Below are 57,671 nucleotides of genomic sequence, written 5' to 3' on the forward strand. Positions count from 1 at the left end.
AACGGCACGATCTCGGACACCGACCCCACGAACGTCGTCTTCCCGACACCGAACCCACCGGCGACCACGATCTTCGCCGACGTCGTCGCCTGCCGGGCGACCTGTGCGCCCTGGCTCGTTCCTGATTCCACTCGGCTCCAGCCCTCACGAACCGCCGCGTCGCTCACCTGCGCGACGCCGCCAACTGCAACTGCTCCCGCAGCTCGGGGGTGAGCTGCTGGCCGACCCGTTCCACCAGCCTGGCCATGGCGTACCCGACCAGTCCGATCTCGCAGCCGGGGGCCGCGAGGACGGCGAGGCACGAGCCGTCGCTGATGGACATCAGGAAAAGATACCCGCGCTCCATTTCGACGACCGTCTGGTTCACCGTTCCGGCCTCGAAGCAGCGCGCCGCGCCCGCGGTGAGGCTGATCAGACCAGATGAGACGGCCGCCAGCTGCTCCGCGCGGTCGCGCGGCAGACCGTCCGTACGGGCCAGCACCAGGCCGTCGGCGGAGACCACGACGGCGTGCGCGACGCCGGCGACCCGGTCCACGAAGTCGTCGATGAGCCAGCTGAAGTCGGCGATCTGTTGGTCGGACGGGGAACTCACGACTGCTCCTTGCCTTGCTCAGGATCCTGCCTGTTGAAGGACGTCGGCTGGGTGTAGCCGGCGTCGATGGCCTCGTCCGTGGCGGGCGCGGAGTGCCGGCCGAGGCTGACGCCGTGCTGGTAGGTGGACATCCGGCTACGCAGCGCGTCCGGCGACCGCCGCGGCAGCGCCGGCGCGACCGCCACCCGCGGCGCGGCCGAACCCGGCACCAGCTGGGACTTCGGCGTCCGCTTGGGCAGTCCGGCCTCGGTGACGGTGTCCGGCGGCTGGACCAGCAGCGTGCTGGCGGCGGCCCAGCCGGCGTCGCCGGCGGAGTGCCAGCCGCCGCCGACGGCCGCCGGCTCCTCCGCCGGGGTCTCCACCGGCTCGTCCTCGGCACGGGGCGTGGGCACGGCCTGCTCGTCGCCGCCGTCCGAGGACGCCACCTGGAACCACTGCGACAGCACTTCCTGATAGATCGGCAGCCGCTCGGTGGGCGGGTCGTCGTAGTCGAAGCGCCGCTGTGGCGTGGGCCACGGTTCGACGCTGCTCGTCGGCGTCACCTCGGGCTCGGCCGGCGGCGTCTTGCGGCGCGGCGCGAACAGGTCGACGGACTCGGTGACCTCGGGTTCGACGGGACGGTGGGTGACCAGCGGCGGCAGCTGCCCGGGGCTCCACTTCGGCAGGCCGACGATGTCCTGCGGCAGGTCGGGCTCGGGCAGGGGAGTGCGTTGGGTGGCGGCGGTGGCCACGGTCGGCGGCGCGGCGGGCGGCGGGGGCACCGCCTCGGCCACGTCGACCAGGCTCGCGGGGATGATCACATGTGCTGTGACGCCGCCGTCGATGTCGGCGTTGTCCCGCAGCCGGACCTTGATGTCGTGCCGCTTGGCCAGCTGCGCCACCACGTACAGGCCCATCTGCCGGGAGGCTGTGACGTCCACCTCGCCGGGCTCGGCCAGCCGGTCGTTGGCGGCGTCCAGGTCGGCTTCCTGCATGCCCACGCCGCGGTCGTGGATCTCGACGGCCAGCTCGCCGCGGCGCATCTTCGCCGACCGCACGGTGACCTTGGTGCTGGGCGGGGAGAACGCGGTGGCGTTGTCCAGCAGCTCGGCGATCAGGTGCGTGATGTCGTTGACGGCGCGGCCGTGGATGGTGAGGTCCGGCGCCGGCGCGACCTGCACCCGGGCGTACTTCTCGACCTCGGACACCGCGCCGCCGAGCACCTCGGACACCAGCACGGGCTTGGTCACCCGGCGGGTCAGCGTGGTGCCGGCCAGCACCAGCAGGTTCTCGCTGTTGCGGCGCATCTGGGTGGCCAGGTGGTCCAGCTCGAACAGGCTGGCCAGCTGGTCGGGGTCCTGCTCCTCCTGCTCCAGCCGGTCGATCACGCCGATCTGCCGCTCCACCAGCGCCTGGCTGCGCCGCGACAGGTTGACGAACATCGCGTTCACGTTGCCGCGCAAGGAGGCCTGCTCGCCGGCCAGCCGCACCGCCTCGCGCTGCACGGCGTCGAAGGCGCGGGCGACCTGGCCGACCTCCTCGGTGGTGTGCACCGGCACCGGCTCGACGGCGACGGCCTCGGCCTCGCGGTCGCGCATGATCCGCTCGATGGCCGCCGGCAGCTTGGTGCGCGCCACCTCCAGCGCGCTGCGCCGCAGCACCCGCAGCGGGATCAGCATCGACCGGGCGACGAAAACCGTGACCGCCAAGGCGATCAGCAGCGCCAGCACGACCAGCGCGCTGTCCCGGAACGCGTCCCGGCGGGCCGCGCCGATCAGGGTGCGCAGCACGCCGTCGGACTGCTGCTGGATCTGGCCCAGCACCTTGGTGAACAGGCCGGCGGTGGTGGCCGTCAGGGCCTGCACCTCGTTCGGGGCCACGGAGACCGGGCCGGTTCCGTCGCCGGACTGCACCAGCGCCAGCTGCACGATCCGGTTGCGGCCGTCGACGTCCGGGCCGCTGATGGTGTCCTGGACCAGCTGCCGGTTGTCGGCGCTCGCGGCGTTGTCGAAGTCCTCCTGGTCGGCGGCGAAGCGGGCCTGCGTCGCCCGCAGCTGGTCACCGAGCCCGGGCGGGAACTCCTTGTGCAGCGCGGCCGACAGCACGATCGTGCTCTGCAACCGCAGCTGCTCCTTGGCGTCGGTCAGCGCCTGGAGCGAGGTGTCCAAAGGGGACAGCTGAGGGTGGCTCACCGTGGTGGCCGTGACCCGGACGATCTGGAGCAGGCCGTCGATGATCTCCGTGTACGACGTGAGCGCCGCCACATCCGGCAGGCGGGTGGTGAGCGCGCTGTTGCGCAGCGCGGCGAGTTCGTCCAGCTCCACCAACGCCTTGTCGACGGCGTCGCGCACCGGGCCGGTCACGCCGTCCTTGGCGGCGTCGGCGCGCAGCGTGTCGACGGCCGCGTCCACCGGCCCGAACTTCGGCGACTGGTCGACCCGGCCGGCGGCGACGTAGGCGACAACCGAGTCACGCTCGGCCTGGAGCAGGTCGACCACCGTGCCGGCCTGGCCGGCGACGGCCAGCTGCTGGCGCACGTCGCCGAACTGGCGGGCGTCCTCGAGCTGGCTCTGGAGCCGCAGGCCGGCCAGCGTGACCGTGCTCAGCGCCGGCACCAGCAGGATGACCACGAGCTTGCGGCCCAGCTTCCAGTTGCGCAGCCGCCAGCCGCCGGCGCGCCGCTGGTCAGGTCCGGTCTCGACGGCTCGATCACCCTGGGGCCGCTCCTCGGCCTGGCCACGCACGGTCAGCACTTCCCCACGGTTGGTTCGGACGGTCGCCGAAGGTGGATCCTGGGGTGCGACAGGCTCATTCCGTACCGCCGATCGGAGTACTGGGCACGACAGTCACGCGCATGGTGGTGCCTTCGGGTCAACGTGCTCAAGCGTTTGGCGGTCTGGACGGCAGTGGCGACCGATGGGGATGATCCTGCACCGTAAACGAGCGGTGACCGTAGGTGGTAACACCGCGGCCTGGGGGTGGCGAAATTGGCATCTATCTCAAAAGGTCACTCCCTCGGCTGTCATCCGCGTCCATGATTGAATCACGCAGGGTGAACGGTCGGCTACGGTGGTCGCCGTTCCGAACCAGATCTGCCCGTGAATGGGTCATTCCCTTCACAACCGCACCCCGAGCATCGCTGAAGAACTGTTGAATAAAGGAGAGTCCGCCGATGGCTACCCGTGCCCGTCGAGTGGCGGCCGCCGCGCTGGTCGTGTCCGTGATGACCGTTTTCGCCGGCGGGTGCAGCCTGCTCAACGGGGGTGGTGCCGACAACGCGGCGCCGCCGCCCGGCCACACCGGCATCAACGTCGGCATCCTCGCCACCGTCGACGACGCGCCGGTGAAACTGGCCCAGGCCAAGGGTTACTTCGCCGAGCAGGGCCTGAACGCCAACATCAGGGTGTATCCGTCGGTCAACCAGACCATGCCGGCGCTCCAGTCCGGCGAGATCGACGTCGCGCTGATGAACTACGTCTCGTACTTCCAGGCGCAGGCGGCCAAGACGCTCGACGCCAAGGTGGTCTCGGACGCCTACCAGGGGACCCCCGACTCCCTGGCGCTGCTGGCCAAGCCGGACTCCGGCATCCGCACGCCCAAGGACCTGGCCGGCAAGAAGGTCTCGGTGCACGCCAAGGGCAACATCGTGGAGCTGCTGATCAAGGCGGTGCTCCAGGACAACGGCGTGGACCCGAACTCGGTGAGCTACCTGGAGGTGAAGTTCCCTCAGATCCCCGCCGCGGTGGCCAACGGCCAGCTCGACGCCGGCGTCGACCTCGAGCCGTACATCACCCAGGCCGAGCAGCAGTACGGCCTCCAGCCGACGTTCAAGATCGTGGCCGGTGCCACGGACAACATCCCGCTGTCCGGCTACATCGCCACCAGCAAGTTCATCACCGCGCACGCCGACGCCGTGGCGGCGTTCCAGAAGGCGATGGTCAAGGCACAGAAGGCAGCGACCGACCGCACCGCGATCAGCTCCGTGCTGCCCGACCTGACCGGCGTGGACAAGCAGACCTCCTCGCTGCTCAAGCTCGGCCAGTACCCGACGTCCGTGGACGCCACCCGGCTCCAGCGGGTCGTCACCCTGATGAAGACCTACGGCTACCTCCAGCAGTCGATGGACGTGAGCGGTCTCGTCGTGCCCACACCCACCTCCTGACCGATGCCGTTCGTCCGCAAGCTCGCCGGCCTGGTCGGCTTCCTGCTGCTGTGGGAGGCAGCCGGCCGGCTCGGGCTGGTCGACGCCCGGGTGCTGCCGCCGCCGTCGGAAGTGTTGGTGCGCTTCGGATTGCTGTTCACCGACCGCGGTTTCGTCGCCGGCGCGGTGTCGACGGTGCTGTCGTGGGCGATCGCGCTGCTGTGCGCGACGGTGCTCGGCGTCGGGGTCGGGCTGCTGCTCGGCTCCGTGCCGGCGCTGCGGCTGATCACCATGCCGGTGATCGAGTTCCTGCGGCCGCTCCCGTCGGTGGCGCTGATCCCGTTGGCCATCGCGCTGTTGGGCACCCAGGCGCAGACCAAGATCGTGCTGGGGGTGTTCGCGGCCACCTGGCCGATCCTGCTCAACACCAGCTACGCCCTCGGCGAGGTCGACCCGCGGCTGCTGGAGACCGTGCGGTGCTTCCGGGTGAGCCGGTGGCGCCGGCTGGTCGGCGTGACGCTGCCCAGCATCGGGCCGTTCGTGCTCACCGGCGTGCGGATCTCCGCGTCCATCGCGCTGATCGCCATTGTCGGCACCGAGTTCCTGGCCGGCGGCAGCATCGGGTTGGGGCAGTACGCGTTTGTCCAGGGCACCAGCGGCGGCCGAATGGACGTGGTGCTGGCGGCGACCGTGTTCGCCGGATTGTTCGGCTGTCTGGTGAACGCCGGATTCCTGGCCGTGCAACGGCGTTGGGTGTCGTGGGGTTCCGTGGCGTCGAGTTCCGGGGAGGTGGCGGCGTGAGGTGGTGGGTCCGCGTCGCCGTTCTTCTCGGGGCGCTCGTGGTGTGGCAACTGGTTTCCGTGCTGGCGGCCAATCCCTACTTCCCGCCGCCGTTGCGAATCCTCGAGGCGGCGGCTCGGCTGTGGCCGTCCGCGCATTTCACCGCCGATGTGCTGCCCAGCCTCGCGCGGGTGTTCGGCGGCTGGGCGGCGGCGTCCGTCGTGGGCGTCGCGTTCGGCGTGGCACTGGGCCGTTCCCGGGCGCTGGCCGACTACTTCGAGTTCGTGTTCACGTTTCTGCGCACCCTGCCGCCGCCGTTGTTGGTGCCCGTGTTCATGCTGGTCTTCGGCATCAGCACCGAGATGGAAGTCGTCACCATCGCGTTCGGCACCGTGTGGCCGGTGCTGCTCAACGCCGTCGACGGCGCGCGGTCGGTGGATCCCGTGCTGGCCGACACCGCCCGCGTGTTCCGGCTCAGCCGGGCGCGGTGGATCTTCGGGGTGGTGCTGCCGGCGGCCGGGCCGAAGATCTTCGCCGGGCTGCGGGTCAGCCTGTCCATCGCGCTGATCCTGATGGTGATCTCGGAGGTCGTCGGGGCCACCAGCGGCATCGGCTACCAGCTCGGGACCGCCCAGGGCGCGTCCGACCTGCCGGGCATGTGGGCGTGGATCGCGCTGATCAGCCTGCTCGGCTACCTACTCAACAGGGGGTTGCTCGCCGTGGAGCACAGGGCGCTGGCGTGGAGCCGGCCGTGAGCATGCTGGAGGTGGCCGGGCTCGGCCACGCCTATGGCGGCGTCGACGCCGTGTCGGACGTGTCGTTCGTCGTCGAGCCGGGGGAGCTGGTCTGCATCGTCGGGCCGTCCGGCTGCGGGAAGTCCACGCTGCTGCGGTGCATCGCCGGGTTGCTGCCGCCGACCCGTGGCACGGTTTCCCTGCACGGCGACCGGGTTGTCGGCGTGCCGTCCGATCTCGCCGTGGTGTTCCAGGACTACAGCCGGTCGCTGCTGCCGTGGCGGACCGTGGCCGGCAACGTCGAGTTCCCGCTGCGGGACCGGGGTTTGTCCACTGTGGAGCGTCGCTCGCGGGTCGAGGAGGCGCTGTCCTGGGTGGGCTTGTCGGAGGCGGCGGGGAAGCATCCCTTCGAGCTGTCCGGCGGCATGCAGCAGCGGGTGTCCATCGCGCGGGCGTTGGCCTACCGGCCCGCGCTGATGCTGATGGACGAGCCGTTCGCCTCCGTCGACGCCCAGACCCGTGCCGACCTGGAGGACCTGGTGCTGACGGTCCGCGCCTCGGCCGGGATGACGGTGCTGCTGGTCACCCACGACATCGACGAGAGCGTCTACCTGGCCGACCGGGTCCTCGTCCTGTCGCAGTCCCCGGCGACGGTGGTCGAGACCCTGAAGGTCGACCTCTCCTCGCCCCGTGACCAGATCACCACCCGCGGCACCGACACCTTCGTCCGCCTCCGCACCGAGATAGCCCGCCAAATCCGCCGCTGAACCCCCGCGAGTCGCGCTCTCAGGCACACCGAATGCACGTTTCAGGCAGACGGTGAAGCGTACGTGAGTGGCTCAGTTGGCCGGAGGAGCCAGGTGAGCCGCTCGGGTGGGGGGTGTCATGCGGTGCTCGCGGCCACCGGCTGTGCCGTCGCACGTGTGTATCGGGGCAAGTGAGCCACTCAAGCCAACTGCTCCGCTCACGTGCCCCCGTCTGCCTGAAACCCACATTCGGTGTGTCCCAGAGCGCGACTCGCGGGGGTTCACAGGATGTGGACTCGGTGCAGGGGTGGCAGCGTCGCAACGGGGAGGGGATCGCGGCGGTGGAGGAGCGCGTGGTTGTCGACGAGGAGGAAGTCGCCGGACTGCCAGCGGTGGGTGACGCAGAACCGGGGGTCGTAGAGGCGGTCCCGGAGCTCGGCCACGAGGCCGGCGGCATCCGGCACGCCGGTGAACTCGAGCAGCAGGGGGATGGGGTACGCCGCCGGGTCGTGGGGTTCCTGGTACCGCAGCACGGGCTCGCCGGTGATGGGATGCACGTCCACGAGTCGGCTGCTGTAGACGCAGTCGGCGTAACCCCCGTGGTACGTGATGGTGACGCCATCCCACCGGCGCAGCTCGTCAACCGACAGCGAAGCCAGCAGCCGGGTGGTGTCGCAGAAGGTCATCTCCCACCCGGAGACGGGGGCCGCCGGGCAGTGGAAGAACAGGTAGCTGGGGGTCTGCTCCGCCCACGGCCCGTCCCAGTGGAAGGGCACGGCGTGCACGGCGGTGACGTCGAAGACCTCGCCGAAGTCCCACCGCAGCAAGGGGCCCCACGCGCGGGCGCAGTCGGCGAGATCCTCGACGCCCACAACGGGAAACCCGCGCAGCACGACGAGCCGGTGCTGCCCGACCCACCGCGCCAGCAGCGCGGGCGGCAATGAGCAGACGTCCTCACCGGCCTCGGGCGTGACCACGAGCCCGAAGGGCGACAACGACGTGCGCACCGCGCGATCCTAGGCACAGATCGGCTGGGGATTCGGCTAGTCCACAGTGGACACGGGGTGGTGTGCGGCCTCCCGTGCGATCTCGCTTCGGGAGTGCGCCGCGAGCTTCACGAGAATGTGCGACACGTGGGTCTGCACGGTCCGCCGCGACAGGAACAGCGCGGCGGCGATGTCGGGGTTGGACCGGCCCTGCGCCACCAGGTGCGCCACCCGCAACTCGGTCGGCGTCAGGCTCTCCCACCCGGTCGTCGGCCGCGCCCGCCGACCCCGCTGGCCCCGCCGCACGCCGTACGGCCGCGTCCGGGCATCGGCCCGCCGGATGTCCCAGTCGGCCCGCAGCTCCGTGTACACCTCGATGGCCTCGGCCAGCGACGCCCGCGCCCGCACCAGATCGTTGGCCTCGCCGAACAGCACGGAGGCGTCCTCCAGCGCGGTGGCCAGCTCCAGCCGCCGCCCGGCCGACCGGTAGTGCTCGGCGGCGGTCAGCAGCCGCTGCGGATCCCGCTCCAGAATGCCCTGGCACCGCTGCGCCGCCGCTTCCTTCACGGGCATCGGCGCCTCGTCGGCCTCGGCCCGGCACTGCTGCGTCGCCGACAGCGCGGTCTCCCGGTCGCCGGCGGCCAGCGCCAGCCGGGTCAGCTCCGGCAGGCACATGTACCGGACGTTCATCTCCAGTCCCGTCTCGGGACTGAGCAGCACGGGCGTCAGCTCGGCCACGGCCTGGGCGGGCAGCCCGTCCCGCTCGCTGGCCAACGCCCGCGCCAGCAGCACGTAGCCGGAGTTGCGCCGGTCGTCGGCGATCGCCAGCGGCTCGGTCCGCACGGCCTTGAGGTGCACGGCGGCGGTGGTCCGGTCGTCGCGGTGCCCGGCGATCAGCGCCAGCAGCCCGTGCAGGGTGAGGAAGGAGTAGCGCCCCTCGCTCAGCTCGGGGATGGACTCCAGCTCGCTCAGCGCGTCGTCCCACGACCCGTGCAGGAAGTAGTACGCCGCCATCATCACGTGCACCTGCGTGAACCGGGCGGCGCCGGCCTGCTCGGCGAGCCCCCGCACGAGCATGATCCGCTCGTCGATGCCGTCGGTCTCGTCCAGGTTGAGGTCGGCGACGATCCGGTTGCACAACAGCAGCAGCCGCAGGTCCAGGTGTTCACGGTCGTCGCCGAGCACGGTCAGCGCCTGGTCGATCAGCTCCCGGTTGCCGCGCTCGTCGCCGACGAAGCTGCGGTCCAGGGACATCACGTGCAGCCCCATGCCGACGGCGAACCGGTCGGGCGCGGCCCGCCCGGCCTCGATCGCCTGGCCGGCCGTCGCGAGCGCGGACGTCGTGTCGAGGTCGACGGCCTGCACCAGGGCGGTCAGCGACAGCAGCCGCGCCCGCCAGCCCGGCGCCAGCTCCGCGCCGAGCCCCTGGGCGAGCACCTCCAGCGCCTCGGCCGAATGGCCCGTACGCAGCGAGGTGTATGCGAGCACCCAGCTCATCTCGGCGACCCGGTCCGGATCGGTGGTCCGACTCAGCACCTGCCGGGCCTGCTGCGCGGCGTCCGCGTTGCGGCCCATGCCGGCCAGCGAGGTCGCCAGCCAGCTGGCGAACACGTCCCGGCGCGGATCGTCCGAGCCGACCTCGTCGATGGCCCGGCGCAGCAGCTCGATCGCCGTCTGCGGGGCGCGGTGCGTCAGCGTCGGGGCGACGCTGGCCAGCCAGTCCAGGAACCACTCGTCCTCGCTGCCGGCCGCCGGCAGCAGCTGCTCGGCCACCTGCGACGTCGGCGCGCCCGCCTCGGCCAGCGCCCGCGCCGCCTCCCGGTGCAGGGCGGTCCGCACGGCGACCGGCGTGCCGTCGTACAGCGCCTGCCGGATCAGCGGATACCGGAACGCGAGGTGGCTGCCGGCCTCGGTGATCACGCCCGCGCCGACGGCCTCGGCCAGCAGCAGGGCCAGCTCGGACGCCGGCTTGCGGGCCACCACGGCCAGGTCGTGCACGGCGAACTCGGCGCCGAGCAGGGACGCCGCCCGCAGCGCCTCGGTGGTCTCGTCGGACAGGAAGCCCAGGCGGTCGGCGACCGCGGCGGCCAGCGACGCCGGCGCGCTCCAGCCGACGGCCCGGCCGGCCAGCTCGGCGATCCGGCCGCTGACCCGGACGGCCTTCTCCCGCACCAGGGCGTCCACCAGCTCCGTCAGGTAGCCCGCGTTGCCGGCGGCCCGCTCGGCCAGCCGGGTCAGCTCCGGGCCTACCTCCCGGCCGCCGGTCCGCACGGCGATCAGCTCGGCCACCTCGTCGGCGGCCAGCGCTCCCAGCGCGAGCTGCACGCCGCCGCGGCTGGCCGCGCCGCGGCGCAGCTGCTCCAGCTCGGTGCGCCGCGGCACCGGCCGGTAGGCGCCGACGAGAAGTAAAGGAAGCTGCTCGGTGGCCCGGGTGAGCCGGTGCCAGACGTGCACGCTGGCCGCGTCGGCCCACTGCATGTCGTCCAGGACCATCAGCACGGGCTTGGCCTCGCATGCCCGGTCGACCAGCGCGAGGAGCTGCTCGGACGCGCCGAGCACGGCGTCGCCGGTGCCGGTCACGCCGGGGGAGTGCTCCTGGCGCAGCAGCCGGATGATGTCGGCCCGCCATGGGTCCTCGGCCCGGCCGACGACCTCCAGGCAGTCCAGCACGGCGCGCAGCGGGAACGGCTGGCCGAGCTCGTCGGCGGCCGTCCAGTACACGTCGCAGCCCAGGTCGCGGGCGGCGCGCAGGCCCGCGGCCAGCAACGCCGACTTGCCGATGCCGGGGTCGCCCTCGACGAGCACGGACTGCCCGCGCCCGGCGACGACCTCGCGCAACAGCCGACCGAGCAGGGCCACGTCCGCGTGCCGCCCCACGAAGGTCTCCGTCGCCGCGGTTGGCCCCATGGTGCGAGCGTAGACGGATCTTGAGTCGGGTCGCTCGTCCACCACCCGGACGGAGCGCTCGCCGGTTCGTGTGCGGAGCGTGGTGGTGTGGACCAATTCACCGGGCCTTGGTCGCTCTGCGTCACCGCCGGCCGAATCGACGGTCACAATTCTCCGCCTGTTGGCGGATGTCCTTGACGGCCCATGCGCGGATGGTAATCGTTGTGGCGGCTGCCACACCTCAACAGAGCAGTTGAGGGGCGAACTCGGAAGGCGGTGAGCACGGATGGTGCTCTCGGTACAGCACCCCGATGCCACTCCCAGCGGCGAGCGCGGCCTGGAGGCCCTGCTCGACTCGTACCACCACGTCGCCGCGGATGTGCTGAACGCGCACGTCCGGGCCGGTGAGCACTGCCAGGACTGCGGTCAGGTCTGGCCCTGCGCCCCGGTGAACTCGGCGGCCTTCGCCCTCGACCTCTGACGCCGCTCGCGGCATTCGGGGGAGTCGGGCCGACGCTGGGAGGGTCGGTCCGAGGGTTGCGCCGGACGACGCAACCTGGGGGACGCATCGGCTGAACGCGGCCGCGTCGGGGGTCGGCGCGGCCGTCTTTTCGGGGGCGGCCGGACCGCGCGTGGAGAACCGCGTCACACCCGGCCGGACCATTCGTGCACACTTTGGGTGCCGGGTGGCCGAGCGCACGCAGCCAACCAGTGGGAACATCCGGACTTCGCTACCGCCGCCCCCGCCGGTGGCCGTACCGTCGCGGCCGTGGGTACGGGCATTTCGCTGCATCCGATCTGGTGGGTCGAGCAGAACGAGACCGAGCTGGCGATCCAGGTGACGCATCCGACCGGTGCGCGCTTCGCCGACCGCGCCGTCAGCGAGGCCGGGGCCGAGGTGAAGGTGGAGCTGGCGACCCTGGCCGAGGCTGGTGCCGAGACCCCCATAGACGCGGCGCTGTCGACGCTGCGGGTGCGCCTGCGCGAGCCGATGGCCGACCGCCGGCTGGTGATGCTGGTCGACGGCGAGCCGATCAGCGCGGCCCGGGTCAACCCGACGATCCAGAACCTGTCCACGGACCCCGCCGATCCGGCCCGCCACCGCGCCGGCGAGCCGGTTCGCGCGGGCATTCCCGAGGACGGGCGGGTGCCGCGCTACTACGCGGTGAAGACGCAGCTGCTGGAGCTGACCGGCAAGCTCGGCGAGGGGGCCGCGCTGCCGTCCGAGCGGGAGCTGGCCGAGCGCTTCGGCGTGGCCCGCATGACGCTGCGCCAGGCCGTCTCCGAGCTGGTGCTGGAGGGCAAGCTCCAGCGCCGGCACGGCAGCGGCACGTATGTGATGCCGCCCAAGCTGGTGCAGCCGCTGTCACTGGTCAGCCTCTCCGAGGGCATCCGCCGGCAGGGCGCGACGCCCAGCCGCAAGCTGGTCACCCTCGAGCACCTGCCGGCCGACCCGACGCTGGCCGCCGACCTGCGGATCGAGCCCGGCGACCTGGTGCTGCACATCGAGCGCACGGTCGAGGCCACCGGCCAGAACGTGGGGCTGGAGTCCACCTACCTGGCGGCGGCCCGGTTCCCGTCGCTGCTGGACGTGTTCGACCCGGCCACCTCGCTGCACAGCTGCCTGGCCAACCGGCTGGGCGTGGTGTTCGCCGAGGCCGAGGAGCGGGTGGAGACGGTGCTGGCCACGCCCCGCGAGGCCAAGCTGATCGGCACCAACCCGGCACTGCCGATGCTGCTGCTGCACCGGCGCTCGCTGGACCCGGACGGGGTGCCGATCGAGCGGGTGCGGTCGCTGTTCCGCGGCGACCGGTTCAGCTTCAGCACCCGGCTGCGGCCCGAGGACTGATTCACGTCACCGGCATTTCACCCTGGCGGGCGTCTCAATTCGTCATGACCGGATGACGATGTTTACCGATCGCGAGGCCTGGGTAACAGGGGCCGTGCCCTTTACGGTGGTCGGTTCCCGGCCCGTTCGTGCCGACGGCGGTTACCGGTCTCGCCGTGGTCGTTCGAAGTGCCGACCCGATCGGGTAATTCCCCGGCCGGCGACCCGCACCGGCTTGCCCCTGCGGGGGCGTTCGTTTGATCGGGGCGAGCCTCGGGGGGGACACTGCGCTTGCCGGTAGACCCCGGCATTGTAGAAACCGGCGGTGAATACCAGGTGAAAGCCGGGCCGGCGGCAAACGGCAACGCCACAGAACGTATCCGGTGAACCCGCGGCCGGACATGGTGGGGTCCGTGCCGGCGGCATGTCAAGCTCGCTCCGAAGCGAGTGATGTAGATCACGTAACACCCGGAAGAGGCGCTCCACGCTGACCGGTCCTCGATATACTCGTGCGCAGTGCCGCGAATTCCGGGGACCAAGAACCGCGGCTGAATATGTGGAGAGCCACGTGTTCGTTAGGGCCCTGGTATGAGCATGTTGGACGGAGCGGCCGCCCCGCGGGCGGTGTCGCGCCCGGTCAGCGACGGTGTCGCCGAGCACCTCGCCGCGGCCGCCGGCTGGCGCCGGCTGGCCGAGCTGGTGCGGCGCGACGCCGAGCTGCGCCTGCACCTGGCGCTGCGGCCGCCGCACGACCTGTCCGCCGATCTGGGCGACGGCCCGCAGCCGCCGCACCCGCGCGCGTCCGACCGGGTCCGCATCGTGTCGCTGGCCGCCCTGCTCGACCGGCGCGCCAGCGACGAACGCACCCTGCTCGAACAGGTCATCGGCAACCAGCACGAGCCGGTGGACGCGCTGGACCACGTGGTGGAGCACTTCGTCCGACCGCTGATCACCGTGTTCCGGGCCCTGCTCGAACGCCACCGGCTGGTCCTGGTCGACCTGGACGCCGACACCGTCAACTTCGAGCTCACGCCGGGCGTGCGCGCCACCGGGCGGATCGTGGTCACCTCCGTCGCCGGGCTGCGCGAGGCCGGCGAGGCGGACCTCCTCGACGTGGACCGGGCCGCCCGCGCCCTGCACGGGGCGCTGACCGCGCTGGCCACCGGCTTCCAGCAGGCGAGCTTCGACGGGCGGCAGTACAAGGGCCGGACGGTGCGCGCCGCGTTCGACGCCGTGCTGGCGGCCGAGCTGCGGTACCTCACCCCCGAGACCGCCGGCCTGCTGCGCGGCGACCATCCGCTGGACCGGCACGTGCACTCCGTGCCGGAGGAACAGGACCGGCTGCTGCGCGAGGTGCTGCGGCGCGTCGAGGAGAGCTCGGCCGCGCGCCGGCGCGACCCGTCGCTGCCGGTCCCCGCCGTCGTCATCGACCTGGACCTGTGTGGACTGGTGCCGAAGGCGCGGACGCTGCATGCCGCGCGCACGCTCGCGGGCCCGCGCGAGGGCGCGCCGCAGGGCATCCCCGAGCTGGCCCGCCCCGGCACGCTGCGCGCGCTGCCGTCCTACTCGAAGCCGGCGTGGGACCGGTTCCTGGAGGTGTCCGGCGTCGCCGGGCGCTACCCGGACGTGGAGTGGGACGACGTGCACGCCGAGTTCTGCCCCGCGTTCTACCGGCCGTGGGAGCGGCTGCGCTCGGACTCGCTGGCGCCCGGCCTGGTCCGGTTCGTGCGGGACGTCGAGGACGCCGGCGGCGAGGTCGTGTTCAACACCGGCCGGCGGGACCGGGTGCGCGAGCACACCACCGCCGTGCTGGCCCGAGGCGGGCTCAGCCACGTCCGGCTGCTCACGCTGCCCGACGACCGGGTGCGGCCCATCGCCGAGCTGAAGGTGGAGAACCTGCGCCGGCTGGGCGCGCTGGACGTGGTGGCGGTGTTCGACGACCTCACCGAGAACCGGCAGGTGCTGCGGGACGCCTTCCCCGGCGCGATGGTGATCGCCGTGGAGGCTCCGGGCTTCACCAGCGACCGGGTCCCAGGCTGCCCGCCGCCCGACGGCGCGCCGCTGATCGCCACGTTCGAACGCCTGCCGCGGCAGGCCACCGACGCCGTGCCGGCCTTGTCGCACACCCATTCCATCGCCGAGCTGCACGTCGGCGAGCTGTCGGTCGGCCTGCCGGCGCGCGGGCACGCGGTGAACCTGTCCGTCGCGCAGACACTGTCCATTGTGGACCGGCTCGTCGCGGACGCCGACGCCTCCGCGCTGCGCACCGCGGCCGCCGCACCCGGGCATCTGCGCGAGGCGCTGTCCACTGTGTCCGATCCGTTGCAGCGCACGGTGTTGCTGCTGCACCACATCTTCATGCGCAAGCAGTTCCATCGTGGATCGCGCGCCACGTACACGCCGGAGATGGCCGCCACCGACCTGATGCCGTTCCTGCGCAAGCGGGAGCCGATCCAGGTGGTGGTGCCGGGCTTCCCGGTGAAGCAGAGCCAGAGCGGACTGAAGGCCTCCGGCGTGCTGCCCGACCTCGCCGAACTCGGCGTGCTGGTGCGGCTGCGGGAACTCCAGCAGGCCGTCAAGAGCGTGTACGCGCCGGGGCTGCGGATCACCGTGCTCACCGACGGGCACCACTTCCGGCCGCGGCCCGCGGTGATCGTCGAGTCGTACGTGCGCAAGCTCAACCAGTACCTGCGGCTGGTCGGCGGCCAGGACTTCCTGGAGTTCGTCGACTTCGACGACGTGGCGCGGCGCAGGATCGGGCCCTCGCTGGACGGCGACCGCCTGCTGCTCATCGAGTACTACCAGAACGTCTTCCGCAAGGCGTTCGCGGAGTTGGACATCGCCGCCGACCCGATGGGGGCCCTGGCGCGGGCCGCCGAGGTCGACCCGATGGCCGACCACCGCGGCGGGTTGGCGTTCCGGGACATGTTCCGGTCCATCCTGCACTCGGTGGCGATGGACGTGCCGGCCGGCAAGGACCGCATGACGTGGGCCCGTGACGTGTACGCCGACCCGTACCAGCTGGCCGATCCCACCACGCCCGTCGAGATCGTCCGGGCCCGCAAGCAGGTGCTGCGGCAGGCGTGGAGCGACACCGTACGGTACCTGTCGGCCGTGCTCACAGACCGGGAACTCGGCTACGAGGGCCTGTTCGAACACCGCGTCCGGTTCACCGTCAGCATGCCGTCGCCCGGCCGGGTCGGCTTCGCCGCACTCGGCGGGTCCGCGCTGCTGCCGTGGCACGGCACCGCCGCCGTCGACGAGAAGGGCACGCTGTCCACCGACTTCGCGATCTGGCTGTACGACCAGGGTTTCGTCCCCGTCTACTCGCCCGTGCTCGGCTACCGGCAGCCGTGGCTGATGGTCCCCGTGACGTCCACCACCGTTCTGGACAGTGCCCGCGGCGCGCAGCTCGTGCCGGAGCTGGTGGAAGGCATTCACCTGAGGCGGAAATGACCGAACACGGCTTGGCCAGGCGGGGCCGCCGCCGCGACAGCATGATCGCGCTGGTGTTCGGCACGCTCGTGCTCTTCGCCGGGCTGTCCTTCCGTATCGGCCCGCTGTGGGCCGCGCTCTGCGTCCTCGCCGTGGTGACCGTGCCTCCCTTGGTGATCGCCCTGATCATGCGGAGGATGGCCGGCGACGGCTGGGCCGCCTCGCTGCCGCGGGTGTTCGCCCACCGCCTCGGCCTGCGCGGCGCCGCGCGGCACGGCGTCGAGGACGACCAGGTGCGGTACCAGCGGCAGGAATTCCTCGGCCGGCTCGTCATCGACGGCGACGTCCTCCGATGGGAACCGCGCGAGGCCGACCGCCGCCGTGGCATGACGTCCCTCGAGTGGCAGCGCCCCTGGCACGGCGAACTCGTCCGGCTTCGAGGCCCCGGCCGCGTCCGCTGCCTCACGCTCCCCGGTCCCGACGGCGAGCCGCTGGACATCTGGCTCCGCGACCCGCACAACACCGCTGCCCGTCTCGTCTGACCCCCCGCGAGTCCCGCTCAGCGTCGCACCGAAACACGGTTTCCGGCAGACCTGAGCACCATCACACCCTGCGGAGACGCAGTCCGGTGGTCCGTCTACTATCCACGCCAGCGAGCTCGAAGTGCGTTCTGCACGGTCGCGTGATCGTGACCGCTGACCGCGGTGGAGGGGGCAAAACATGGGGGCCATCGCGTGGCTGGTGCGTGTCCTGCGGACCAGGGTGTGGTTGGCGCCCCTCGTGGTCATGCTGGCGCTCGGCCTGCACTACATCACGCAGCCTCAGGTGTGGCGCGACGAGCTCGCCTCGTGGACGGCGGCGTCGCGCAGCTTCCCTGACCTGTGGCACCTGCTGTCCCATATCGACCTGGCCAACGGCGCCTACTACGTGGTGCTGCACCCGGTGATCGCGGTGTTCGGTGACGGGGCCCTCGCGATGCGTGCGCCGTCGGTGCTGGCGATGTGCGTGGCGACGGTGTGCGTGTCGCTGATCGGCCAGCGGCTGTTCAGCCGGCGCGCCGGCCTGGCGGCAGGCATGGTGTTCGCCCTGCTGCCCAGTGTGTCCCGATTCGCGCAGGAGGCCCGCGCGTACGCGTTCGTCGTGATGTTCGTGGCGCTGGCGACGCTGTTCCTGCTGTGGGCGCTGGATCGCCCGTCCTGGTGGCGCTGGCTCCTCTACGCCCTCTCGCTCTCCGCCGCCGGCATCTTCCACCTGGTCGCTCTCACGTGCGTCGCCGGCCACATCGCGGTGATCTTCCTGCACCGCGGCCGGGACGACGAGGAGCGCCGGCCGCTGCGGGAGTACTGGTGGTTCCCGGCGGCCGTCCTGGTGGCGCTGCTGCCGGTGATCCCGCTCGCCCTCGGCTCACTGCCCCAGACGAGCGCCCAGATCGGCTGGCCCAAGCCCGACCTGCACAACCCGCTGGGCTCGGCGACGACGATGTGGCTGATGCTGTTCTGTTCCGGCATCGGCGCCGGCGCGGTGGTCGTGTTCGCCGGGCTGGCGTGGAACAACGAGAAGCGGTCGGCGGCCATCGGCACGGCCCTGGCGCTGCTGCCGACCGCTGCGGTGGTCGTCGCGTCCGAACTGGGAACGTCGTACTACGTCGCGCGGTACCTGATGTTCACCGTCCCGGCGTGGGCGGTGCTGGCCGGCGCGGGCGTGGCCACGGTCAGCCGCCTGCGCGGGGTGGCGGTCGCGCTGCTGGCGCTGGCCCTGCTGATGTGGCCGGACCAGCAGGCGATCCGGGCGCCGCAGTCACACGACTGGTGGAACTACCCGGCGCCGAACAACTTCCCGTCGTTCGACTACCTCGGCGCGTCGAAGATCATCGCCGCCGGCTGGCAGCCCGGCGACGGCGTCGTCTACGGCGAACGCGGCCAGTTCCCGATGACCGACCTCGGCGTCGAGTACAACCTGCACGGCCGGATGCCGCTCGTTGACGTGCTCGCGACCAGGACCGCCGAGGCGAACGGCACGTGGAACCCGCCGGAGTGCCCGTCGCCCGACAGTTGCCTGGCGTCCGGGCCGCAGCGACTGTGGGTGCTCAACACCTACGCCAGCGACCCGTTCTCCTTCATGGAGCAGCCGAAGATCGACGCCCTGAAGAAGTACTACACGGTGACCAGGACCAGCACCGTCGCCGGCATCACCGTCGCGCTGATGGTCCACAAGTGACCATCCACAAGGGACTACCGGCCGGGCGGGCGCTCCCGTCCGGCCGGTGTGCGCCTCAGGCGGAGTAGTCGTAGAAGCCGCGGCCGGACTTCTTGCCGAGCAGACCCGCGTCCACCATGCGCAGCAGCAGCGGCGGCGGCGAGTACAGCGGCTCCTTGAACTCCTCGTACATCGACTCGGCGATGGCCTTGGTGGTGTCCAGGCCGATCAGGTCGGTCAGCTGGAGCGGCCCCATCGGGTGCGCGCAGCCCAGCACCATGCCCTGGTCGATGTCGGACGCCGAGGCGTAGCCGGACTCCATCATCCGGATCGCCGACAGCAGGTACGGGATGAGCAGCGAGTTCACCACGAATCCGGCCCGGTCCTGGGCGGTGATGACCTCCTTGCGCAGCACGCCTGCGGCGAAGCCGCGGGCCCGCAGGGCGGTCTCCTGGCTGGTCAGCAGGGACGGCACCAGCTCGACCAGCTTGAGCACCGGCACCGGGTTGAAGAAGTGGATGCCGATCACGTGGTCGGGCCGCTGGGTGGCCATGCCCAGCTTCATGATCGGGATGGACGACGTGTTCGACGCGAAGATCGCCTCGGGGTCGGTGACCACCTTGTCCAGGGTGGCGAACACCTCGGTCTTGACCTGCTCGTTCTCGGCCACCGCCTCGACCACCAGCTCGCGGTCGGCGAACTCGCCCAGGTCGGTGGTGAACCGCAGCCGGCCCAGCGCCGCGTCGCGGTCCTGTTCGGACAGCTTGCCGCTGCGCACGCCCCGCGCCAGCGACTTGGCGATCCGCTCCCTGCCCGCCTCCATCGCGGTCGGGTTCGCCTCGCTGACGACCACGTCCAGCCCGGCCCGCGCGCACACCTCCGCGATGCCCGACCCCATCAGTCCGGCGCCGACGACGCCCACCCGGCGGATCTCAGCCACAGGGATCCTTCCTCCTTCATCGTTTCACGTCGCCGGTCAGGATCGCTGCCCGGCGAGGTCAACTGTATCTGTTCCCGGCCGGACGGCTCCTGGAACCATCGGCGTCGTTTCTTCGCATTGATCAGAAATGCCCGACGCCGTGTGTGGAGGTGCTACTGGTGACCGAAACCATCATGTCGCCGAGCGATCTCGGCGTGCGATTGTTCTCCACCCCGCCGGCCGATTTCGACCCGCTGACCGCCGACCAGCGGGAGCTGTTGGCCTACGGATTCCCGGCCCGTCCCGACCAGGACGCGCAGCGCCCCCTGTACACCCAGTGGAAGCGCAGAGTCAGCAGGAACTACACCCGGATCGAGCCGGTTTTCGTGCGCAACACCGACAAGGTGCACGGGCCGATGCGCGGCCCGAGCGCCGAGGCGGAGTCGACCGGCCCGGCCGGTTCTCACAAGGCCAATGCCACCTCGACGAACTGGTCCGGCAGCGCGGTGTTCGCCGCCTCCGGCGACTCGTTCAAGTGGGTCGAGGGCGAGTGGACCGTGGCCGACCCGTCCGACCCCAGCGGCGGCAAGACCTCCTACTACTCGTCGTCCTGGGTCGGCATCGACGGCTGGGGCTCGCCCGACGTGCTCCAGGCCGGCACCGAGTCCTCGCTGGTCAACGGCAGCAAGCGGGTCTACGCCTGGTGGGAGTGGTACCCGGACTTCGAGATCGCCATCTCGAACTTCCCGGTCTCCGCCGGCGACACCATGTTCTGCCTGATCTGCGCCACCTCGACCACGACCGCGTCGATCTGGCTGACCAACGACAGCACCGACCAGTCCGTCTCGTTCGCCATCACGGCGCCGTCCGGCACCACGCTGCGCGGCAACTGCGCGGAATGGATCGTGGAAACGCCGTCGGTCGGCGGTTCGCCGACGACGCTGCCCGATTACGGCGTGGTGTATTTCGACGACGCGCAGGCGTTGGCCAACAACGCCGGCTGGGTGGGCGGCAACACCGGAACTCCGATCACGCTCGTCAATTCCGGTGGCACCGCCCTGTCCACGCCGACATTGGAGAAGCTGGACCTGCTGAAGCTCACGTACAACGACGTGTGAGTCAGAGTCCGCCGGCGATCCGGAATATCGCGCCGGTCGTGTAGGACGCCTGGTCGGACAGCAGCCAGGCGATCGGGTCGGCGATCTCCGCCGGGTCGGCCGGCCGACCCAGCGGGATCCGGTCGCCCGCCTTCCACGCCCGGTCCGGGTCGCCGGACACGATGTGGATCTCGGTGTCGACCATGCCCGGCGCCACCGCGTTCACCCGGATGCCCTCCTTGGCGACCTCCTTGGCCAGCCCCACGGTCAGCACGTCCACGGCGCCCTTGGACGCCGCGTAGTGCACGTACTCGCCGGGCCCGCCGTGCAGCGTCGCCGAGGAGGACACCAGCACGATGGAGCCGCCGTTGCCGCCGCGGGCCGTGGACATCGACTGCACGGCCCGCCGCGCGCACAGCAGCGCGCCGAGCACGTTCACGTCGATCAGGTGCCGCAGCTGGCTGACCGGCTGGTCGGCGAGCGGCATCATCGGGCTGGTCACGCCGGCGTTCGCGACGAGGCCGGTGATCGGACCCAGTTCCTCGCGGGCCGTGCGGAACAACGCCTCGACGTCGTCCTCGACGGACACGTCCGAGCGCACCGCGACGCAGCGGCCGCCGGCGTCGACGACTTCGCGGACGACCTTCTCGGCGGCGTCGGCGTCTGCGCGGAACGACAGGCACACGGCGTGCCCGTCGGCGGCCAGGCGGCGCACCGCCGCCGCGCCGATGCCGCGGCTGCCGCCGGTGACGATCGTGACTGGAGACACTCGTTCCCCCTACTCATGCTTGTCAACAGGGGCATTATCTCCACTGTGGGGGTGCGCTACGCCGTCCTCGGGCCGCTCGAGGTCACGATCGACAGACAGCCGACAGCGTTGCCGGCCGCCAAGCACCGGATCGTGCTGGCCACGCTGCTGCTCAGCGCCAACCGGCCGGTGTCGGTGGACGAGCTGGCCGAGCGGCTGTGGGGTGAGGAACCACCGGCCAGCGCGAAGGCGACATTGCAGGGCTACGTGCTGCGGCTGCGCCGCACGCTGACCGCCGCCGGGGTGGACCCGGTGCGCACCCGGCCGCCGGGCTACCTGATCGAGGTGGGGCCGGAGGAACTCGACCTGGACCGGTTCAAGGCGCTGGTCGCGGAGGCCGAATCGGCGCCGGCGGCGGCCGCCGCCGACCGCCTGCGCGAGGCGCTGGACCTCTGGCGGGGACCGGCGCTGTCGGACGTGCCGTCGCCGTCACTGCACTTCGCTGCCGGAAGGTGGCTCGCCGAGCTGCGGATCAACGCGCTGGAGCGGCGTATCGACGCGGACCTCCGGCTCGGCCGCCACGCCGACCTGCTGGGGGAGCTCGCCGGCCTGGTCGCGGATTCGCCGCTGCACGAGCCGTTCCGAGCACAGCTCATGCTCGCCCTGCACCGCGCCGGCCGCAGCGCCGACGCCCTGGAGACGTACCGGGACGCCCGCGCGACTTTCGTCGCCGAGCTGGGCATCGAGCCGGGGGAGCGGCTGCGCGAGGTGGAACGCGGCGTGCTGGTGGGGGATCCGGCGCTGGACTGGCGGCCGGAGGCACCCGATCGCGTTGTGTTGAGACCGCAGGCGCTGCCGCCCGACGTGCCGGACCTGGTCGGCCGAGCATCCCTCGCGGACGAGCTGACCGCCCGCCTGGCGGCGCCGTCGGGGCACAGCGGGACGCCGGTGGTGCAGGTGATCGCCGGTATGCCGGGTGTTGGCAAGTCCGCACTTGCCGTCCACATAGGCCACAGATTGCGCCCTCACTTCACCGACGGCCGTCTGCACGCCACACTTCGCGACGCCACCGGCCCGTTGCATCCGGCGGAGGTGCTGGGTCGGCTGCTGCGGCAGCTGGGGGTGCTCGGCACGCACCTCCCGGACAGCGTGGAGGGCCGTTCGACGCTGCTGCGGGACCGCCTGGCGGGCCGGCGGGTGCTGCTCGTGCTGGACGACGCCGTGGACGAGGCCCAGGTCAGGCCGCTGATTCCCGGCGACGAGTGCTCGGCCGTGCTGGTGACCAGCCGGAACCGGCTCACCGGGCTGGCCGGGGCCCGGACCGTCGACCTGACCGTGCTCGACGACGGCGAATCGCTGCGGCTGCTGGAGACCGTGCTCGGGGTCGAGCGGGTCGCCGCCGAACCCGCCGCCGCCCGCGACCTCGTCCGGCACTGCGGCGGCCTGCCGCTGGCGCTGCGGATCGCCGCCGCTCGGCTCGCGGCGCGGGCGAACCGGCCGCTGAGCTGGCTCGTGGCGCAGCTGGCCGACGAGCAGCGCCGCCTGGACGGCCTCGAAGCCGGCGACATGCAGGTCCGGGCCAGCCTCGCCACCGGCTACCGGGCGTTGGACGGGGAACGGCAGCGGGCCCTTCGCCTGCTGGGGTCCTTGAACAACGCGGACTACTCGCCGCGGCTGGCGGCCGCCGTGCTGGATCGGCCGCCGCATCGGGCGGAGCGGCTGGTCGAGGACCTGGTGGACGCCCAGCTGCTGGAGCTGGTCGCCGACCGGTACCGGATGCATGGTCTGGTCCGCGTCTACGCCCGTGAGCAGGCGATGTCCGACCGGGAGCGGGACGAGGCCGTCGAGCGGGCGCTGTCGGCGTGGCTGGCGGCCGCCGAGGAGGCGGAGGCGATGCTGCCCAACGCCGGCTGGCTGCCGCATCTGCCCGGCCGGGGAGCGGCGTCGTCGGTGGATCCCATGGCGTGGTTCGAGGTGGAACGGCAGGAACTGGCCGTGGCGATCGACCAGGCGGCCGCCGAGGGGCACGTGGGGCACGCGTGGCGGCTGGCCGCGGCGTGCGAGGGCTTCCTGGAGGTGCGGGGCCACTGGGACGACTGGCGGCGGTGCCAGGAGCGGGCGCTGGTCGCCGCCGTGACCGGCAACGACCGGTGGGGCGAGGCCCGGATGCGGTACGGGCTCGGCCGGTTGTGCTTCGCCCAGGACCGGCACGAGCTGGCCGAACGTCTGCTGCGGCAGGCGTTGGAGCTGTGGCAGGGCGACCGGTTGTCGCAGGCCCACGCGTTGATGGCGCTCGGCGACGTGCACCACCACAACGGCCGGCTCGACCTCGCGCGGGCCTGCTTCGACGAGGCCGCCGCCGACTACGCCACCGAACACGACGAGCGGGGCAGCGTCAACGCCGGCTTCTGCCTGGGGCTGCTGAGTCGCGACTTGGGGGACGTGGACGCAGCGAAGTCCGCATTGGCTGCGGCGCTCGCGGCCTTCCGCCGCCTCGACGACTCGTACGGGCAGGCCCAGGTGCTGCTGTTCCTCGGCGCCTCGCACTGCAAGTGGGGCGACCAGGACGCCGCCGAGCGGTGCCTGACCGAGGCGACCGCGCTGTACCGGGGCTTCGGTGACCGGCTGGGGGAGCTGCGGTGCCTGCGTCAGCTCGGGCACGTGCTCGTCATCCGTGGCGAAACCGCCCGCGCCGAGCGAGTGCTCACCGGCTGCCAGCGGGCGTTCGCCGAGATCGGGGACGTGTTCGGCGAGGCCTTCGCCGGCTGGAGCCTGGCCGAGCTGGCGCTGCGGGACGGCGACGAGCGGCTCGGCCGGCACCGGCTCACCGCGGCGCTCGATCTGTTCACCCGCGCGGGGCTCGAGCCGTGGCAGCGGCGTATGCGGCGCAGGTTGGCGGAACTGGGCAGGTCAGCCGCCGTGTGACCGGTGCGGCCGATCGGCGGTGCCGCGGTCGGGCGCCGTTCGTCGGTCGGGCAGACGCGCCGAACGGCAGGCGCGGTGACCCCGGGCACAAGTCGATCACGTGACAGGAATCGCAGCTGGGCGACGTATCTGACCCGGCGGGCGCGGGCCGGTCGGAAACCGGCCGGGAGCGCCGGAACGGGGGCCAGAATCGACGTCGTCGGGGTAACGCACAGCGACCGGGTGACCCGCTTCCCGGACGGAACCCCTCACGGAGGATTCAGCTAGATGAGCGTCATGGCCGAGGCAACCAGCCAGTCCGAGGCGAACCGGAACTCCCGTCCGCTGCCGACCGCGCCGTGCAGCGTCGTGTGGAGCGGCGGGCACGCGTACGTCCTGGAGGGATCGCACGGCCGGGCCCGCTGGGTCGGCGTCGACGACCGCGGCCGCCCCCGCTTCTTCACCGGCGACGAGCTCCAGCTCCGCGGCTGGTCCCGCTCCCGGTAACCCCCGCGAGTCGCGCCCACAGACACACCGAATGTAGGTCTGGGGCAGACGACCACAGATCTCACCCACCGGCCATGGACCCGCGGTCGCGGTCCTCGCGATCGGGACCTCGATATCGGACCTGCCGGCTCGGGATCGATCCGCCGGCTTGGGATCGACCTACCGCCTTGGGACCAGCTCGCCGACTCGGCATCGATCGGCCGGTTTCGGGTCGACCCCACCAGTTCAGGATCGACCCGACCGGCCTGAGACAGGCCGGAGCCGGTTCCGCACAGAGATCGAATTGAGCAGCCCCCGAATCAACCCTAGCCATGGGGTCTGACACTTCGGCGGGAGCGAGTGGTCGCCGCCGCTCGCCCGCCCGGAACTGTCAGACCCTCGTGGTTGGATTGATTCGGGGGCTGCTCTGCTCGGCCGGGGGCTGCTCTGCTCGGCCGGGGGCTGCTCTGCTCGGCCGGGGGCTGCTCTGCTCGGCCGGGGGCTGCTCTGCTCGGCCGGGGGCTGCTCTGCTCGGCCGGGGGCTGCTCTGCTCGGCCGGGGGCTGCTCTGCTCGGCCGGGGGCTGCTCTGCTGTGGCGGCGTCGCCTCGCTCGCCCGGCTGCCTCACTCAGGCGGGCTCCTTCGCTCTGCTGCTGCTCCGCCCGGCCGGGACCGCTCCCGCTCAGACCGCGCGACACGCCACCCGCCCACCGGGCGCGTTCTCCACCTCGCAACATAGGCTTGTGCCTTGTGGTCCAAGGCAACGCGCACGTCCGGTCCGACCGGGTGTTCACCGTCCCCAACCTGCTGAGCATCCTGCGGCTGGCGGGCGTGCCGCTGTTCCTGTGGCTGCTGCTGGGCCCCCGCGAGGACGTCTGGGCCATCGTGGTCCTCGCGCTCGCCGCGATCTCCGACTGGCTGGACGGCAAGCTGGCCCGCTGGCTCGACCAGGCCAGCCGCCTGGGCGCGCTGCTGGACCCGGCGGCGGACCGCCTCTACATCCTGGCCACGGCGTTCGCGTTCGTGGTGCGGGGCATCCTGCCGTGGTGGTTCGTGGCCCTGGTGCTGCTGCGCGACGTGGCGGTCTCGCTCTGCCTGCCGCTGCTGCGCCGCGCCGGCTACGACACGCCGGACGTGATCTACCTCGGCAAGGCCGCGACCTTCTGCCTGCTGTACGCGCTGCCGATCCTGCTGCTGGCGCAGGTCGGCCCGACCACCGCGATGATCGCGGGCCCGATCGGCTACGGCTTCGCCGGCTGGGGCCTGCTGATGCACGTCTGGTCGGGCGCCCTCTACGTGTTCCAGAGCATCAACGCGGCCCGCCACCCGATCCGCCGCTGATGCTCGTCGAGGCGATCGCCACCGAGCGGCTGCGACTGCTGCCGCTACGGGTCGAGCACGCCGAGGAAATGGCCGCCGTTCTGGCGGATCCCGCGCTGCACACGTACATCGGCGGCGCCCCGAGCACGGTGGAACGGCTGCGCGTCCGGTACCGGCATCTCGAGGCCGGCTCGCCGAACCCGGAGATCACCTGGCTGAACTGGGTGATCAGCCTCGACGGCCGCCTGACCGGCACGGTGCAGGCGACGGTCGGCCCGGGCCCGACGGCCGAGATCGCCTGGGTCGTCGGCACCGCCTGGCAAGGCCGCGGCATCGCCAAGGAGGCGGCGAAGGCCCTGGTCGAGTGGCTCGGCCGGCAGTCGGTCCGCACGGTCGTCGCGCACGTCCACCCCGACCACCACGCCTCCGTCGCGGTCGCGACAGCCGCCGGTCTTGAGCCGACCGACGAGACGCAGGACGGCGAGGTCAGGTTCCGTTACAGCTATTGACTGTAACGCTACCGTGGTGGCATGACCACCGCGCAGGAGTTGATCGATCGCGGCATTCCCTTCCTCGACCAGGTGAAGAACCGGACCGCCGGCGGCAAGCTGGAGACCTGGCTGAACCAGACCTACGGCCCCGGCACCGCGCTCTACGACGACCTCGCGCGCATGATCACCGAGGGCGTGCGCGACGGGTGGGCGGCCAACATCGAGGTGGACGGCCCGCGCTACCGCCGCAGCAAGATCGCCGAACCGGCCGACGCGCTGAACTACTTCAGCGTCACGGCGGTCTACATGGACAGCGTCGAGCCGTACCGCGGCCAGTACCACCAGCACCCGTACGGCGAGCTCAACCTGGTCGTCCCGCTGACGCCCGGCGCCGAGCTGATGGGCCCGCGCGGCTGGCAGGGGCCCGGCTGGACCGCGCCGGCGCCCGGCAGCCACCACTACCCGGAGGTTCGCGGCGGCGCGCTGATCGCGCTGTTCTACCTGCCCGCCGGCCGGATCTCCTACGACATCACGCCGCCCGCGGCATAGTCCACAGTGGACTTCGGGCGGGCGACTGATCGTGTGCGGACAGTGGCCCGGCCGACCGTTCGTCCAGTCGTTGCCGGACGGAGCGGGTACCCGTCGCCGCGTTCGCGGCATCGCACGGCGCCGCGATGGATACTGCGGTTGATGAGCGTGGACAGCGCGGCGCCCGAGGCGCGCCGAAGACGGGACGACTGGCCGGATGTCGGCTGGACGGTGTTGCGCGTCTACCAGTACGACAACGCCGAACGCGCGGAGTTGCAACTGCCGCCGAGCGGCGACCAGTCCATTGTGCTCGCGAACGTGGGCGTGACGACCATCGAGTCGCGACACGGTTCGACCTGGGGCGCCGCCCGTTTCGGCCCCGGCCAAATCGGACTGACCGCGCCGGGGCGGGCGACCGACATCCGCTGGCGCGGCACGGAACGCACATTGACGACGCATATCGAGATCCCCGGCGCGCTAATCGACCGCACCTGCGTCGAATTGTGGGGCCGGGACGCCGCAAGATTGGGCCGACCGGACGCGTTGTCCGTCGAGGATCCGGTGTTGTCCTCGGTCGCCGACGCCTTGTGTGCGGCCGCCCGCGCCGGCGTCGACGAGTTCTACGCTGAGTCGGCGGCGACATTTCTCGCCGCGCACCTGCTGACCGTGCACGCGTCCGCGCCGACGCCCCGTGAGCTGGGCCGGGAGGACCAGCGGGTGCGCCGCGCGGCGCAATTCATCCGGGAAAACCACCAGTTGCCGCTCACGCTGGCCGAGATGGCCGCGGTGGCCGACCTGAGTCCGTTCCACTTCCTCCGCGTTTTCAAGGCGGAGACCGGTCAGACGCCGTATCGCTTCCTGACCAAGGTTCGGGTCGAGCGCGCCCGGCGGCATTTGAGCCGTCACGAACTGTCCATCACCGAGATCGCTCATCTGTGTGGGTTCGCGTCACCCTCCAGGCTGACGTCGGCCTTTCGCAGCGAAACCGGCCAGTCACCCTCCGAGTATCGGGCGGGCCGACCGCAATAATCGCCGGTTCACACCGCAATCTGCGGAATGCGGCCGTCGGATCGGCCACTTACGGTGGCGGCGTGTCCACCAACGACTTGCCCGCCACCACGGTCGAAGTGACCTGCACGATCAACGGCGATCCCGTACGGCTCACGCTGGATCCGCGCGAGTCGCTGCTGGACGTGCTGCGTGAACGACTCGCCCTGACCGGTACCAAGAAGGGCTGCGACCAGGGCCACTGCGGCGCCTGCACCGTGCACCTCGGCGGCCGCCGCGTCGTGTCCTGCCTGACGCCGGCCGTGCAGGCCGCCGGCCAGGACATCCACACCATCGAGAGCGTCGCCGGTCCCGACGGCGGACTGCATCCGCTGCAACAGGCGTTCGTCGACAATGACGCCTTGCAGTGCGGCTACTGCACGCCCGGGCAGATCATGTCCGGCCTCGCGTGCATCGCCGAGGGGCATATGGCCGACGACGACCAGATCCGCGAGTACCTCAGCGGAAACGTGTGCCGCTGCGGCGCGTACTGCGGCATCGTCGCCGCCGTGCGGCAGGTCGCCGGCATGACGCAGGAGGGCTGACCCGTGCGACCGTTCGCCTACGCCGCGCCCGGCAGCGTCGATGACGCCGTCGCCGTGCTGCGCGACGCCGTGCCCGGCACCAAGATCCTCGCCGGTGGCACCACGTTGTACGACCTCATGAAGCTCGGGGTGGAAGCGCCGCCCGCGGTCGTGGACGTGTTGCGGCTGCCGGAACTCGCCGGCATCACCGTCACCGACTCCGAGCTGGTCTTCGGCGCCGGTGTCCGGATGGCCGACGTGTCCGACCACCCCGTGGTGCGCGCCGACTACCCCGCGCTGGCCGAGTCGATCTGGCGGGCCGCCTCCCAGCAGCTGCGCAACATGGCCACGCTCGGCGGAAACCTGTTGCAGCGCACCAGGTGCGGCTACTTCCGGGGCACGGACTTCGCCTGTAACAAGCGGAATCCCGGCAGCGGCTGCGCCGCCATCGAGGGGCACGACCGGCACCACGCGCTGCTGGGCGCCAGTTCCCTGTGCAGCGCCACGTACGCCGGCGACTTCGCCATCGCGCTGCGCGCCTTCGACGCGGTCGTCGACGTGGTGGGGCCTCGCGGCGAGCGCCCCATCGCGCTGGCCGACCTGCACGTCGAGCCGGGGGAGGACCCCAGCCGCGAACACGTGCTGGACGTCGACGAGCTGATCGTCCGCATCCGGGTTCCGCTCACCCCGGCCGGTCGGGGCTCCACCTACCTGAAGATCCGCGACCGTGAGTCCTACGCCTTCGCGCTGGCGTCGGCCGCGGTCGGGCTCGTGATCGACGGACAGGGCGTGGTGACCGAGAGCCGGATCGCGCTGGGCGGGGTGGCCACCCGCCCGTGGCGGGCGGTCGAGGCCGAGCAGTCGCTGCTGGGCCAGCCGCTGACCGCCGAGTCGGCCCGGCGGGCCGGCGAGATCGCGTTCGCGGACGCACGTCCCGGCCGCACCAACCGATTCCGCATCGAGCTGGGCATCCGCACCGTCGCCGACGCCGTGCGCACTGCCGGGGAGCGGGCCGTCCGATGAGGGTCGACGCGTACGAGAAGGTCACCGGGAAGGCGCTCTACGGCGCGGACCGCGTGCTGCCCGGGATGGCGTTCGCCGCCCTGGCCCTGGCCAGGACCGGCCGCGGCCGGCTGATCAGCGTGGACACCAGCGCCGCCGCGGCCGTGCCCGGGGTGCTGGCCGTGGAGACGCACTTCGACCTCGCCAGCCCCGGCTTCGTGATGGGTGGCGGCTTCGGCTTCCAGAGCCTCCAGCCGATGACCGACGACCACATCGCCTACCGCGGGCAGCCGATCGCCATCGTGGTGGCGGAGACACCGGTCGCGGCCACCGAGGCCGCCGAGGCGATCACCGCCGAGTACGAGGACGAGCCGACCGCGCTGCACCTGGACTCCGAGGGCGCCACGACGCTCGTGCAGGAGGAGGCCATCCCCCTGCCGTTCCTGGCCGACCTCAAGGTCGGCGACGCCGACGCGGTGATCGACGCCAGCCCGGTGACGATCGAGGGCACCTACGAGCACCCGCCGCAGCACGCCGTGCCGATGGAGCTCAATGGCGGTGTGGTGCACTGGGACGGCGACACGCTGATCGTGCACGAGGGCACCCAGAACGCCAACGCCCTGCGGTTCGGCCTCGCGCAGCAGTTGGGCATCGACGCCGCGAACATCGAGGTCCGGTCGCCGTACGTCGGCGGCGGCTTCGGCCAGAAGAACTCGCTTCTGGTCCACATAGGACCGTTGGCGCTCGTGTCGAAGCGGTTGGGGCGGCCGGTGAAGCTGGTGCTTGCCCGCACCCAGACGTTCCACAACGGCAGCTTCCGGCCGGCCAGCCGGCAGCGGATCCGGCTCGGCGCGGACGAGACCGGCAAGATCACCGCCGCGGTGCACGAGGTGGATCAGCAGACCTCGCGCCACGATCTGTTCCCCGCGATGCACACCGAGACCTCCGCCCGGCTGTACGGCCTGTCGGCGTACCGCGGCCGGCAGCGGCTGGTGCAGACCGACGTGCAGACGCCGGGGTACATGCGGGCCCCGTTCGAGAGCCCGTCGATGTTCGCCTTCGAGCAGGTGGTGGACGAGCTGGCGTACAAGGTCGGCCGGGACCCGGTCGAACTGCGGCTGGCCAACGACACCGACACCGACCCGATCAGCGGGCTGCCGTTCTCGACGCGGTACGTGGCCGACTGCCTGAGGCGCGGGGCCGAGCTGTTCGGCTGGTCCGGCCGCAACCCCGAGCCGCGCTCGATGCGTGCCGACGACGGATCCCTCATCGGCTGGGGTGTGGCGATCGGCAACTATCCCTGCAACACGGCCGCCACCAATGCCACCCTGACCGCCGGCGAGGACGGCCGGGTCACCGTCGCCGTCGACGGACACGAGATGGGGCAGGGGATCCGGTCGACGATCGCCCTGCACGTGGCCCAGGACTTGGGAATTCCCGTGGGTGACGTGGTCGTGCAGGTCGGCGACACCACGGTCGGCACACAGCACCTCACGGCCGGTTCGTGGGGCACCGCCTCGGCGCTGCCGTCCGTCCACTCCGGACTCAGGGAGCTTCGCAAGCACCTCGACGTGGCGGACACCGGCGACGTCGAGGTCGCGCCGGCTGTCGCGGCCGTCGGCCACGCGGTGACGGTGCACGCGGACTCGGTCGGCCCCGGCCAGCCGGCGGACGCGTTGGCCCAGTCGATGACCGGGCACCTCGCGATCACCGGGCCGGAGTATCCGGGCTTCGTCACCTTCAGCTGGATCGCGCATTTCGTCGAGGTGCGGGTGGAGCCCACCACGTGCCGGATCCGGGTGCCTCGCGTGGTCAGCGTCGCCGACTGCGGCCGGGTCGCCAGTCCCGTCACGGCGGCCAGCCAGGTTCGTGGCGGCGTGATCTGGGGGATCGGCGCCGCGTTGCGTGAGGAGTCCATGGTGGACGATCGCTTCGGTGGGTTCGTCAACTCCACGCTGGAGGAGTATCCGGTGATGGTCAACGCCGATGTGCACAGCATCGACGTGGACTTCATCGACAAGCCCGACTACCGGTACAACCCGGTCGGTGTGAAGGGTCTCGGCGAAGTCTCCATGGTCGGCGCGGCCGCCGCCGTCGCCAATGCCGTGCATCACGCGACCGGCCGGCGGCACTACAGATTGCCGATCCGGATCGAACATGTCATCTGACGTCGCCGCTTCGGAGGTCGTCGGCCGTCCTTCCGTCAGCGCGCCCGACGCCTTGAGCCCGGAGGCCCTCGCCGATGCCCGGCGGGGGCAACCCCGGCGCGGCTTGCTCGGTCTGTTTTTCGCCCTGCCGGCTTCCGTGCTTCTGGCGGTCGGCTGGGGCGGTCCCGTGCACACCTTCACCGTGCTCGGCCCGCTGCTGACGTTCGCGCTGCCCATCGTCGCCGTGATCGCGTTCTGGTGGCAGGACTGGCCCGGCAGCCTGCTCACCGGCGGCTGGTCGGGTTTGTACGACACGGTGATCGTCGCCGTCGGCGGCGTGCTGCTGACCGTGCTCGGTCAGGGCCTCGTCTCCGGCGTCGACCTGGCCGGCATCTTCGCCCCCGGTCCCGGCCATCCGTCGATGTCCTCGGTGGTACCCCTCGCCGTCGGCATCTTCGGCGTGATCTTGCAGCTCACCCTCGTCGGCGAGTGCTGGCCGCTGCGTGGGCTCGCCCGCGTCCCTTCCGGCCTCGCCGCCTTGGCCGTCTGCTGGCTGGTGGGCTTGGCCCTGTACTTCGGTCTCGTCCGCACCGGCCTCGTCGTCGGCGAGTCGTACGCCAGCTGGATCGCCGCCCTCGGCGCGTGGCAGATGATCTGGTACGTCGCCCTCCGCGGCTGGCCCTTCGCCCGCATACCTAGGCGGGGTATCCGTCTGATCACCGCCCATCTAGCCGTGATCGCCTGCGGCTGGCTCAGCTACCTGTTCGCCGTGCACGTCCTGGGCTGGGAGGCCAACCGCCTCGCCGAAGTCTCCGGCTCCGCCATCGCCGCGATCCTCCTCGTGGCCATGCTCTTCGAGGCGTGGCCCGGAATTCTGCTGTCCGAAGTCCTCGGCCGCACCCTGATTCTGCTGCTGGTCGTCGCCCTGACCGCCGTCTTCGCCCTGATGCTGCCGGTAGTCGCCGGCTGGATCGGTGTGCCGGATCGCCAGGCGTTGAGCTGGTCCACGCACACCACCCTCAACGCCGTGAGCCTGGCCGTGATCCTGCACGTAGCCGTCTGGCGCCGCTGGCTCGCCGACTAACCAGCGATGGCCGGCCACAGCACGGCCACCACTTTCTCGGCAAGGTCCTTCGACGGTTCACCCCGGTAGAAAGCCCCGAAGTAGCTGCCGAAGCACATGATCGCGATGGTGTGCGGGTCGATGGCGTCCCGCACCTCGCCGCGGTTCTGCAACTGCGCCAGCACGTCCTCCAGCAGCGACACCCTGGGCTCGATGGCGTGCGTGCGCAGGATGTCGAGCAGCTCGGGGGTGCGGATGGCCTCGCCGGCGAAGTTGCCCATCAGCACCATGGCGTCCGGGTTGAAGTACGTGGGGTCGAGCCGCCGGACGGCCTCCACCAGCGCCTCGCGCGGCGCGAGTTTGGCGAGGTCGACGGTGTACGTGTCGCGCTGCCGGCGGAAGCCGTAGTCGAGCGCGTCCACCACGAGGTCGAACTTGGTGCTCCAACGCCGGTACAGCGTCGGCCGCGTGACGCCGGCATCGGCGACGATGTCGCCGATGGTCATCCGCGAGTAGCCGTCCCGCACCAGCCGCTCACGGGTGGCGAGGATGATCGCCTCGTCGATGGCCGCGTCACGGGGCCGGCCGCCGACGTTACCCCGCTCGCTGTCGTCCTTGGACATGGACCTACCGTACCGGATAGGTTACAGCGAGCAGCTGTAACTAAGAGCTTCCGGGGGTCGTGTGCTGACCGTTCCACGCCGATTCGTCGAGGCGACGATCACCAGAGAGGGCGAGGCCGGCCGGCGGTGGATCGAGGCGCTCCCGGAGCTGGCGGCCGGTGTGTTGGCACGGTGGCAATGCGCCATGTCCGGACCCGTCATGCATGGGTTCGTGGGCGTGGTGATCCCGGCGATCCGAGCTGACGGCCAAGAGGTGGTGCTGAAGCTGGGGTTCCCCGCCAACACCGCCGAGGCGGTGGCGCTGGCGGCGTGGAACGGCAACGGCGCGGCGCGGCTGCTGGCGAGCGACGACAGCGGCGCGATGTTGCTGGAAAGGCTGCAACCGCTGGAGAAGCCGGCGTCGATTGCGGAAATCGGTCGGCTCGCACGCCGGCTGGCGATCCCGGCGCCGAGAGGGCTGAACTCGCTGGCGGACAGGGCACGGGCGTGGATGGTGGACGTCCCGAAGCACGCGGCACGGCTGGGCCACCCGCTGCCGAGCCGGGTGATCGACGCCTGCGTGGCGAACGTCCGCGACCTCGCGGTCGGTCAGCCCGACTCGCTCGTGCACGGGGATCTGCACCTCGGGAACGTCCTGCGCGGGGGCGAGGAACTGAAGGCGATCGACCCGAGCGGGCTGGCGGGCGATCCGGCCTACGAACTGCTGCCCGTGCTGCGTGACGACTGGCCGGCGGTCATGGCCGAGGCCGACCCGCGCCGGGCAGTGGCGCGGCGGATCGCGGAGTTCGCGGAGGCGGCGGAGGTGGATCGGGAGCGCGTGCACCGGTGGACGCAGGCCAGGGCGGCGGAATCGGCTCTCTGGTCCCGTCAACTCGACGAGCCGGACGCGATCACGGAACTCGTCGACACCATTGCGACGATGCTGGTCTGACTCACCGATGGACGGGCCGGCCCGTGCTTGCCAGTTTCTCCAACAGGTTCGCGGCTTCGGTGGGGGCATCGTGCCGACCGAGATCGGCGGCGAGGCGGGCGGCGGCGTCGGAATAGCGGTGGTCGGCAAGGACATTGCGCACGGCGGTGCGTAGGACGTCGGCGGAGGGGGCGTCGGTGGCGAGCCGGACGCCGGTGCCGGACCACGCGACGCGGGCGGCGATGTCGGGCTTTTCTTCGGTCACGCCGGCCACAACCATCGGCACCCCGTGCGACAGCGCCATCTGCACGCCGCCGTAACCGCCGTTGGTGACGAAGACACTGGCAAAGGGCATCACCGCCGCCAGCGGCACGTGCTGTTCAATGTGGACGTTTCCGGGAAGTGTAGCCGGTAGTGTGAACTCGGCGCCGCCGGTGGCGATCACGGCGGCGACGTCCTCGCCGGACAAGGCCTCGACGGCGGCACCGATCAGGTTGGCCCGAGCGTTGGCGACGGTGCTCAGGGCAACCAGAACCACCGGCCGCCCCGAACGAAGCTCCGGCAGCCAGGAGGCAGTGAAGGCCGGCGGTTCGGGCGTCAACGCCCCGATGAAATGCACCTGGGGCGGCAGGTCTCGCCGCGGGTACTCGAACGACTCGGCGGTGTCCTGCATGAACAGCCACGGCGACATGAACTCGTCGAACGGGGACCGGCGACGGCGCGGCAGCCCGAGGCCCTCGCGCACGTCGTCGAGGTGACGAGTGGTGTGTCCGAACAACCGGCGGTGCACGGCGGTCAGCAGCCGGTCCCGCAACGGGAATCCCGGCGGCAGCCCGAGTCCCGGCGGCGGGGTGTCCCGGCTGTACGTGCCGAGACGGGTGGTGGCGAGCCGTGCGAACGGCGGCCCGCCGCGTTCGGACACCATCGGCGCAGCCATGATCAACATGTCGGCGAGCAGCACGTCGGCCGGGGACTCGGCGAGGATGGCTTCCATGTCTCGGATCCCGCCGGGCGCGGCGTCCACGAAGGCCCGTTCGAAGTAGAGCCGGAGCCGCCCCAGCCGCGAGGCCGTACGCAACTCCGGCACCAGATCCACCAAGCCCACGCGCGTGAAGTCGACGGCGTGCGTGATCGGATGGAACCGCGCGCCGCTGGCCTCGACGTCCGCACGCAGGCCGACGCCGGTGTACCAGTGCACATCGTGGCCCCGGTCGACCAGGCTGCGGACGACCAGCGCCATCGGCGTCGTATGCCCCACAACGGGCGTCGAGGCCACCAGAAACCGGGCCATAGCTCCAAGACGATACGAGCCGTCGCCCGCGATGTCCTGCCCGAAAGGGCTCAGCCGGGCCGGCGCGTGATCACCAGCCGGCCGAAGTCGGTGGTGGCGACGCGCACCGGCTCGAACCCCGCGGCCACGGCCTCCGCGGACAGCTCCTCGGCGGTCGGCCCGAACGGCACACCGAGGCCACGGAAGGTCAGGCGCCGCACCAGGTACGCGGCGCGGCCCTCGTCGGCCGGCTCGACCTCCATCTCCTGCGCGAACAGCAGCCCGCCGGGCTTGAGCGCCCGCCGGATCACCGCCAGCGTCGCCGCCCGCGACGACTCCGGGAAAAACGGCTGGGCCCAGAAAGCGCCGCCGAACTCGTCCAGCTCCGGCAGGTCCCGGGCGTCCATCCGACGGATCTCCACCCGGTCGGCCACGCCCAGCGCCGCCGCGCGCCGCGCGGCCTCGGCAGCAACCGCCGGCACCAGCTCGACCGCGACGGTGCGCATCTCCGGCACCAGCGACGCGAACGTCAGGCTCGCGCACGCCACGCCGCAGCCGACGTCGAGCCACCGGCCGCGCACCCGCTCGGCCAGCTCGGGCACCTGGTCGAGCAGCTGCTGGTACACCGCCTTGCTGACGTCGGTGGTCCGGCCGCCGACCGCGTTGGCGATCACCAGCGCCTCGTCCTCGGTCAACGCCAGGGGCGCGGGATCGGCGACCGCGTCCCGGATCAGCCGGGCGTCGAGGACCGTCTCCGCGAGCTTGTCGGCGAGCGGCACCCACGAGTCCGCTGCCGTGTACGCCTCGAACGGCGCGGTGAGCCGGACCTTGCCGTCGGCCTGTTCGACGACGCCGTGCCCTTCCAGCGCGGCCAGCACGTCCGCCACGCGGGCGGCCGGCAGGCCGGCGAACTCCGCCAGCTCGTCGACCGTCCGCGGCGCGGCGAGGAAACGCGTCCATCCCTTCTCCTGAATCGCGCCCAGCAGCGTCAGGAATTGCGCGCCGGCCCGGGCGCCCTCCACCTGTTGTCGGGCCTGCATCGCCAGTGCGAACCGTTCGAGTGCCACCGCGCGCCTTTCGTCCGAGGACTACTCATCGCGAATCTATCCACGAAAGGCAGTGGTTGCACACAGGGCGACCATGCCGAAGCGCTTGTTCTTCACGATTTACCCCTTCGTCCGGGGCGGCGCCCTGCGCGCCGCCCCGGACGGGTCTACCGCCACCGGAGTGTTCGGTGTCGCTCCGCGGCCGTCCGTACAAGCGGTCGCGAACAATCGCTAGGGATAGTCGGTGACGGTGGAGGGAACCGTCGCCGTGCCGACGGTCGGCGGCCCGGTGTTGTTGACGACGTGGTTGTACTCGCCGTTGCCGCCCAGCGACACCACGGTCAGGTCATGCATCCGGACGCCCGCGGTGTCGGGCACCTCGAAGCCGTGGTCCTGGCGGATGGTGGTGTCGGCGGTGTAGTTGCAGTAGCTGCCCAGCCCCCACCCCTCGTGGCTGGTCACCGGGTTCTCCACCTTGTACGCCGCGAAGCCCAGCGTGCTCCCGTTCTGCACGGCGGCCTGGTTGGGCGCGTCGTACGCCTTCTCGTTCTGGAAGAAGATCGTCCGGCCGCCGTTGCCGAACCAGTCGACGTCGTATTTCTTGAAGTGCTCGCTGAACAAGCCGGTGGCCAGCACGTTGTTCCCACGCACCACAAGGCCGTAATCGGCGGGATTCTTGTCCCAGCCGACGCCGTCGCTGTTGGCGCTGTCGCCGTGGTCGGCCCGCCACAGCCACGTGTGGTCGACGACGGTGTCGTTGCTGTCGATCTCCATCGCGGTGCCGGCGGCCGCGCGGACGTCGCCGCCGATGCGCGCGTAGACGTCCTGGAGCACGATCGGATCGGCGGCGTGGCTCACGGTCGAGCCGGCGGCGCCGACCTGGATGAGCTGCGGTGACGACACCGGGCCGGCGTCGAACAGCAGCCCGGCGACGCGCACGCCGTCGACATCGGCGACCCGCAGCGGCACGACTCCGTTGTCCGGCACGATGGTCGCCTCGCCCAGGCCCAGCACGACGGTGTCCGGCCGGGTCACCGTGATCGTCTGGTCGACGTGGTAGATGCCGGGCGTGAACAACAGGTTGAGGCCCTGCGCCAGTGCGGCGTTGATCGTCGCGGCGGTCGCGCCGGCCTTGACGACGTAGAATCGGCTCAGCGGCAGGGAAGTGCCGGGCGTGTGCCCGTTCGCCCACGACACGCCACGGGCGTCGGTCCGCTTGGACGGCACGAACACCGCGTAGCCGCCGGTGTTGTCCAGGTACAGGTACGGCTTCTCGACGGAGATCGGCGTGGTGTCCAGGGTGGTGTACGTGGGGTTGGGGAAGCCCTGCGCGGGCGCGCCCTGCACGCCGGAGAACACCTGGTTCCACACGCCGTTGGTCCAGCCGCCGATCTCGCTGTCCCGGGTGTAGTACTGCTGCTGCGAGTAGTTGCCGACGGCGCCGGAGATCCGGCTGTCGGCGATGTAGCCGCCGCTGGCCCAGCCGTAGCTGGCGGAGTCCAGGTTCATCCCGCCGCGCACGCCCATCCGGCGGAACGGCGCGGCCTGCGCGACGGCCCAGCGGTCGGTGCCGCTGACCGGGTTGAGCTCCATGTTCTCCGCGGAGCGCCAGAAGTTCTGGGTCGCGTTGCCGGCGTTCCAGCCGGCGTCGACGGTGATGTCGCCGTTGATGTCGACGGCGTCTGGGTCCCGGCCGAGGCCGGAGATCGAGGTGTAGAAGCCGATCTGGGCGTTGATGTTGTCGTACGTCCCCGGCTTGAGCAGGATCTGGTAGCGCCCGCTGCCGAACTGGGCCTTCTCCTGCTGCTGGAACAGAGCATCCAGTTGGCCCTGGAGGTTCGGCGTGTTCGGGTCGAATATCAGCACGTTCGGGCCGAGGTCGCCGCCGCCCTGGATCGGGCCGGTGGAGCCGGTGGTGTGGACCTGGAACTCCCACAGCGAGTAGCCGTAGCCGGTGGCGCGTTGGGTGCCGTAGAGCCGGATGTAGCGACCAGTGCCGTTGACGGCAACGGTTTCTGTGCCGCCGGCTCCGGTGGTCGTCGAGTAGGCGGTGGTCCAGGTGGCGCCGTCGGTGGAGAGTTGGATCTGGTACGCCTTGGCGTACGCGGTTTCCCATTGCAGGACGACCTGGCAGACGGTCATCGCCGAGCCGAGGTCGACCTGGAGCCACTGTGGATCCGAGGCGGCGCTGGACCAGCGGGTGGTCGTGTCGCCGTCGACGGCTGCCGACGCCGGCGTGCCGCCGTTCTCCTGGCTGGACGCAGTCGCCGGCCGGGCCTTCGCGGCGTTGTCGGTGCCGCAGCCCGAGCCGCCGCCGGTGCCGTAGACCTGGAACTCGAACACCGAGTAGCCGTAGCCGGTGGCGCGCTGGGTGCCGTAGAGCCGGACGTACCGCGCGTTTCCGCTCACGGCAAGGGTTTCCGTGCCGCCGGCGCCAGCACCCGTTGAATACGCGGTGGTCCAGGTCGTGCCGTCGGTGGAGAGCTGGATCTGGTACGTCCTGGCGTACGCGGCCTCCCACTGCACGACGACCTGGCCGATCGCGTCGACCGCGCCCAGGTCGACCTGGAGCCACTGCGGGTCCGCGAACCCGCTGGACCACCGGGTGCCCGGGTTGCCGTCGACCGCCGCCGACGGCGGAGTGCCGGCGTTCTCCTGACTGGACGCCGTGGCCGGTTTGCCCTGGGACAGCAGGCCGCCGGCGGCGTGGGCGGCGCCGGCCGACGCCACCAGCGTCAGACCGACCAGCAACGACATGAGCAGTGCACCGACTCTGCCACGCGGCCGGGGCCGCGACGGGACACGCATGGGGACGCTCCTCGGGACGGGGAACTGGGAACGGTGCGCCCGGCGGATTCCGAGTTCGGAGAGCGCTCTCCCAAACGAGGATCCATCGCCGTCGAAGCGCTGTCAATGGCGTCGCCGAAGCCGTCGAAAAGGACCAAACAGCCAACCGAAACGCATTGACAGAGAGCGCTCTCCAACCGGCGGTATGCGTGCCCGTGAATGACTGCTCCGGACGGGGGATATCGGGAACACTCTAGGTGTCCTTCCTTCGCCTCCGTTTGATCACGATCCAGGTACGGTGGGCACCCACGGCGGCCGGGCGGCGGCGGGGGGTGACATCCTCGACGGTGCGCCTCGACGGTCGCGATGACCAGGAAGAAGGAAGGCTCGTTAGGTGGTTCCACAGGACCTCAGGTACACCCGTGAGCACGAGTGGGTGCAGGTGACGGCGCCGGGCACGGTGCGTATCGGCATCACCGGCTACGCCCAGCAGCAGCTCGGCGACGTGGTGTTCGTCCAACTGCCCGATCTCGGCGCGCGCGTCGCCGCCGGTCAGACGCTGGGCGAGGTGGAGTCCACCAAGAGCGTGTCCGACATCTACGCGCCGCTCGCCGGCGCGGTGAGCGGCCGCAACGACGAGCTGGACGGCGCCCCGGACCTCATCAACGCCGACCCGTACGGCGAGGGCTGGCTGGTGGAGCTGGCGATCGACGACCCCGCCGCGGTCGACGCGCTGCTGTCCCCGGCCGACTACACGGAACTCACGGAGCAGGGCTGATGTCGATCTTCCAGAAGCTCTTCGGCTGGTTGGGGAGCCGCCAGGGGCGCGATCAGTCCAGCACGGTAGGTTTGAGCGGTCCCGAAGGATCCACCAGCAGGAGGCGAGCTCAGGTGAGCACGAACGACGGGCCCGGTGTTCCGCCGGAGCAGTCCCCGGAGCGGACCACTGTCTTCCGCGCCGACTTCCTCACCGACGCCGAGGGTGTCGGGGCTCCCGTCCAGGAGCCGGCCGTCGCCGGTGTCGACGCACTGCCCGCCGGGTCCGCCCTGCTGGTGGTCAAGCGCGGCCCCAACGCCGGTTCGCGGTTCCTGCTCGACCAGGACACCACCAGCGCGGGCCGGCACCCCGACAGCGACATCTTCCTCGACGACGTCACGGTCTCCCGCCGGCACGCCGAGTTCCGGCGGGAGGGCGGCGAGTTCGTGGTGATCGACGTGGGCAGCCTCAACGGCACCTACGTCAACCGCGAGCCCGTCGACCAGGCCGTGCTGGCCAACGGCGACGAGGTGCAGATCGGCAAGTTCCGCCTGGTGTTCCTCACCGGCCCGGGATCCGGGGGCCAGGGGGGCCAGTGACGTCGGCCGGGCGGCCACAGCGCGAGGGGTTGAGCATCGGGGCGGTGCTGGCGCAGCTGCGCCCCGAGTTCCCGGACGTGACCATCTCCAAGATCCGGTTCCTCGAGTCGGAGGGCCTGCTGCGCCCGGCGCGCACGCCGTCGGGCTACCGGCAGTTCACACAGGTGGACGTGGACCGGCTCCGTTACGTGCTGGCCGCCCAGCGCGATCACTACCTGCCGCTGAAGGTGATCAAGCAGCAGCTCGACGCGGCATCCGACCCCGACCAGCCGGCACGCGCGCTGGTCGGGGTCGATCGCTTACCCACGCCAGAGGACTTCGCCGCCGGGCACGAGGTGCGGATGACCCGTGAGGAACTCTTCGCCGAGACCGGCATCGATCAGCGGCTGCTGACCGAACTGGAGAACTACGGCCTGGTCCGGTCGGGCGCGGCCGGCTTCTACGACTCCGACGCCATGCTGGTCGCCCGCATCGTGGTGGCCATGGGGGAGTTCGGCATCGAGCCCCGCCACCTGCGCACCTTCAAGGTGTCCGCGGACCGCGAGGTGGGGCTGCTGCACCAGATCGTCGGGCCGATGTACCGGCAGCGCGACCCGGACGCCCGGGAGCGCGCCGACGAGATCGTCCGGGAACTGGCGTCGCTCTCGGTTGCGCTGCATACACTTCTGGTCAAGACCGGGCTCCGGGGCGTGGCGGGCGGGTGATCTTGCCGACGTGGCCGCCCCGAGCGTCGTGCCCGCATGGCGGGTAGCGTTGACGGAGTCCGTGGGGGATCCTCGTAGGTGCGGGGACGCCGAGGTTCAGCCCGCTGAGGGAGGCGATACCCGATGAGCGAGATGCGCGTCGTCGGAGTCCGGGTCGAGCTGCCCGCGAACAGCCCGATCCTGTTGCTGCGCGAGACCGATGGGGACCGCTACCTGCCGATCTGGATCGGGAACGCGGAGGCCACCGCCATCGCCATCGAGCAGCAGGGCGTGCGGCCGGCCCGGCCGCTGACCCATGACCTGCTCAAAGAGGTGATCGCCGCCCTCGGTCGGGAGCTGACCCAGGTCCGCATCACCGACCTCCAGGAAGGCACCTACTTCGCCGAGCTCGTGTTCGACGGCGGCATCAAGGTGTCCGCCCGCCCCAGCGACTCGGTCGCGCTGGCGCTGCGCGCCGGCGTGCCCATCCACGCCGAGGAATCCGTGCTGGCCGAGGCCGGCCTCGTCATTCCCGACGAGCAGGAGGACGAGGTCGAGAAGTTCCGCGAGTTCCTCGACTCGGTGTCGCCCGAGGACTTCCGCGGAGCGGAACAGTAACATTCGCCGCGTTCCGCGGCGGGCGAGGCCGCTCGTGACCGGTGCCTCGCCCTTGCGGCATTTCGAACGCCGCATCGGCTCGGTGGTGGGTTGCGTCGGGTGGCGGCGATCGAAATGCCGCGACCGTGCGAAGCACCGGCGCGGCCTCGCAGGGTTGCCGGCGCGTCCGGGGTTCGGAACCGACTTTCGTAGGGCGGCGGGGTCACGGGCCAGGCTCTAGCCTGTCCCGATGATCTCCAGTCGGGTCCTCGCGATCGCCACCGCAGCCGCCGCTCTGTGCCTGTCCGGAATCGTCACGGCCAGCGCGGCGCCCTCCGTCAACACCCTCGACGTGCCGGCCAAGCCGAAGGCGCCCGCCGTCGCCCAGGCCGACAATCCCGCCTGCGTCTACACCAAGGCCGTGCCCGCCGACAGATTCAAGGGCCTGCCCTCGTTCGACCCGGCCAAGGCGGCCAGGCCGTACACCGCCCGACTGGTCACCGACCAGGGCCTGATCAGCTTCCAGGCGCTGACCGACAAGGCGCCGTGCACGACGAACTCGTTCCGTTTCCTCGCCGAGCACAACTACTACGACTTCACGCACTGTCACCGCCTCGTCACCCAAAGAATATTCGTCCTCCAGTGCGGCGACCCGACCGGCACCGGCAGCGGCGGCCCGGGCTACTCGTTCCCGGACGAGAACCTGACCGGCGCCACCTATCCGGCCGGCACGGTGGCCATGGCCAACGCCGGCCCCAGCACCAACGGCTCGCAGTTCTTCTTCTGCACCGAGGACACGAAGCTGGCCCCGAACTACACCCCGTTCGGACGAGTCGTGGCCGGTCAGGACGTGCTCCGCAAGATCGCCGCCGGCGGCGAGGACGACCAGAACAACCCCGGCGACGGCTTCCCGAATCTGCCGGTCGACATCCTGCACGTGCAGATCGCTGGTCGATAGCGATCTCGGGGGAGTCAGCCACCCACCGTCAACGCCGTTTTCGGTTCAGTGACAGACAGTCGTCATCGTGACGACCGACTCCAGATGACGGTTTCGCCGCTCCGCGCGTCGCGTTGACCCGTCCCATGGGCGGACTTACCGTCAGAGAGGAGTCGGTCGTGACGGTGTGAACCCCCATCGTTGCGACCTTGTGACCGACGGTTCCCCAGACGGAGGACCGTCGGTTCCGGTCGCCGGTCGTCAGGCCGGTCGAGGGGAGGCTGTCGTGGTGGAGGGTGCGCCCGCCAGGGCCGAGGCCGGCGAGCAGGGAGCCCTGTTCCCGGACGCCTCGGTGCCCGACGAGCTCGTCGGCTACCGGGGGCCCGCGGCGTGCCAGATCGCCGGCATCACCTACCGGCAGCTGGACTACTGGGCCCGCACCGACCTGGTCTCGCCGACGATCCGCAGCGCGCACGGGTCGGGCAGCCAGCGGCTGTACTCGTTCAAGGACCTGCTGGTGCTCAAGGTGGTCAAGCGGCTGCTGGACACCGGCGTCTCCCTGCAGAACATCAGGGTGGCCGTCGACCACCTGCGCCGCCGCGGCGTCGCCGATCTGGCCAAAATCACCCTGTTCAGCGACGGCACGACCGTTTACGAGTGCACCTCACCGGAGGAGGTCGTCGACCTGCTCCAGGGCGGCCAGGGGGTGTTCGGCATCGCGGTCAGCGGGGCCATGCGCGAGATCAGCGGCACCATCCACGAGTTCCAGGCCGAGCGGGCCGACGGCGTGGTGGAGCCGGTCGAGGACGAGCTGACGCGCCGCCGGACCCGTCGCACCGGCTGAGCGCCGGACGTGACGGCGGTGACACGCCGCGACCGGACCCTGGGACTCCTAACCCGGCCGGGGTAAACTCGCGGGCGTAGTCGCACACCCCGTGCGGGAGAGTCCGCGCCGGTCACCAGCCGGTTCGGCGCCGAAGGAGCAAATCCTCCCCGGAACCTCTCAGGCCCAAGGACCGTACGGGACAGACGCCTCTGGAAAGAGGGCGGGTGTAACACAGCCCGCCCCGCCGACGGTGCAAGCCCACGCGAGTGGGTGAAGCTCTCAGGTGCCCGTCACGGGCGGGGACAGAGGGGGAGGGCAACGGCCCGCGCCCGTATGCCCCCGGAGGCCCGACGCATGACGACTGACCGCATTCCCCTTGCCGCGCTCGAGCACGGCACGCCCTTCGCGGACCGCCACGTCGGTCCCCGGGCCGCCGAGCTGGGCAAGATCCTGGACGTGATCGGCGTCGGCTCGCTGGAGGAACTCGCCCAGCGCGCGGTGCCGTCGGCCATCCGGTCCGACGCCCTGACGCTGAGCCTGCCGGCCCCTGCCACCGAGACCGAGGCGCTGGCCGAGCTGCGCGAGCTGGCCGACCGCAACCGGCCGATGGTCCAGATGATCGGCCTCGGCTACTACGGCACCATCACCCCCGGCGTCATCCTCCGCAACGTGCTGGAGAGCCCGGCCTGGTACACCGCCTACACGCCGTACCAGCCGGAGATCTCGCAGGGCCGGCTGGAGGCGCTGCTCAACTTCCAGACCATGGTCGGCGACCTGACCGGGCTGCCGGTCGCCAACGCGTCGATGCTGGACGAGGCGACCGCCGCCGCCGAGGCGATGACCCTGGTCCGCCGGGCCGGCAAGTCCAAGTCGACCAAGTTCGTGGTCGACGCCGACACGCTGCCGCAGACCATCGCGGTGATCGAGACCCGGGCCGAGCCGCTGGGCATCGAGGTCGTCGTCGCCGACCTGTCGCAGGGCATCGAGGGCCTCGGCCTGGGCGGCGACTTCTTCGGCGCGCTGCTGTCCTACCCCGGCGCCTCCGGCGCGCTGCGCGACCAGGAGTCCGTGATCGCGGAGATCCACGCGGCCGGCGCCGCCGCGGTCGTCGCGGCCGACCTGCTCGCGCTGACGCTGCTGCGCGCCCCCGGCGAGATCGGCGCGGACGTCGTCGTCGGCACCACGCAGCGGTTCGGCGTGCCGATGGGCTTCGGCGGCCCGCACGCCGGCTACATGGCCGTGCGCAAGGGTTTCGAGCGGCAGCTGCCGGGCCGGCTGGTCGGCGTGAGCGAGGACGCCGACGGCAACCGCGCCTACCGGCTCGCGCTCCAGACCCGTGAGCAGCACATCCGCCGCGAGAAGGCGACCAGCAACATCTGCACCGCGCAGGTGCTGCTGGCCGTGATCGCCTCGATGTACGCCGTCTACCACGGTCCGGACGGCCTCAAGGCCATCGCCACCCGGGCGCACCGGATGGCCACTGTGCTGGCCGCCGGCCTGTGCGAGGGCGGCGTGACCGTCGTGCACGGCGAGCTGTTCGACACCGTGCTGGCCGAGGTGCCCGGCCGGGCCGCCGAGATCGTGGCGAAGGCCCGGGACCTGGGCGTGAACCTGCGCCTGGTCGACGAGGACCACGTCGGCGCCGCCTGCGACGAGACCACCACCCGTCAGCACCTTTCCCTGGTGTGGCAGGCGTTCGGCGTCACCGTGTCCGATGTGGACGGTCTGGACGCGGACACCGCCGACGGCGTCCCGCCGGCCCTGCGCCGCACCAGCGAGTTCCTCACCCACCCGGTGTTCCACCAGCACCGCTCCGAGACGGCGCTGCTGCGCTACCTGCGTGCCCTGTCGGACAAGGACGTCGCGCTGGACCGCAGCATGATCCCGCTGGGCTCGTGCACCATGAAGCTCAACGCCACCACCGAGATGGAGGCCGTCACCTGGCCCGAGTTCTCGCAGCTGCACCCGTTCGCGCCGGCTTCCGACGCCGCGGGCCTGCTGTCCGTGGTGACGGACCTGGAGCAGTGGCTGGCCGAGATCACCGGCTACGACGCGGTTTCCTTGCAGCCCAACGCCGGCAGCCAGGGTGAGTTCGCCGGCCTGCTGGCGATTCGGGCCTACCACCGGTCGCAGGGGCACGGCGAGCGGGACGTCTGTCTGATCCCGGCCAGCGCGCACGGCACCAACGCCGCCAGCGCGGTGATGGCCGGCATGCGCGTCGTCGTCGTCAAGTGCGACGAGCAGGGCAACATCGACATGGACCACCTGCGCGTCACCGTCGCCGAGCACAGCGCCGACCTCGCCGCGATCATGATCACCTACCCGTCCACGCACGGCGTGTACGAGGACACCGTGCGCGAGGTCTGCGGCCTGGTGCACGACGCGGGCGGCCAGGTGTACGTGGACGGCGCCAACCTGAACGCGCTGATCGGCCTGGCCCAGTACGGGAAGTTCGGCTCCGACGTCTCGCACCTGAACCTGCACAAGACGTTCTGCATCCCGCACGGCGGCGGCGGCCCGGGCGTCGGCCCGATCGGCGTGCGCGCGCACCTCGCGCCGTTCCTGCCCAACCACCCGCTCCAGCCGGCCGCCGGCCCGGCGACCGGCGTCGGCCCGATCAGCGCCGCCCCGTGGGGCAGCGCCTCGATCCTGCCGATCTCCTGGGCGTACGTGCGGATGATGGGCGCGGACGGCCTGCGCCGGGCCACCCTGACCGCGGTCGCCGCGGCCAACTACGTGGCCCGCCGGCTCGACGAGTACTTCCCGGTGCTCTACGTCGGCGAGGGCGGCTTCGTCGCCCACGAGTGCATCCTCGACCTGCGCGGCATCACCAAGGCGACCGGCGTGACCGTCGACGACGTGGCCAAGCGGCTGGCCGACTACGGCCTGCACGCGCCGACCATGTCGTTCCCGGTGGCCGGCACGCTGATGGTGGAGCCGACCGAGAGCGAGGACCTGGCCGAGCTGGACCGCTTCTGCGACGCCATGATCGCCATCCGGCGGGAGATCGACCGGGTCGGCTCGGGCGAGTGGCCGGTGGACGACAACCCGCTGCGCAACGCCCCGCACACCGCGGCCTGCCTGACCGAGCAGGAGTGGAAGCACCCGTACACTCGGCACGAGGCCGTGTTCCCGGCCGGCGTCGGCGCGCCGAAGATCTGGCCGCCGGTCCGGCGCATCGACGGCGCCAAGGGCGACCGCAACCTGGTCTGCTCCTGCCCGCCGCTGGACGCCTACCAGAGCTGAACCCCCGCGAGTCGCGCTCTCAGGCTCACCGAATGACGGTTTCGGGCAGAAACGAGACTGCGGTCTTGGATCTGCCTGAAACCGTCATTCGGTGTGACGCTGGGCGGGACTCGCGGGGGTGTGCCTGAGAGCCGCATTCGGTGGGACCGAGAGCGCGACTCGCGGGGGTTAGGGCTGGTTTTCGGAGGCTATGCCGGCGGGGGCGTGGTCCAGGGCCGCCGTGATGGCGGCGGCCAGCGCGCGGGCCGCCTCCTCGGTCAGCTCCACCGCCACCCGCGCGCCCGGGCCCTCGGCCGGGTTCAGGAAGTCGATGTTCAGCGTGTGCGTGTAGCGGGCGTGCGTGGGGTGGTCCACGTAGACCGAGCCGTCGGTCAGCCGGAACCAGCCCGCCGCGCCCTTGCCGGCGCCGTCGAGGACTACCTTCTCCGTCAGGTACGTGCACATCGGACTGTCCTCCCAGGACGATCGGGCCGGTCAGGACGCCAGGTGGCGGCCGTAGAATTCGAACACCTTCTGCCAGCCCTCGGCCGCGGCCTCGGACCGGTAGCTGGGCCGCTCCACCGAGAAGAACGAGTGGCCCGCGCCCTCGAAGGTGTGGAATTCGGTGGTCTTGCCGTGCCGCTTGAGCTCCGCCTCCAGCTCGGCGGTCTCCGCCGGCGACGGGTACTGGTCGTCCGCCCCGAACAGGCCCAGCAGCGGGCTGGACAGGTTGGGCGCCAGCTCCAGCAGCGGCGTCATGGCGGTCATGCCCCACGCCGGGTCGGGCGTGCGGGTCACGAACGCGCCGTAGCAGTCGACGGCCGCGTCCACCTTGAGCGAGCACGCCACGAGGAACGTGTGCCGGCCGCCCGAGCAGTAGCCGATCACGCCGACCTTGCCGTTGCTGGACTCCAGCGACTTCAGGTGCTCGATCGCGCCGTTCGCGTCGCCCACCACCTGCGAGTCCGGCACCCCGCCCTGCGCCCGCGCGGCCGCCGCCGCGTCGTCGGGGCTGGCGCCGGGGGCCACGCGGTAGAACAGGTTGGGGGCGATGGCGTTGTAGCCGTTCACCGCGAACCTGCGGACGATCTCCTTGCTGCCCTCGTCGTAGCCGGGCATGTGGTGGATCACCAGCACGCCGCCGCGCGGCGTGGTGTCCAGTGGCCTGGCCAGGTAGGCCTCGATCTCGTCACCGTTGTCGCCCTTGATGGTGATGGTCTCGGCCAGCATCGCGTCGGACACGTCTGTCCCTCCGGTAGTTCCTGAACGTTCCCACCGTACCGGAGCGTACGGTCCGCTTATGGCTGTTCTGCTCACAGCAGCAGATCGGCGTGCAGTTCGTGCACGCGCAGCGGGGCACCGGTGAGCACGGCGACGGCCGCGTGGTGGCGCTGCCCGGGCGTCAGGTCGGCCAGCCGCACCTGGTCGACGGGGATCCCCAGCGGCCAGGCCAGCAGCGAGGGCGGCCGGTCGGCGGGGGTGACCTCGATCCGGCTCATGGGCATCCGCAGCCCGCGCCCGGTGGCCTTGAGCAGCGCCTCCTTGCGCACCCACAGCCGCGGGAAGTCGATGCCCGGCTGGTCCGACAGGGCCGCGAGTTCCCTGGCGCTGAGCGTGTTCTCGGCGAGCTCGTGGTCGAAGTGCCCGATGAGCGGGGCGTGTTCGACGTCCACGCCGACGTCGCCGAGCCGGGTCAGCGCGACGGCGACGAGGGAACCGGCGTGGGAGACGGAGACCTCGATGCCGACGGCGTCGGGCAGCCGGGGGCGGCCGTGCTGCTGGCCGCAGTCGGCGCAGGTGCGGTCGATCAGCACGTCGCCGGGGCGCTCGCCGGTGATCCGGGCGACGGCGGTCCGCAGCAGCCAGGCGCCGGTGAGCGACCGGAGCCGGTCCACGCGCTGCCGGTACCGGCCGGCCCGGCGCTGCTCGGCCTCGGGCACCACGGTCGTCAGCAGGGACTTGGGCACCTGGTCGGGGCGGGCCCACCAGATCCGGCACTCGTCGTCGAGCAACTGGTCAGCAGCCACGTTTGCCACGGTAGGGGAGCTTTCGAGGGCTATTCCGGTGACTTCGGCGTCCGATCCGGTGTACCGTGCGCACCAATCGAGTTCGACCTGTCGAATTGGACTTGTGGGGGGATTTGTGACGAGGGGTGGCGGCCGCCGCGGGGCGCTGATGGCCCGCGCGACGGCGGTGCCGGACAGCGGGCTCACGGGATCGGTGGACATCCCCGACCCGGCGCCGGAGAACGAGCCGAAGGACCTGCGGTCCCGGCTCAAGCGGGTCCGCCGGTCGGTCGGCGGCCTGCTCAAGGGGCTGCCGCGGGTGGTCAAGCTGGCCTGGGACGCGGGCCGCTGGCCGACGCTGTGGCTGGTCTTCGCCACCATCGTCGGCGGCCTCACGCCGACGGCCACGGCGTACATCTCCAAGCTGCTGATCGACTCGGTGACCGGCGCGATCCGGGTGCACGCCGAGCACCTGCCCGACCAGGTGCGGCTCGGCCCGTTCGAGCTGACCACCGTGCAGGCGCTGATCGCGGTGGCGGTGCTCCAGTTACTGGTGTACGTGCTGAACGCGCTGATGACGGCGGCGTCCACGATCAGTCAGCAGCTGCTGTCCGACCGGGTGTCGCAGACGATCCGGCTGCGCGTGATGGCCCACGCCAGCCGCCTGGACCTGTCGTTCTTCGAGGGCTCGGCGTCCTACGACCTGATCCGGCAGGCGCAGGACGAGGCGCCGTCCCGGCCGGTGGCCATGCTGACCTCGGTGTTCAGCCTGATCCGCACCGGCATCACCTTCGTCAGCATGATCGCGCTGCTGCTGTCGATCAGCCCGCTGCTGGCGCTGCTCGCGGTCCTGTCGCCGATCCCGGCGTTCATCGCCGACTCCCGCTACGGCGCGCGCAGCTACCGGTTCGCGGTGTGGACCTCGCCGATCCGCCGCCGCATGGACTATCTGTCCACTCTGGTCACCACCGACACGTACGCCAAGGAGGTCAAGCTCTTCGGCCTCGGCGACTACCTGGTGGACCGGTTCCGCAGGATCAGCGCCGTCTACTTCGGACGGCAGCGCAAACTGGTCACCGACCGGAACCTGCGCGGCACGGCCTGGGGCCTGGTCACCACGATCACCGGTTCGCTGACGTACCTGTACATCGCGCTGGAGGCGGTCAACGGCCGGCTCACGGTCGGCGACCTGCTGCTGTACACGCAGGCGTCGAACTCGGTGCAGCAGTCGGTGTCCCAGCTGTTCAGCGGCTTCACCGGCATGTACGAGAACAACCTCTACCTGGACAACCTGTACAAGCTGCTGGCCACCGAGCCGGAGGTGGTCGCGCCGGCCAAGCCGCGGCCCCTGCCGAGCCCGGTGCTGGGGCACGTCGTGTTCGAGGACGTCACGTTCAGCTACCCGGGCACGGATTCAGTGGCGCTGGGCGGGGTCAGCTTCGAGATCCGGCCCGGCCAGACCACCGCCGTGGTCGGCCGCAACGGGGCCGGCAAGTCCACGCTGTTCAAGCTGCTGTGCCGGCTGTACGACCCCGACTCCGGCCGGATCCTGTTGGACGGCATCGACATCCGCGAGTTCGACCCGGACGAGCTGCGCCGCCACATCAGCGCGATGTTCCAGGACTACGTGACGTACCAGGCGAGCGCGTCGGAGAACATCGGAGTCGGCGACATCGACCACGTCACGGACGGGCCGCTGATCGAGCGCTCGGCCGAGGCCGGCGGCGCCGACGAGCTGATCGCCGGCCTGTCCCGCGGCATGGCCACGCCGCTGGGCCGCTGGTTCAACGAGGGCGCGAACCTGTCCGGCGGCGAGTGGCAGAAGATCGCGCTGAGCCGGGCGTTCATGCGCGACTCCCCGCTGCTGATCCTGGACGAGCCGACGTCCGCGCTGGACGCGCAGGCCGAGTACGACCTGTTCGCCCGGCTGCGCAACCTCTCGCACGGCCGCACCACGCTCTACATCTCGCACCGGTTCTCCACGGTCCGCCAGGCCGACCGGATCCTGTTGCTGGAGCACGGATCGCTCGCCGAGTACGGCACCCACGACGAGCTGATGGCCGCCGACCAGGGCTACGCGCACCTGTTCCGGTTGCAGGCCTCGGCGTACCTGGACGTGCCGGAGGAGAAGGTCTGATGTCGCTGCGGCACGCCCTGCTCGGGCTGCTCAACCTCGGCCCCAACAGCGGCTACGCGCTGGCCAAGCTGTTCGAGGACCCGTTGCGGCAGATCTGGAACGCCCGCAGCCACCAGCTCTACCCGGAGCTGGCCCGGCTGGCCGCGGACGGGCACGTGGACGTCGTCGAGGAGGGCGCCCGCGGCAAGCGCGTGTACACGATCACCGAGGAGGGCCGGGCCGAGCTGCGGCACTGGCTGGTCGACGTGGAGCCGGACCGCACCATGCGCAGCGAGACGTACCTGCGCGCGTGGCTGCTGTCGATCGCGCTGAGCCGGGACGACGCGTTGTGCGTGCTGGACAAGGACATCGCGGCGCTGCGCGCGCGGCGGGAGGGCATCCTCTCGGTGCTGGAACGCAGCGCCGCGATCTCCCCGCCGTACGGGCCGCACAACCTGTCGATCGACCTGTCGCTGCGCCTGACCGACGCCATGCTGGGCTGGTCGGAGGAGGCCGCGCGGCGGATCGCCGGGCGGCCGTAACGCCGATCGGCCCACGACGAAAGAAGGGTATGGACTGGGAACTCCTCATCGACATCTTCGCGCGGTCTATCGATCGGACGGATCCGCCGCAGCCGGCCGAGCCCGAGCCGGCGCCGGTGAGCCGCTCCTGACCACGTCGAGCCCGAAGGCCAGCACGGCGAGCATGCCGAGCCCCAGCCAGACGTAGGCGGCGCCGGGCAGGTGCTGCCACAGGGACCAGCCGAGCTCCTGGTCGCCGCTCGACGGCAGCCAGCCGTACGGGGGCCCGAACCAGAACACCGCGGCCGCGCCGAGCAGCAGCGGCACGCGGCGCCAGGCCCGGTCGCGCCACAGCTGCCAGCCGAACGCCATGAACGCGGGCACCACCCAGACCCAGTGGTGGGACCAGGAGATCGGCGACACGAGCAGCCCGGCGGCGGCGATCGCGACCAGCGCGACGACGTCGTCACGGGCCCGGCTCGCGGCCCGCCAGGCCAGGGCCAGCACCATCGCCGCCAGCACGACCCACACCAGCGTCTGCATGGACCCCAGGGCGGGCAGCCGATACAGCTCGGCCCGGATGGACTCGTTGGTCATGATGGACAGGGTGGTGATCCGGCCGGGGTTGAGCATGGCGGTGAACCAGAACTCGACGGAGTCCTTGGGCGCCAGCAGGAAGCCGAGCAACGCGAACCCGGCGAACGATGCGACGGCGGTGATGGCCGACCGCCGGTCGCGTTTGACCAGGAAGTACACGATGAACACGGCGGGCGTCAGCTTGATCGCGGCGGCGAGTCCGACCAGCACGCCCCGGAACCGTCGCACCGCAAGGCAATCCACCACGACCAGCGCCATCAGCGCGAGGTTGACCTGCCCGTAGCCGAACGTCGTCCGCACCGGCTCCACGGTCAGCGCGAGTGCCGCGGCTGCCGGCCCGAGCGTCCACCTCAAACGGTGTTCCAGCTTGCCGGCCACCACGACCGTCACCGTCGACAGCCCGACGAAACTGGCCACCGTGACCAGTGTCTCGGTCAGCCAGAGCGGCATCGCAGCGAGTACGCCGAAGAGTACGGCGGCCACCGGGGGATAGGTGAAGGGCAGGTTCGGGCCGCCCAGCGGACCGGGAAAGCCCACGTAGAGCGGGATTCCCCGGAGCCAGGCCAGGCCGCCGTTGCGGTACACCTGGAGGTCAAGCATGTCGTGACCGCGCAGCCATACCAGGTGGACGGTCAGCCACGCCAACGTTGTCGCCCAGGCGGCAAAGGCGAAGCGTCGGGCGACGCGCCGGCGGCGCTCGGCGCCGAGTGACTCCGTCAGCCGGAGCCGGCCGGCCGTGAAGGCCTCTGTGGACATTGGCGGCACGAGGCTGGCCAACCTTGCGACGAGCGCGGTTTCCATCGACACGAACGCTTGTTGGCCGCAGCTCCGGGGAGCGTTCCCGACATGGCGGGGAAAGGTGATGCAGAGTGGTCGGCCGGTCACGGATCGCCGACGAATGGCGCTTGACGGGAGTGTCCGCCACTGATTGTCTCCAAGCGGTCACCCAGCGGCTCGGGTGACAACGTTGTCAGCGAAGGGAAGGCATTCGATGCGGCGAACCCTGGGGCTGGTACTCCCGCTCGCGTTAGCCGTCGGCGCCCTCGCCGCCGCACCCGCGAGCGCGGAGATTGATCATGGCTCCGACCTGGCGGCCCATGTCAACCCGTTCGTCGGCGCGGCCGCCGGCCAACAGGCCGACAGCAACAGCTACGCCGGCGACACGTTCCCGGGCGCCGACGTGCCGTTCGGCATGGTGCAGTGGAGCCCGGACAATCCGCTGGAACCCAAGGCGCCGGACGGCGTCGGCCGGTACTACGTGCGCGACCGTGACAGCGGCTACGCGTGGGAGGAGAACCGGCTCAGAGGCTTCAGCCTGACCCACTTCAACGGCGCCGGCTGCGGCGGCGCGGCCGGCGACCTGCCCTTCATCCCGTACGCCGGGCAGGTCACCACCTCGCCGGCGGCGGACCAGGCGCACTACTACTCGACCTTCTCACACGCCAACGAGTCCGCGTCGCCGGGGCGTTACAAGGTCACCACCGACGCCGGCGTCACCACCGAGCTCACCGCGACCCTGCACTCCGGCATGGGCCGTTTTTCCTTCCCCGCCAACGCCCCCGCGACGCTGCTGGTGGACACCGCCGACTCCGCGATGGGCAGCGACGACGCCTCGGTCACCGTGAACGCGGCCAGCCGCACGATCTCCGGCTGGGTGTCGAGCGGCCACTTCTGCGGCGGGCCGAACAAGTACAAGGTCTACTTCACCGCCGCCTTCGACCAGCCGTTCGCCACGGTCGGCACCTGGCAGAACAACACCGTCACGCCCGGCGGCACCCAGGCCCACGGCGGCAACCTCAGCAACACCACCTGGGACAAGCAGGTCGTCACCGCCGACGGTGGCTCCGGTGCTTACGTGACGTTCAAGCCGGGCACCACCGTACAGGCCCGGGTCGGACTGTCCTATGTGGACCCCGCCGGCGCCGACGACAACGTGCGGACCGAGCAGGGGAACCGGAGCTTCGACCAGCTGGTCCGACAGGCCCGGCAGGCGTGGAACGACCGGCTGGGCCAGGTCCGGATCGGCGGCGGCAGCAACGACCAGCTCACCACGTTCTACACCGCGCTCTATCACACCCTGTTGCAGCCCAACGTCTTCTCCGACGTCGACGGCCGCTACATCGGCTTCGACAACCAGATCCACCGGCAGCCGCCGGGGCACGCCCAGTACGCCAACTTCTCCGGCTGGGACGTCTACCGTGACGAGATCCAGCTGCTCGCACTGCTTGCCCCGCACGAGACCTCGGACATCGCGCAGTCGCTGTACAACCAGGCGACGCAGGCCGGCGGCATCTGGGACCGCTGGTCGCAGAACAACGACTTCATGGGCGTGATGGCCGGCGACCCGTACCACTCGATGATCGCCAGCGCGTATGCCCTCGGCGCCAAGGACTTCGACGTCCGCGGCGCGCTCACCTCGATGGTCGCCGGCGCGACCCGTATCCAGAAACCGGGGGAGCGTGCGCTGGAACGGCCGGGGCTGTGGGACTACGAGACCCTCGGCTACCACGCCGGCAACGTCTCGGACATGCTGGAGGACACCACCGCCGACTTCGGCATCGCGCAGCTGGCGCAGCGGCTGGGCAAGCCGGACGTGTACCGGCAGTTCATGGCCCGATCCCAGTACTGGGAGAACGTCTACAACCCGGACACCGGCTACCTCCAGACGCGGGACCGCACCGGGCAGTTCGCCGGCCCCTTCGACCCGGCCGAGCACCAGGAGTTCCAGTACCAGGAGGGCAATGCCGCCCAGTACACGTGGATGGTGCCGTACAACGTGTCCGGGCTGTTCACCGCGATGGGCGGGTCGACGGCCGTGACCAAGCGGCTGGACTACTTCTTCACCCAGCTCAACAGCTCCCCGGACCAGCCGTTCGCCTGGATGGCCAACGAGCCGTCGTTCGAGGTGCCGTGGGAGTACTCCTACGCCGGCGCGCCGGCCAAGACCGCCGACGTGGTGCGGCGCAGCGCCGAGCAGCTGTTCAGGCCGACCGTGGACGGCCTGCCCGGCAACGACGATCTCGGCGCCACCTCGTCGTGGTACGTGTGGGCGGCGCTGGGCATGTACCCGGAGGCGCCGGGCCGCGCCGAGCTGGTGCTGGCCAGCCCGCTGTTCCCGAAGATCACCATCACCCGCGAGGGCGGGCAGCGCATCGAGGTCACCGCGCCGGGGGCGTCGTCGGCCAACAAGTACGTGCAGTCGTTGCGGGTCAACGGAAAGCCGAGCGACAAGCCGTGGGTGCCGGAGTCGTTCCCGGTGAACGGCGGCCGCCTGGACTACACGCTCGGGTCGACCCCCAGCCCGACCTGGGGCACCAGCCCGCAGGACGCCCCGCCGTCGTTCCGTGACGGCGAGGTGCCCGTGCGGGGAGCGGTGTCCGGCACGGTGAAGCTGGCGCCCGGCGAGTCGGCGACCGCGACCGTGCGGGCTGAGGGCCTCACGGCCGCGGGAACCGTTACGTGGCAGGCGAAGCCGCCGGCCGGCATCACGGTGACGCCGTCCAGCGGCACATTGACGGTTGGCTCGAACGGCAAGGCGACCCAGGCCGTCACGGTGAGCGCGGCCGCCGGTCTGGCGGACACCTACGCCACGATTCCGGTTTCCTTCACCGGATCCGGCGCTCAGCAGCTACCCGCGCAGCTTTCCGTCGACGTGGCGACGGCGGACTCGTTCGACGCGGCGGCGTCCAACGTCGGTGTGGCTGACGACACCAAGGTGTGGCTGGGCAACTTCGGCGGCACCAGCCTGTATCCGGGCGGGTTCTCGTACTCGGCGCAGCAGTTGGCCGCCAAGGGGATCACGCCCGGTGGGTCGGTGGACGGCTTTACCTGGCCGGCCGCCGCCGGCACCGGCGCGCCGGACAACGTCGTCGCGAATGGCCAGACGATCCAGCTGAACGCGCCCGCCACCGCGACCAAGCTGGCATTCCTCGGTTCGGCCACCGGCGGCGACGCCACCGGCAAGGTGACCATCACCTACACCGACGGCAGCACCCAGGCGGCCGACCTCGGGTTGTCGGAGTGGCTGCTGCAAGGCGGCGCCGAGCAGCCGCAGTTCGGGAACACCGTGGTCACGAGCACGCCGTACATCGATTCGGCGTTCCCGCGGTACGGGTTCCGGTATCACCGGCCGTACACGTCCTACCTGTTCGCCACCGCGCCGATCGCGCTGGCGCCGGGCAAGCAGGTTCGCGCCGTCACGCTGCCGGCGGGTACTTCCGGCGGCGCGGCGCATGTGTTCGCCGTGTCCGTGAGCTAGGCTCGCTTCCGGCTCATTGTCCCGGGTCCTCGGGCGGGCCTGCGGTGGCCTCCTGTTGACGCAGGAGGCCACCCCGCCTATCGGGCGTCAGGCCAGGTCGTCGAACTCACCGTCCCTGGCGCCGTCGACGAAGGCCGCGATCTCGGCCGGCGTGTAGACCAGCGCCGGTCCGTCCGGGAACCGCGAGTTTCGGACCGCGACGTCGCCGTTGGCCAGGCGCGCCACCTCGACGCAGTTGCCGACCGCGCCGCTGTAGCTGCTCTTGCGCCAGGCCACGCCCGTCAGATCGGTAGCGGACATGCCGTTGTGGAATTCGTTCTGGTCTGCCATGACCCCTCCCGGTCACTAGCTGTTCCAGTGCACATGCACGTGCAGGGGCGCGTGCACATGCTGACCGTAGCAGCTAATCGTGCACGTGCATATGGCTGTGCAGTCGGTGGCCGCCGCTGACCAGCCGCTCCGACCTGCATGTGTCATGCGATCGGGTGATCTGGACGCGCAACGGTGGCCGCCGTTGTTGTGAGGTTCCCCCCGTAGCCCCGTGATCACGCACTGCGACACGATCGAGGCGGATCCACCGATTCCAGGGAGGGAAATCGATGAATATCCGTACTCTCGCCGCGCTGCCCGTGGCCGCCGCGATCGCCGTGCTGGCCGTGCCGGCCGCCTTCGCCGACACCACCCCGGTGGCCAGCATCGACATCACCACCACGCCCGGCTCGTTCCCGGTGACGTCCGCCGTGCACTGGGCCGCGCCGGACCAGGAGGTCCTCGTCAGCGACCGCGCCAACACCCTCAGGGCGCAGGGGGGCGCCGGCTTCGACTACATCGGTGTCGAACTGCGCGGCCCGAACGGCGCGCCGCTCCAGGCCGGCACGTACAACACCGTCGGCGACCCGCACTCGCACCCGGAGCTGGCCAGCGTGCTGGTCATCTCCAACGGCCTCGGCTGCTACGCCGAGGAGGGCGGCTTCACCGTCGACCGCATCGAGTTCGACCCGTCCACCTCGGTGCTGACCGCCTTCGACGGCAGCTACGACCACCGTTGCGCCGGCAGCACCGGCGCCGACCACGGTGAGATCCACTTCCAGCGGTGACGCAGTGGAGGGGGCTTTCCTGGCGTTCAAAGCCAGGAAAGCCCCCTTCCGAGCACTCAGGGGATCAGCAGCAGCTTGCCGGTGGTGCGGCGGGCCTGGAGGTCCTCGTGGGACCGGGCGGCGTCGGCCAGCGGGTAGCGGTTGCTGATGCGGATGGTGAGCCGCCCCGACTGGATGCCGGCGAAGATCTCGCCGGAGCGCCAGCCGAGCTCCTCCTGGGTGAGGGTGTGGTGCGCGA

At 71.2% G+C, this 57,671-nt stretch carries 48 protein-coding genes, 1 pseudogene and 2 riboswitches (1 of these 51 running past the window's edge); of the genes and pseudogenes, 32 read left to right on the plus strand and 17 right to left on the minus strand.

Annotated features, from left to right (window positions below):
* From BCF44_RS59020 to BCF44_RS44550, 3 genes and pseudogenes are all read right to left on the minus strand, one after another.
* Positions 1-131 (minus strand): annotated as a pseudogene (locus tag BCF44_RS59020) (ATP/GTP-binding protein); the annotation flags it as partial.
* 32 nt (positions 132-163) lie between these two features.
* A complete protein-coding gene (locus tag BCF44_RS44545) occupies positions 164-592 on the minus strand; it encodes a roadblock/LC7 domain-containing protein (RefSeq protein ID WP_116180598.1) in 429 nt (142 codons plus the stop codon).
* On the minus strand, positions 589-3,324 hold the full coding sequence (locus BCF44_RS44550) for a nitrate- and nitrite sensing domain-containing protein (protein ID WP_116180599.1): 2,736 nt from the start codon (positions 3,322-3,324) through the stop codon (positions 589-591). Before BCF44_RS44550 ends, BCF44_RS44545 begins: the two co-directional genes overlap by 4 nt.
* A gap of 419 nt (positions 3,325-3,743) precedes the next feature.
* On the opposite strand from BCF44_RS44550, the gene BCF44_RS44555 reads away from it, so the two are divergent.
* Genes BCF44_RS44555 through BCF44_RS44570 form a run of 4 tightly spaced genes read left to right on the plus strand, consistent with a single transcriptional unit; the run spans position 3,744 to position 6,993 of the window.
* Positions 3,744-4,733: an ABC transporter substrate-binding protein gene (locus tag BCF44_RS44555; protein ID WP_116180600.1), complete on the plus strand. Its 990-nt coding sequence runs from the start codon at positions 3,744-3,746 to the stop codon at positions 4,731-4,733.
* Positions 4,734-4,736: 3 nt separating this feature from the next.
* On the plus strand, positions 4,737-5,513 hold the full coding sequence (locus tag BCF44_RS44560; protein ID WP_116180601.1) for an ABC transporter permease: 777 nt from the start codon (positions 4,737-4,739) through the stop codon (positions 5,511-5,513).
* Positions 5,510-6,247, plus strand: coding sequence for an ABC transporter permease (locus tag BCF44_RS44565; RefSeq protein ID WP_246016179.1), 738 nt, complete (start codon positions 5,510-5,512; stop codon positions 6,245-6,247). Before BCF44_RS44560 ends, BCF44_RS44565 begins: the two co-directional genes overlap by 4 nt.
* A gap of 2 nt (positions 6,248-6,249) precedes the next feature.
* On the plus strand, positions 6,250-6,993 hold the full coding sequence (locus BCF44_RS44570; RefSeq protein WP_116180771.1) for an ABC transporter ATP-binding protein: 744 nt from the start codon (positions 6,250-6,252) through the stop codon (positions 6,991-6,993).
* Between the two features lie 260 nt (positions 6,994-7,253).
* Here BCF44_RS44570 and BCF44_RS44575 read toward each other — a convergent pair whose 3' ends face one another.
* Together BCF44_RS44575 and BCF44_RS58800 are read right to left on the minus strand one after the other, a co-directional pair.
* Positions 7,254-7,979, minus strand: coding sequence for a TauD/TfdA dioxygenase family protein (locus tag BCF44_RS44575; protein ID WP_116180603.1), 726 nt, complete (start codon positions 7,977-7,979; stop codon positions 7,254-7,256).
* A gap of 36 nt (positions 7,980-8,015) precedes the next feature.
* Positions 8,016-10,865: an ATP-binding protein gene (locus tag BCF44_RS58800; protein ID WP_116180604.1), complete on the minus strand. Its 2,850-nt coding sequence runs from the start codon at positions 10,863-10,865 to the stop codon at positions 8,016-8,018.
* Positions 10,866-11,130: 265 nt separating this feature from the next.
* On the opposite strand from BCF44_RS58800, the gene BCF44_RS44585 reads away from it, so the two are divergent.
* The 5 genes from BCF44_RS44585 to BCF44_RS44605 all read left to right on the plus strand — a co-directional run bounded on the left by BCF44_RS44585 (position 11,131) and on the right by BCF44_RS44605 (position 18,324).
* Complete coding sequence (locus tag BCF44_RS44585; protein WP_116180605.1) at positions 11,131-11,325, plus strand: hypothetical protein; 195 nt, start codon at positions 11,131-11,133, stop codon at positions 11,323-11,325.
* A 531-nt stretch (positions 11,326-11,856) separates the two neighbouring features.
* Positions 11,857-12,693, plus strand: a complete 837-nt coding sequence (locus BCF44_RS44590; RefSeq protein ID WP_116180772.1) for a GntR family transcriptional regulator — start codon at positions 11,857-11,859, stop codon at positions 12,691-12,693.
* A gap of 567 nt (positions 12,694-13,260) precedes the next feature.
* Positions 13,261-16,128, plus strand: a complete 2,868-nt coding sequence (locus BCF44_RS44595) for an L-tyrosine/L-tryptophan isonitrile synthase family protein (protein WP_116180606.1) — start codon at positions 13,261-13,263, stop codon at positions 16,126-16,128.
* Entirely contained in the window at positions 16,125-16,649 is a 525-nt protein-coding gene (locus tag BCF44_RS44600; RefSeq protein ID WP_116180607.1) for a hypothetical protein, read from the plus strand. Before BCF44_RS44595 ends, BCF44_RS44600 begins: the two co-directional genes overlap by 4 nt.
* 178 nt (positions 16,650-16,827) lie before the next feature.
* Positions 16,828-18,324: a glycosyltransferase family 39 protein gene (locus BCF44_RS44605; RefSeq protein ID WP_116180608.1), complete on the plus strand. Its 1,497-nt coding sequence runs from the start codon at positions 16,828-16,830 to the stop codon at positions 18,322-18,324.
* Positions 18,325-18,379: 55 nt separating this feature from the next.
* Here BCF44_RS44605 and BCF44_RS44610 read toward each other — a convergent pair whose 3' ends face one another.
* Positions 18,380-19,243 carry a 3-hydroxybutyryl-CoA dehydrogenase gene (locus BCF44_RS44610; RefSeq protein WP_116180609.1) on the minus strand — a complete coding sequence of 288 codons (864 nt, stop codon included), beginning with the start codon at positions 19,241-19,243 and terminating at the stop codon, positions 18,380-18,382.
* Positions 19,244-19,401: 158 nt separating this feature from the next.
* Here BCF44_RS44610 and BCF44_RS44615 point away from each other — a divergent pair, with 158 nt between their 5' ends.
* Positions 19,402-20,340, plus strand: coding sequence for a G1 family glutamic endopeptidase (locus BCF44_RS44615; RefSeq protein WP_147328872.1), 939 nt, complete (start codon positions 19,402-19,404; stop codon positions 20,338-20,340).
* Position 20,341: 1 nt separating this feature from the next.
* On the opposite strand, the gene BCF44_RS44620 is transcribed toward BCF44_RS44615, so the two are convergent.
* On the minus strand, positions 20,342-21,088 hold the full coding sequence (locus BCF44_RS44620) for an SDR family oxidoreductase (RefSeq protein ID WP_116180611.1): 747 nt from the start codon (positions 21,086-21,088) through the stop codon (positions 20,342-20,344).
* Positions 21,089-21,133: 45 nt separating this feature from the next.
* Here BCF44_RS44620 and BCF44_RS44625 point away from each other — a divergent pair, with 45 nt between their 5' ends.
* The 10 genes from BCF44_RS44625 (at position 21,134) to BCF44_RS44670 (ending at position 32,599) form a co-directional block, all read left to right on the plus strand.
* The gene (locus tag BCF44_RS44625; RefSeq protein WP_170218088.1) at positions 21,134-23,992 is read left to right on the plus strand and encodes an AfsR/SARP family transcriptional regulator; all 2,859 of its coding nucleotides are present in this window, start codon (positions 21,134-21,136) and stop codon (positions 23,990-23,992) included.
* A gap of 267 nt (positions 23,993-24,259) precedes the next feature.
* A complete protein-coding gene (locus BCF44_RS44630; protein WP_170218089.1) occupies positions 24,260-24,478 on the plus strand; it encodes a hypothetical protein in 219 nt (72 codons plus the stop codon).
* A gap of 728 nt (positions 24,479-25,206) precedes the next feature.
* On the plus strand, positions 25,207-25,797 hold the full coding sequence (clsA, locus tag BCF44_RS58200) for a cardiolipin synthase ClsA (RefSeq protein WP_246016180.1): 591 nt from the start codon (positions 25,207-25,209) through the stop codon (positions 25,795-25,797).
* Positions 25,797-26,285, plus strand: a complete 489-nt coding sequence (locus BCF44_RS44640) for a GNAT family N-acetyltransferase (RefSeq protein WP_116180613.1) — start codon at positions 25,797-25,799, stop codon at positions 26,283-26,285. The genes clsA and BCF44_RS44640 overlap by 1 nt, the downstream gene beginning before the upstream one ends.
* A gap of 21 nt (positions 26,286-26,306) precedes the next feature.
* Positions 26,307-26,816, plus strand: coding sequence for a DUF4863 family protein (locus BCF44_RS44645; RefSeq protein ID WP_116180614.1), 510 nt, complete (start codon positions 26,307-26,309; stop codon positions 26,814-26,816).
* A gap of 141 nt (positions 26,817-26,957) precedes the next feature.
* Positions 26,958-27,824: a helix-turn-helix domain-containing protein gene (locus BCF44_RS44650; RefSeq protein WP_116180615.1), complete on the plus strand. Its 867-nt coding sequence runs from the start codon at positions 26,958-26,960 to the stop codon at positions 27,822-27,824.
* Between the two features lie 62 nt (positions 27,825-27,886).
* On the plus strand, positions 27,887-28,387 hold the full coding sequence (locus BCF44_RS44655) for a (2Fe-2S)-binding protein (protein ID WP_170218090.1): 501 nt from the start codon (positions 27,887-27,889) through the stop codon (positions 28,385-28,387).
* 3 nt (positions 28,388-28,390) lie between these two features.
* Positions 28,391-29,389, plus strand: a complete 999-nt coding sequence (locus BCF44_RS44660) for an FAD binding domain-containing protein (RefSeq protein ID WP_116180616.1) — start codon at positions 28,391-28,393, stop codon at positions 29,387-29,389.
* Complete coding sequence (locus tag BCF44_RS44665) at positions 29,386-31,536, plus strand: xanthine dehydrogenase family protein molybdopterin-binding subunit (protein WP_116180617.1); 2,151 nt, start codon at positions 29,386-29,388, stop codon at positions 31,534-31,536. The genes BCF44_RS44660 and BCF44_RS44665 overlap by 4 nt, the downstream gene beginning before the upstream one ends.
* Positions 31,526-32,599 (plus strand): hypothetical protein, encoded by a 1,074-nt coding sequence (locus tag BCF44_RS44670; protein ID WP_116180618.1) that lies wholly within the window; start codon positions 31,526-31,528, stop codon positions 32,597-32,599. Before BCF44_RS44665 ends, BCF44_RS44670 begins: the two co-directional genes overlap by 11 nt.
* Here the strand turns inward: BCF44_RS44670 and BCF44_RS44675 are convergent.
* Positions 32,596-33,201, minus strand: coding sequence for a TetR/AcrR family transcriptional regulator (locus BCF44_RS44675; RefSeq protein WP_116180619.1), 606 nt, complete (start codon positions 33,199-33,201; stop codon positions 32,596-32,598). The genes BCF44_RS44670 and BCF44_RS44675 overlap by 4 nt on opposite strands.
* 61 nt (positions 33,202-33,262) lie before the next feature.
* Between BCF44_RS44675 and BCF44_RS44680 the strand changes: the two genes are divergently transcribed.
* Entirely contained in the window at positions 33,263-34,132 is an 870-nt protein-coding gene (locus tag BCF44_RS44680) for an aminoglycoside phosphotransferase family protein (protein WP_211353521.1), read from the plus strand.
* Between the two features lies 1 nt (position 34,133).
* Here the strand turns inward: BCF44_RS44680 and BCF44_RS44685 are convergent, their stop codons facing one another.
* The 3 genes from BCF44_RS44685 to BCF44_RS58205 all read right to left on the minus strand — a co-directional run bounded on the left by BCF44_RS44685 (position 34,134) and on the right by BCF44_RS58205 (position 39,184).
* Positions 34,134-35,402, minus strand: coding sequence for a glycosyltransferase (locus BCF44_RS44685; protein ID WP_116180620.1), 1,269 nt, complete (start codon positions 35,400-35,402; stop codon positions 34,134-34,136).
* A 50-nt stretch (positions 35,403-35,452) separates the two neighbouring features.
* Positions 35,453-36,448 (minus strand): methyltransferase domain-containing protein, encoded by a 996-nt coding sequence (locus BCF44_RS44690; protein WP_116180621.1) that lies wholly within the window; start codon positions 36,446-36,448, stop codon positions 35,453-35,455.
* A gap of 210 nt (positions 36,449-36,658) precedes the next feature.
* Positions 36,659-39,184, minus strand: a complete 2,526-nt coding sequence (locus BCF44_RS58205) for a discoidin domain-containing protein (protein ID WP_246016181.1) — start codon at positions 39,182-39,184, stop codon at positions 36,659-36,661.
* A gap of 424 nt (positions 39,185-39,608) precedes the next feature.
* Here BCF44_RS58205 and gcvH point away from each other — a divergent pair, with 424 nt between their 5' ends.
* The 7 genes from gcvH to gcvP all read left to right on the plus strand — a co-directional run bounded on the left by gcvH (position 39,609) and on the right by gcvP (position 46,859).
* Entirely contained in the window at positions 39,609-39,992 is a 384-nt protein-coding gene (gene gcvH, locus BCF44_RS44700) for a glycine cleavage system protein GcvH (RefSeq protein WP_116180623.1), read from the plus strand.
* 113 nt (positions 39,993-40,105) lie between these two features.
* Entirely contained in the window at positions 40,106-40,570 is a 465-nt protein-coding gene (garA, locus tag BCF44_RS44705) for a glycogen accumulation regulator GarA (RefSeq protein ID WP_043715726.1), read from the plus strand.
* Positions 40,567-41,274: a transcriptional regulator FtsR gene (gene ftsR / locus BCF44_RS44710; protein WP_116180624.1), complete on the plus strand. Its 708-nt coding sequence runs from the start codon at positions 40,567-40,569 to the stop codon at positions 41,272-41,274. Before garA ends, ftsR begins: the two co-directional genes overlap by 4 nt.
* A 123-nt stretch (positions 41,275-41,397) precedes the next feature.
* Entirely contained in the window at positions 41,398-41,871 is a 474-nt protein-coding gene (locus BCF44_RS44715; RefSeq protein WP_043715722.1) for a bifunctional nuclease family protein, read from the plus strand.
* Between the two features lie 229 nt (positions 41,872-42,100).
* Positions 42,101-42,808 (plus strand): peptidylprolyl isomerase, encoded by a 708-nt coding sequence (locus BCF44_RS44720; protein ID WP_116180625.1) that lies wholly within the window; start codon positions 42,101-42,103, stop codon positions 42,806-42,808.
* Between the two features lie 265 nt (positions 42,809-43,073).
* Positions 43,074-43,631 carry a MerR family transcriptional regulator gene (locus BCF44_RS44725; RefSeq protein ID WP_116180626.1) on the plus strand — a complete coding sequence of 186 codons (558 nt, stop codon included), beginning with the start codon at positions 43,074-43,076 and terminating at the stop codon, positions 43,629-43,631.
* Positions 43,632-43,715: 84 nt separating this feature from the next.
* Positions 43,716-43,816, plus strand: a riboswitch (glycine riboswitch).
* A riboswitch (glycine riboswitch) is annotated at positions 43,817-43,929 on the plus strand. It begins immediately after the preceding riboswitch.
* Positions 43,930-43,967: 38 nt separating this feature from the next.
* Complete coding sequence (gene gcvP / locus BCF44_RS44730; protein ID WP_116180627.1) at positions 43,968-46,859, plus strand: aminomethyl-transferring glycine dehydrogenase; 2,892 nt, start codon at positions 43,968-43,970, stop codon at positions 46,857-46,859.
* Positions 46,860-47,027: 168 nt separating this feature from the next.
* Here gcvP and BCF44_RS44735 read toward each other — a convergent pair whose 3' ends face one another.
* The 3 genes from BCF44_RS44735 to BCF44_RS44745 all read right to left on the minus strand — a co-directional run bounded on the left by BCF44_RS44735 (position 47,028) and on the right by BCF44_RS44745 (position 48,865).
* Positions 47,028-47,303: a DUF6295 family protein gene (locus BCF44_RS44735; RefSeq protein WP_116180628.1), complete on the minus strand. Its 276-nt coding sequence runs from the start codon at positions 47,301-47,303 to the stop codon at positions 47,028-47,030.
* Positions 47,304-47,333: 30 nt separating this feature from the next.
* On the minus strand, positions 47,334-48,080 hold the full coding sequence (locus BCF44_RS44740; protein WP_116180629.1) for a dienelactone hydrolase family protein: 747 nt from the start codon (positions 48,078-48,080) through the stop codon (positions 47,334-47,336).
* Between the two features lie 71 nt (positions 48,081-48,151).
* Positions 48,152-48,865: a 4'-phosphopantetheinyl transferase family protein gene (locus tag BCF44_RS44745; protein ID WP_170218091.1), complete on the minus strand. Its 714-nt coding sequence runs from the start codon at positions 48,863-48,865 to the stop codon at positions 48,152-48,154.
* Positions 48,866-49,013: 148 nt separating this feature from the next.
* Here BCF44_RS44745 and BCF44_RS44750 point away from each other — a divergent pair, with 148 nt between their 5' ends.
* Together BCF44_RS44750 and BCF44_RS44755 are read left to right on the plus strand one after the other, a co-directional pair.
* Positions 49,014-50,981, plus strand: a complete 1,968-nt coding sequence (locus tag BCF44_RS44750) for an ABC transporter ATP-binding protein (protein WP_116180631.1) — start codon at positions 49,014-49,016, stop codon at positions 50,979-50,981.
* A complete protein-coding gene (locus BCF44_RS44755) occupies positions 50,981-51,502 on the plus strand; it encodes a PadR family transcriptional regulator (protein WP_116180632.1) in 522 nt (173 codons plus the stop codon). The genes BCF44_RS44750 and BCF44_RS44755 overlap by 1 nt, the downstream gene beginning before the upstream one ends.
* 66 nt (positions 51,503-51,568) lie before the next feature.
* Here the strand turns inward: BCF44_RS44755 and BCF44_RS44760 are convergent, their stop codons facing one another.
* Positions 51,569-52,834 carry a glycosyltransferase 87 family protein gene (locus tag BCF44_RS44760; protein WP_170218092.1) on the minus strand — a complete coding sequence of 422 codons (1,266 nt, stop codon included), beginning with the start codon at positions 52,832-52,834 and terminating at the stop codon, positions 51,569-51,571.
* Positions 52,835-53,069: 235 nt separating this feature from the next.
* Between BCF44_RS44760 and BCF44_RS44765 the strand changes: the two genes are divergently transcribed.
* Positions 53,070-56,336, plus strand: a complete 3,267-nt coding sequence (locus tag BCF44_RS44765; protein ID WP_116180634.1) for a GH92 family glycosyl hydrolase — start codon at positions 53,070-53,072, stop codon at positions 56,334-56,336.
* Between the two features lie 87 nt (positions 56,337-56,423).
* On the opposite strand, the gene BCF44_RS44770 is transcribed toward BCF44_RS44765, so the two are convergent.
* Positions 56,424-56,666, minus strand: coding sequence for a DUF397 domain-containing protein (locus BCF44_RS44770; protein ID WP_116180635.1), 243 nt, complete (start codon positions 56,664-56,666; stop codon positions 56,424-56,426).
* A gap of 269 nt (positions 56,667-56,935) precedes the next feature.
* On the opposite strand from BCF44_RS44770, the gene BCF44_RS44775 reads away from it, so the two are divergent.
* Positions 56,936-57,433, plus strand: coding sequence for a hypothetical protein (locus tag BCF44_RS44775; protein ID WP_147328875.1), 498 nt, complete (start codon positions 56,936-56,938; stop codon positions 57,431-57,433).
* Positions 57,434-57,489: 56 nt separating this feature from the next.
* Here the strand turns inward: BCF44_RS44775 and BCF44_RS44780 are convergent, their stop codons facing one another.
* Positions 57,490-57,671, minus strand: the final stretch of a protein-coding gene (locus BCF44_RS44780; RefSeq protein WP_116180637.1) for a quinone oxidoreductase family protein. It continues 787 nt past the right edge of the window; 182 of the gene's 969 nt are visible here — the last part of the coding sequence; its start codon lies off the right edge, out of view — the gene reads right to left on this strand; the stop codon is at positions 57,490-57,492.

Origin of the sequence: Kutzneria buriramensis (assembly GCF_003387475.1) — a bacterium.
Classification (GTDB): domain Bacteria; phylum Actinomycetota; class Actinomycetes; order Mycobacteriales; family Pseudonocardiaceae; genus Kutzneria; species Kutzneria buriramensis.

Coding starts and splice junctions, on each gene's coding strand:
- BCF44_RS44585 (WP_116180605.1), top strand. CDS start 11,131: ATGGTGCTCTCGGTACAGCACCCCGATGCCACTCCCAGCGGCGAGCGC.
- BCF44_RS44755 (WP_116180632.1), top strand. CDS start 50,981: ATGTCGCTGCGGCACGCCCTGCTCGGGCTGCTCAACCTCGGCCCCAAC.
- BCF44_RS44555 (WP_116180600.1), top strand. CDS start 3,744: ATGGCTACCCGTGCCCGTCGAGTGGCGGCCGCCGCGCTGGTCGTGTCC.
- BCF44_RS44760 (WP_170218092.1), bottom strand. CDS start 52,834: ATGTCCACAGAGGCCTTCACGGCCGGCCGGCTCCGGCTGACGGAGTCA.
- BCF44_RS44665 (WP_116180617.1), top strand. CDS start 29,386: ATGAGGGTCGACGCGTACGAGAAGGTCACCGGGAAGGCGCTCTACGGC.
- BCF44_RS44715 (WP_043715722.1), top strand. CDS start 41,398: ATGAGCGAGATGCGCGTCGTCGGAGTCCGGGTCGAGCTGCCCGCGAAC.
- gcvP (WP_116180627.1), top strand. CDS start 43,968: ATGACGACTGACCGCATTCCCCTTGCCGCGCTCGAGCACGGCACGCCC.
- BCF44_RS44685 (WP_116180620.1), bottom strand. CDS start 35,402: ATGGCCCGGTTTCTGGTGGCCTCGACGCCCGTTGTGGGGCATACGACG.
- BCF44_RS44645 (WP_116180614.1), top strand. CDS start 26,307: ATGACCACCGCGCAGGAGTTGATCGATCGCGGCATTCCCTTCCTCGAC.
- BCF44_RS44765 (WP_116180634.1), top strand. CDS start 53,070: ATGCGGCGAACCCTGGGGCTGGTACTCCCGCTCGCGTTAGCCGTCGGC.
- BCF44_RS58205 (WP_246016181.1), bottom strand. CDS start 39,184: ATGTCGTTGCTGGTCGGTCTGACGCTGGTGGCGTCGGCCGGCGCCGCC.
- BCF44_RS44640 (WP_116180613.1), top strand. CDS start 25,797: ATGCTCGTCGAGGCGATCGCCACCGAGCGGCTGCGACTGCTGCCGCTA.
- BCF44_RS44560 (WP_116180601.1), top strand. CDS start 4,737: ATGCCGTTCGTCCGCAAGCTCGCCGGCCTGGTCGGCTTCCTGCTGCTG.
- BCF44_RS44750 (WP_116180631.1), top strand. CDS start 49,014: ATGGCCCGCGCGACGGCGGTGCCGGACAGCGGGCTCACGGGATCGGTG.
- BCF44_RS44650 (WP_116180615.1), top strand. CDS start 26,958: ATGAGCGTGGACAGCGCGGCGCCCGAGGCGCGCCGAAGACGGGACGAC.
- BCF44_RS44605 (WP_116180608.1), top strand. CDS start 16,828: ATGGGGGCCATCGCGTGGCTGGTGCGTGTCCTGCGGACCAGGGTGTGG.
- BCF44_RS44570 (WP_116180771.1), top strand. CDS start 6,250: ATGCTGGAGGTGGCCGGGCTCGGCCACGCCTATGGCGGCGTCGACGCC.
- BCF44_RS44675 (WP_116180619.1), bottom strand. CDS start 33,201: ATGTCCAAGGACGACAGCGAGCGGGGTAACGTCGGCGGCCGGCCCCGT.
- BCF44_RS44770 (WP_116180635.1), bottom strand. CDS start 56,666: ATGGCAGACCAGAACGAATTCCACAACGGCATGTCCGCTACCGATCTG.
- BCF44_RS58800 (WP_116180604.1), bottom strand. CDS start 10,865: ATGGGGCCAACCGCGGCGACGGAGACCTTCGTGGGGCGGCACGCGGAC.
- BCF44_RS44735 (WP_116180628.1), bottom strand. CDS start 47,303: ATGTGCACGTACCTGACGGAGAAGGTAGTCCTCGACGGCGCCGGCAAG.
- BCF44_RS44590 (WP_116180772.1), top strand. CDS start 11,857: ATGCTGGTCGACGGCGAGCCGATCAGCGCGGCCCGGGTCAACCCGACG.
- BCF44_RS44600 (WP_116180607.1), top strand. CDS start 16,125: ATGACCGAACACGGCTTGGCCAGGCGGGGCCGCCGCCGCGACAGCATG.
- BCF44_RS44775 (WP_147328875.1), top strand. CDS start 56,936: ATGAATATCCGTACTCTCGCCGCGCTGCCCGTGGCCGCCGCGATCGCC.
- BCF44_RS44670 (WP_116180618.1), top strand. CDS start 31,526: ATGTCATCTGACGTCGCCGCTTCGGAGGTCGTCGGCCGTCCTTCCGTC.
- BCF44_RS44720 (WP_116180625.1), top strand. CDS start 42,101: ATGATCTCCAGTCGGGTCCTCGCGATCGCCACCGCAGCCGCCGCTCTG.
- BCF44_RS44595 (WP_116180606.1), top strand. CDS start 13,261: ATGAGCATGTTGGACGGAGCGGCCGCCCCGCGGGCGGTGTCGCGCCCG.
- BCF44_RS44630 (WP_170218089.1), top strand. CDS start 24,260: ATGAGCGTCATGGCCGAGGCAACCAGCCAGTCCGAGGCGAACCGGAAC.